General features: G+C 37.4%; 49 protein-coding genes and 2 pseudogenes (1 of these 51 running past the window's edge). 16 read left to right on the top strand and 35 right to left on the bottom strand.

What is annotated here, in order from left to right:
- The 7 genes from VIO64_RS09360 to asrC form a co-directional block, all read left to right on the top strand.
- Positions 1–343: the end of a methyl-accepting chemotaxis protein gene (locus tag VIO64_RS09360; RefSeq protein WP_331917455.1), read on the top strand. It extends 905 nt beyond the left edge of the window; 343 of the gene's 1,248 nt are visible here — the last part of the coding sequence; its start codon lies beyond the left edge, outside the window; it ends in the stop codon at positions 341–343.
- 223 nt (positions 344–566) lie between these two features.
- Positions 567–3,791: a carbamoyl-phosphate synthase large subunit gene (carB, locus tag VIO64_RS09355; RefSeq protein ID WP_331917453.1), complete on the top strand. Its 3,225-nt coding sequence runs from the start codon at positions 567–569 to the stop codon at positions 3,789–3,791.
- A gap of 236 nt (positions 3,792–4,027) precedes the next feature.
- On the top strand, positions 4,028–5,428 hold the full coding sequence (locus tag VIO64_RS09350; protein ID WP_331917451.1) for an amidophosphoribosyltransferase: 1,401 nt from the start codon (positions 4,028–4,030) through the stop codon (positions 5,426–5,428).
- A 262-nt stretch (positions 5,429–5,690) separates the two neighbouring features.
- Entirely contained in the window at positions 5,691–6,479 is a 789-nt protein-coding gene (locus VIO64_RS09345) for a formate/nitrite transporter family protein (protein WP_331917449.1), read from the top strand.
- A 1-nt stretch (position 6,480) separates the two neighbouring features.
- Complete coding sequence (gene asrA, locus VIO64_RS09340) at positions 6,481–7,509, top strand: anaerobic sulfite reductase subunit AsrA (protein ID WP_331917447.1); 1,029 nt, start codon at positions 6,481–6,483, stop codon at positions 7,507–7,509.
- Positions 7,499–8,296: an anaerobic sulfite reductase subunit AsrB gene (gene asrB / locus VIO64_RS09335; RefSeq protein WP_331917445.1), complete on the top strand. Its 798-nt coding sequence runs from the start codon at positions 7,499–7,501 to the stop codon at positions 8,294–8,296. The genes asrA and asrB overlap by 11 nt, the downstream gene beginning before the upstream one ends.
- A gap of 16 nt (positions 8,297–8,312) precedes the next feature.
- The gene (asrC, locus tag VIO64_RS09330) at positions 8,313–9,308 is read left to right on the top strand and encodes a sulfite reductase subunit C (protein ID WP_331917443.1); all 996 of its coding nucleotides are present in this window, start codon (positions 8,313–8,315) and stop codon (positions 9,306–9,308) included.
- 108 nt (positions 9,309–9,416) lie between these two features.
- Here asrC and VIO64_RS09325 read toward each other — a convergent pair whose 3' ends face one another.
- The 10 genes from VIO64_RS09325 to VIO64_RS09280 all read right to left on the bottom strand — a co-directional run bounded on the left by VIO64_RS09325 (position 9,417) and on the right by VIO64_RS09280 (position 21,009).
- Positions 9,417–11,024, bottom strand: coding sequence for a nitrite/sulfite reductase (locus VIO64_RS09325; protein WP_331917441.1), 1,608 nt, complete (start codon positions 11,022–11,024; stop codon positions 9,417–9,419).
- Between the two features lie 98 nt (positions 11,025–11,122).
- On the bottom strand, positions 11,123–12,022 hold the full coding sequence (locus tag VIO64_RS09320) for a DUF445 domain-containing protein (protein WP_331917439.1): 900 nt from the start codon (positions 12,020–12,022) through the stop codon (positions 11,123–11,125).
- 114 nt (positions 12,023–12,136) lie between these two features.
- On the bottom strand, positions 12,137–13,051 hold the full coding sequence (locus VIO64_RS09315; protein WP_331917437.1) for a hypothetical protein: 915 nt from the start codon (positions 13,049–13,051) through the stop codon (positions 12,137–12,139).
- A 185-nt stretch (positions 13,052–13,236) separates the two neighbouring features.
- Positions 13,237–14,208: a phosphotransferase gene (locus VIO64_RS09310; protein WP_331917435.1), complete on the bottom strand. Its 972-nt coding sequence runs from the start codon at positions 14,206–14,208 to the stop codon at positions 13,237–13,239.
- A gap of 67 nt (positions 14,209–14,275) precedes the next feature.
- On the bottom strand, positions 14,276–14,926 hold the full coding sequence (locus VIO64_RS09305) for a hypothetical protein (RefSeq protein WP_331917433.1): 651 nt from the start codon (positions 14,924–14,926) through the stop codon (positions 14,276–14,278).
- Entirely contained in the window at positions 14,910–16,055 is a 1,146-nt protein-coding gene (locus VIO64_RS09300; protein WP_331917431.1) for an ABC transporter permease, read from the bottom strand. The genes VIO64_RS09305 and VIO64_RS09300 overlap by 17 nt, the downstream gene beginning before the upstream one ends.
- Before the next feature lie 248 nt (positions 16,056–16,303).
- The gene (gene ric, locus VIO64_RS09295; RefSeq protein WP_331917429.1) at positions 16,304–17,020 is read right to left on the bottom strand and encodes an iron-sulfur cluster repair di-iron protein; all 717 of its coding nucleotides are present in this window, start codon (positions 17,018–17,020) and stop codon (positions 16,304–16,306) included.
- 46 nt (positions 17,021–17,066) lie between these two features.
- Positions 17,067–18,305: an FprA family A-type flavoprotein gene (locus VIO64_RS09290; RefSeq protein ID WP_414705251.1), complete on the bottom strand. Its 1,239-nt coding sequence runs from the start codon at positions 18,303–18,305 to the stop codon at positions 17,067–17,069.
- A 221-nt stretch (positions 18,306–18,526) separates the two neighbouring features.
- A complete protein-coding gene (locus VIO64_RS09285) occupies positions 18,527–20,341 on the bottom strand; it encodes a cellulase family glycosylhydrolase (protein WP_331917425.1) in 1,815 nt (604 codons plus the stop codon).
- Positions 20,342–20,463: 122 nt separating this feature from the next.
- Positions 20,464–21,009 carry a DUF1697 domain-containing protein gene (locus VIO64_RS09280; RefSeq protein ID WP_331917423.1) on the bottom strand — a complete coding sequence of 182 codons (546 nt, stop codon included), beginning with the start codon at positions 21,007–21,009 and terminating at the stop codon, positions 20,464–20,466.
- A 274-nt stretch (positions 21,010–21,283) separates the two neighbouring features.
- Between VIO64_RS09280 and VIO64_RS09275 the strand changes: the two genes are divergently transcribed.
- Positions 21,284–22,078 (top strand): hypothetical protein, encoded by a 795-nt coding sequence (locus VIO64_RS09275; protein ID WP_331917421.1) that lies wholly within the window; start codon positions 21,284–21,286, stop codon positions 22,076–22,078.
- Positions 22,079–22,109: 31 nt separating this feature from the next.
- Here VIO64_RS09275 and VIO64_RS09270 read toward each other — a convergent pair whose 3' ends face one another.
- Both VIO64_RS09270 and VIO64_RS09265 read right to left on the bottom strand, forming a co-directional pair.
- The gene (locus tag VIO64_RS09270; protein WP_331917419.1) at positions 22,110–22,979 is read right to left on the bottom strand and encodes an SPL family radical SAM protein; all 870 of its coding nucleotides are present in this window, start codon (positions 22,977–22,979) and stop codon (positions 22,110–22,112) included.
- 18 nt (positions 22,980–22,997) lie between these two features.
- Positions 22,998–23,855, bottom strand: a complete 858-nt coding sequence (locus tag VIO64_RS09265; protein WP_331917417.1) for an AraC family transcriptional regulator — start codon at positions 23,853–23,855, stop codon at positions 22,998–23,000.
- A 371-nt stretch (positions 23,856–24,226) separates the two neighbouring features.
- Here VIO64_RS09265 and VIO64_RS09260 point away from each other — a divergent pair, with 371 nt between their 5' ends.
- Positions 24,227–25,834: a PilZ domain-containing protein gene (locus VIO64_RS09260; protein ID WP_331917415.1), complete on the top strand. Its 1,608-nt coding sequence runs from the start codon at positions 24,227–24,229 to the stop codon at positions 25,832–25,834.
- A gap of 22 nt (positions 25,835–25,856) precedes the next feature.
- Here the strand turns inward: VIO64_RS09260 and VIO64_RS09255 are convergent, their stop codons facing one another.
- On the bottom strand, positions 25,857–26,435 hold the full coding sequence (locus VIO64_RS09255; RefSeq protein WP_331917413.1) for a GNAT family N-acetyltransferase: 579 nt from the start codon (positions 26,433–26,435) through the stop codon (positions 25,857–25,859).
- Positions 26,436–26,572: 137 nt separating this feature from the next.
- Positions 26,573–26,953, bottom strand: coding sequence for a desulfoferrodoxin family protein (locus VIO64_RS09250; RefSeq protein ID WP_331917411.1), 381 nt, complete (start codon positions 26,951–26,953; stop codon positions 26,573–26,575).
- A 336-nt stretch (positions 26,954–27,289) separates the two neighbouring features.
- Here VIO64_RS09250 and VIO64_RS09245 point away from each other — a divergent pair, with 336 nt between their 5' ends.
- Both VIO64_RS09245 and hcp read left to right on the top strand, forming a co-directional pair.
- Entirely contained in the window at positions 27,290–29,230 is a 1,941-nt protein-coding gene (locus VIO64_RS09245; RefSeq protein ID WP_331917409.1) for a glycosyltransferase, read from the top strand.
- An 85-nt stretch (positions 29,231–29,315) separates the two neighbouring features.
- Positions 29,316–30,947, top strand: coding sequence for a hydroxylamine reductase (gene hcp, locus VIO64_RS09240; protein ID WP_331917407.1), 1,632 nt, complete (start codon positions 29,316–29,318; stop codon positions 30,945–30,947).
- Between the two features lie 20 nt (positions 30,948–30,967).
- Here hcp and VIO64_RS09235 read toward each other — a convergent pair whose 3' ends face one another.
- A complete protein-coding gene (locus tag VIO64_RS09235; protein WP_331917405.1) occupies positions 30,968–32,314 on the bottom strand; it encodes an APC family permease in 1,347 nt (448 codons plus the stop codon).
- Positions 32,315–32,578: 264 nt separating this feature from the next.
- Here VIO64_RS09235 and VIO64_RS09230 point away from each other — a divergent pair, with 264 nt between their 5' ends.
- Positions 32,579–33,181, top strand: coding sequence for a cupin domain-containing protein (locus VIO64_RS09230; protein WP_331917403.1), 603 nt, complete (start codon positions 32,579–32,581; stop codon positions 33,179–33,181).
- 108 nt (positions 33,182–33,289) lie between these two features.
- On the opposite strand, the gene VIO64_RS09225 is transcribed toward VIO64_RS09230, so the two are convergent.
- The 4 genes from VIO64_RS09225 to VIO64_RS09210 all read right to left on the bottom strand — a co-directional run bounded on the left by VIO64_RS09225 (position 33,290) and on the right by VIO64_RS09210 (position 35,914).
- The gene (locus VIO64_RS09225) at positions 33,290–33,916 is read right to left on the bottom strand and encodes a GyrI-like domain-containing protein (RefSeq protein ID WP_331917401.1); all 627 of its coding nucleotides are present in this window, start codon (positions 33,914–33,916) and stop codon (positions 33,290–33,292) included.
- A 93-nt stretch (positions 33,917–34,009) separates the two neighbouring features.
- Entirely contained in the window at positions 34,010–34,312 is a 303-nt protein-coding gene (gene hgcB / locus VIO64_RS09220) for a mercury methylation ferredoxin HgcB (RefSeq protein WP_331917399.1), read from the bottom strand.
- Between the two features lie 11 nt (positions 34,313–34,323).
- A complete protein-coding gene (gene hgcA / locus VIO64_RS09215; RefSeq protein WP_331917397.1) occupies positions 34,324–35,538 on the bottom strand; it encodes a mercury methylation corrinoid protein HgcA in 1,215 nt (404 codons plus the stop codon).
- On the bottom strand, positions 35,528–35,914 hold the full coding sequence (locus VIO64_RS09210; RefSeq protein WP_331917395.1) for a metalloregulator ArsR/SmtB family transcription factor: 387 nt from the start codon (positions 35,912–35,914) through the stop codon (positions 35,528–35,530). The genes hgcA and VIO64_RS09210 overlap by 11 nt, the downstream gene beginning before the upstream one ends.
- A gap of 445 nt (positions 35,915–36,359) precedes the next feature.
- On the opposite strand from VIO64_RS09210, the gene VIO64_RS09205 reads away from it, so the two are divergent.
- On the top strand, positions 36,360–36,587 hold the full coding sequence (locus VIO64_RS09205) for a DUF805 domain-containing protein (protein WP_331917393.1): 228 nt from the start codon (positions 36,360–36,362) through the stop codon (positions 36,585–36,587).
- A 2-nt stretch (positions 36,588–36,589) separates the two neighbouring features.
- On the opposite strand, the gene VIO64_RS09200 is transcribed toward VIO64_RS09205, so the two are convergent.
- From VIO64_RS09200 to VIO64_RS09150, 11 genes and pseudogenes are all read right to left on the bottom strand, one after another.
- The gene (locus tag VIO64_RS09200) at positions 36,590–37,222 is read right to left on the bottom strand and encodes a hypothetical protein (RefSeq protein WP_331917391.1); all 633 of its coding nucleotides are present in this window, start codon (positions 37,220–37,222) and stop codon (positions 36,590–36,592) included.
- 98 nt (positions 37,223–37,320) lie between these two features.
- On the bottom strand, positions 37,321–37,596 hold the full coding sequence (locus VIO64_RS09195; protein ID WP_331917389.1) for a restriction endonuclease: 276 nt from the start codon (positions 37,594–37,596) through the stop codon (positions 37,321–37,323).
- A gap of 658 nt (positions 37,597–38,254) precedes the next feature.
- Positions 38,255–38,386 carry a hypothetical protein gene (locus VIO64_RS09190; RefSeq protein ID WP_331917387.1) on the bottom strand — a complete coding sequence of 44 codons (132 nt, stop codon included), beginning with the start codon at positions 38,384–38,386 and terminating at the stop codon, positions 38,255–38,257.
- Positions 38,367–38,621, bottom strand: a complete 255-nt coding sequence (locus VIO64_RS09185) for a DUF6429 family protein (RefSeq protein WP_331917385.1) — start codon at positions 38,619–38,621, stop codon at positions 38,367–38,369. Before VIO64_RS09185 ends, VIO64_RS09190 begins: the two co-directional genes overlap by 20 nt.
- Before the next feature lie 79 nt (positions 38,622–38,700).
- On the bottom strand, positions 38,701–41,586 hold the full coding sequence (locus tag VIO64_RS09180) for a DEAD/DEAH box helicase (RefSeq protein ID WP_331917383.1): 2,886 nt from the start codon (positions 41,584–41,586) through the stop codon (positions 38,701–38,703).
- Positions 41,587–41,613: 27 nt separating this feature from the next.
- A complete protein-coding gene (locus VIO64_RS09175; RefSeq protein ID WP_331917381.1) occupies positions 41,614–45,996 on the bottom strand; it encodes a hypothetical protein in 4,383 nt (1,460 codons plus the stop codon).
- Positions 45,997–46,056: 60 nt separating this feature from the next.
- A complete protein-coding gene (locus VIO64_RS09170) occupies positions 46,057–46,749 on the bottom strand; it encodes a DUF6063 family protein (protein WP_331917379.1) in 693 nt (230 codons plus the stop codon).
- Positions 46,746–48,383 carry a hypothetical protein gene (locus tag VIO64_RS09165; RefSeq protein ID WP_331917377.1) on the bottom strand — a complete coding sequence of 546 codons (1,638 nt, stop codon included), beginning with the start codon at positions 48,381–48,383 and terminating at the stop codon, positions 46,746–46,748. Before VIO64_RS09165 ends, VIO64_RS09170 begins: the two co-directional genes overlap by 4 nt.
- Before the next feature lie 214 nt (positions 48,384–48,597).
- Positions 48,598–48,792: pseudogene (locus VIO64_RS09160) on the bottom strand (macro domain-containing protein); the annotation flags it as partial.
- A 164-nt stretch (positions 48,793–48,956) separates the two neighbouring features.
- Positions 48,957–49,688, bottom strand: coding sequence for a DUF554 domain-containing protein (locus VIO64_RS09155; protein WP_331917375.1), 732 nt, complete (start codon positions 49,686–49,688; stop codon positions 48,957–48,959).
- A gap of 143 nt (positions 49,689–49,831) precedes the next feature.
- Complete coding sequence (locus VIO64_RS09150) at positions 49,832–51,280, bottom strand: tryptophanase (protein WP_331917373.1); 1,449 nt, start codon at positions 51,278–51,280, stop codon at positions 49,832–49,834.
- 472 nt (positions 51,281–51,752) lie between these two features.
- Here VIO64_RS09150 and VIO64_RS09145 point away from each other — a divergent pair, with 472 nt between their 5' ends.
- Complete coding sequence (locus VIO64_RS09145) at positions 51,753–52,235, top strand: GNAT family N-acetyltransferase (protein ID WP_331917369.1); 483 nt, start codon at positions 51,753–51,755, stop codon at positions 52,233–52,235.
- Positions 52,236–52,316: 81 nt separating this feature from the next.
- Here VIO64_RS09145 and VIO64_RS09140 read toward each other — a convergent pair.
- Both VIO64_RS09140 and VIO64_RS09135 read right to left on the bottom strand, forming a co-directional pair.
- Positions 52,317–52,505: pseudogene (locus tag VIO64_RS09140) on the bottom strand (tryptophan--tRNA ligase); the annotation flags it as partial.
- 14 nt (positions 52,506–52,519) lie between these two features.
- Complete coding sequence (locus VIO64_RS09135) at positions 52,520–53,413, bottom strand: copper oxidase (RefSeq protein ID WP_331917367.1); 894 nt, start codon at positions 53,411–53,413, stop codon at positions 52,520–52,522.
- Between the two features lie 344 nt (positions 53,414–53,757).
- Between VIO64_RS09135 and VIO64_RS09130 the strand changes: the two genes are divergently transcribed.
- Complete coding sequence (locus VIO64_RS09130; protein WP_331917365.1) at positions 53,758–55,011, top strand: LysM peptidoglycan-binding domain-containing protein; 1,254 nt, start codon at positions 53,758–53,760, stop codon at positions 55,009–55,011.
- A 906-nt stretch (positions 55,012–55,917) separates the two neighbouring features.
- Here VIO64_RS09130 and VIO64_RS09125 read toward each other — a convergent pair.
- Complete coding sequence (locus VIO64_RS09125; RefSeq protein ID WP_331917363.1) at positions 55,918–56,091, bottom strand: hypothetical protein; 174 nt, start codon at positions 56,089–56,091, stop codon at positions 55,918–55,920.
- Positions 56,092–56,263: 172 nt separating this feature from the next.
- Here VIO64_RS09125 and VIO64_RS09120 point away from each other — a divergent pair, with 172 nt between their 5' ends.
- Complete coding sequence (locus tag VIO64_RS09120; RefSeq protein WP_331917361.1) at positions 56,264–56,512, top strand: XRE family transcriptional regulator; 249 nt, start codon at positions 56,264–56,266, stop codon at positions 56,510–56,512.
- Between the two features lie 50 nt (positions 56,513–56,562).
- On the opposite strand, the gene VIO64_RS09115 is transcribed toward VIO64_RS09120, so the two are convergent.
- Positions 56,563–57,105, bottom strand: coding sequence for an SMI1/KNR4 family protein (locus tag VIO64_RS09115; RefSeq protein WP_331917359.1), 543 nt, complete (start codon positions 57,103–57,105; stop codon positions 56,563–56,565).
- Between the two features lie 20 nt (positions 57,106–57,125).
- A partial coding sequence (locus VIO64_RS09110) for a hypothetical protein (RefSeq protein WP_331917357.1) occupies positions 57,126–57,671 on the bottom strand: 546 nt, incomplete at its 5' end.

The following is a 57,671-nucleotide window of genomic DNA, read 5'->3' as shown; positions in this document are numbered from 1 at the left end:
AATATCCATGGAAGCGATGAAAAAGGTCTCCCAGGAACAAAATCTCGCTGTAAATAAAACCGACAGTGCATTTAACGATATTGCCAATGCAATAAACTTGGTTGTCAATAAAATTCAGCAGGTCAATGAATCCATACAAAAAATGCAGAATGACAAAAATGATGTCATAAAAGCAATCGAACACATTTCGGAAGTATCTGTACAAACCGCATCATCAAGCAAAGACGTAACAACCTCCATTGAAAGTCAATTAAAATTCATAGATGAAATGAATTCCTCATCACACCATCTGGTTGCTCTGGTACAAGAGCTTGACAACAAGCTGGAAAAATATAAAGTATAAAAAGCTTTCGGGCCCTGTGCAGCATAACCGCTGTATAGGGCCTTTTTTTAATGTCTAGGAAATTATGGTGTATTCAACACCACAACTTCTCATGACAACACCAAGGTTGCAAAATCGCCAGCGATTTTGTATATAAAAAAATTTATGTAACCGATGTAATTTATTCATCATCTATTATATAATATCTTCTAGACAGTTTTATTAATAAAGAAGGAGTAAAAATATGCCTAAAAGAAATGATACCAGCAAAATACTAATTATTGGTTCCGGACCCATAATTATAGGACAAGCATGTGAGTTTGATTATTCCGGTACTCAAGCATGTAAAGCTCTCCGGAAACTCGGATACAAAATAGTACTGGTAAACTCTAATCCAGCAACTATCATGACTGACCCGGTCATGGCTGATGCAACTTATATTGAGCCGCTTAATGTAGAAAGATTAACTCAGATTATCGATACAGAACGTCCTGATGCATTGCTGCCGAATTTAGGAGGTCAATCCGCACTTAACCTGTGCCTTGAGCTGTCAAAAGCAGGAGTGCTTGAAAAATATGGTGTTAAAGTTATAGGAGTTCAGGTAGATGCAATAGAACGAGGCGAAGACAGGATTGCATTTAAAGAAACCATGAACAGACTCGGTATAGAAATGCCACGCAGCAAACCTGCCTTCAGTGTTGAAGAGGCTGAAAAAATTGCCCTTGAGCTTGGATTTCCGGTTGTAATTCGCCCAGCTTATACCATGGGGGGTACAGGCGGCGGACTGGTATACAATATTGAAGAGTTAAGGATTGTTGCTCAGCGTGGAATTGCTGCAAGCATTATCGGTCAAATTCTTGTTGAAGAATCGGTACTTGGATGGGAAGAACTTGAACTAGAAGTTGTTCGTGACTCCAAAAACCAAATGATTACTGTGTGCTTTATAGAAAACATTGATGCTATAGGTGTGCATACAGGAGACTCATTCTGCTCCGCACCTATGCTGACTATAAGTCCCGAACTCCAACAACGTCTTCAAAGACACGCCTACGATATAGTTGAAGCAATACAAGTAATCGGAGGCACCAACGTACAGTTTGCTCACGACCCCAAAACCGGTCGTGTAGTAGTTATAGAAATAAACCCTCGTACTTCACGTTCTTCCGCTCTGGCATCTAAAGCTACAGGTTTCCCAATTGCATTGATATCCTCAATGCTGGCTGCCGGTGTTACTTTAGACGAAATTCCCTACTGGCGTGACGGATCACTGGAAAAATATACACCTTCAGGTGATTATGTAGTTGTTAAGTTTGCACGTTGGGCCTTCGAAAAATTCAAAGGCTCCCAGGATAAACTTGGAACCCAGATGAGGGCTGTCGGGGAAGTTATGAGTATTGGTAAAAACTACAAGGAAGCCTTTCAAAAAGCAATTCGTTCCCTTGAAACCGGGCGGTATGGCTTAGGTTTTGCAAAGAACTTTAACAATTGTTCACTATCTGAGCTTATGGAAATGCTGAGAGAGCCATCCAGCGAGCGTCAATTCATTATGTATGAAGCATTGCGTAAGGGAGCAGATATTGATGAACTCAGCCGCTTGACCCACATCAAGCAGTGGTTCATTCAGCAAATGAAAGATCTTGTTTTATTAGAAGAAGAAATATTAAAGCACACCGGAAGCAAACTTCCTGACGATTTGCTTGTCCAGGCTAAAAAAGACGGTTTTGCCGACCGCTATTTATCAAAGCTTCTAAACATCCCTGAAGAAGAAATCAGAAAACAGCGTGTAGCTTTAGGCGTAGTGGAAGGATGGGAACCTGTTCCTGTTAGCGGCGTAGAAAATGCTGCATACTATTACTCAACTTACAATGCCAATGATAAGACAGAGTCCAGTAATAAAAAGAAAGTAATGATACTCGGTGGGGGTCCTAACCGTATCGGTCAAGGGATTGAGTTTGATTACTGTTGTGTACATGCAGCTTTCGCATTGCGTGATTTGGGCTTTGAGACGATAATTGTAAACTGTAATCCTGAGACAGTATCAACTGACTACGATACATCAGATAAGCTATATTTTGAGCCACTGACAGTTGAAGATGTACTAAGCATTTACAACAAAGAAAATCCCATAGGAATAATCATCCAATTCGGCGGCCAGACTCCGTTAAACATTGCGGGAGAACTTGAAAAAGCCGGAGTTAAAATTCTAGGAACCACACCTGATACAATAGACCTTGCCGAAGACCGTGACATGTTCCGTAAAATAATGGAAGAGCTTGATATTCCAATGCCTGAATCCGGCATGGCCAGCAACCTGGAAGAGGCACTTTCAATTGCAAACAGAATCGGATATCCTTTAATGGTTAGACCGTCATACGTACTTGGCGGCCGCGGCATGGAAGTGGTTTATGATGAAGAAATGCTTACCCAATATGTCAAAGCTGCTGTTGATATTACTCCTGAACGTCCTATACTGATAGACAGATTCCTGGCAAATGCTATTGAAGCAGAAGCAGATGCCATTGCTGACGGAACAGAAGCTTTTGTCCCTGCCGTTATGGAGCATATTGAATTGGCAGGTATCCACTCTGGAGACTCAGCATGTGTTATACCTCCTATCAATATTTCGCCCAAGCATTTGCAGACAATTTACGAATATACGGCAAAGATAGCAAGGAAGCTTAAAGTGGTAGGTCTGATGAACATGCAATATGCTATTGCAGATGACCGGGTTTATGTGTTAGAAGCCAATCCTCGTGCTTCAAGGACAGTTCCTCTGGTTTCAAAGGTATGTAATATATCAATGGCCCACATTGCAACAGAAGCTATTATGGCTGATATTACAGGCAAGAAATCAGCTATAAATGAGTTAAAATCCAAAAAGATTACACATTTTGGAGTAAAAGAGGCTGTATTCCCGTTTAGCATGTTCCATGAAGTTGATCCTCTCCTAGGGCCTGAAATGCGTTCTACAGGGGAAGTTTTAGGCATTGCAAACTCATTCGGCCTTGCTTTCTTCAAAGCACAGGAAGCTACACAAGCACCTCTGCCCACTTCAGGAACCGTCTTGTTCAGTGTAGCAGGAAAAGATAAATCCGCTATGCTCGAGGTTGCAAAGATATTTGTTGGCCTAGACTTTAAAATAGTAGCAACTGAAGGAACTCATAACTTTTTGACCCAAAACGGTATTAAGTCTGAATTAATTAAAAAGCTGCAAGAAGGTCGCCCAAATATAACGGATGCTATAACAAACAAAGAAATCCAGTTGATTGTAAATACACCAATCGGCAAACAAGGCCAGCATGACGATTCTTATATTCGTAAGACCGCTATAAAATATAAGATACCATATATTACTACACTTACAGCCGCACTTGCAAGTGCTAAAGGTATTAAATCTTACAAGGAAACCCATCTTAAAGAAGATAAGGTAAAATCCGTACAAGATTACCACAACGATATTATAGATTAAAAGTGTTAATAATCTTACATTTGGCGGAGCAAAAACAAAATTGCTTGCAATTTTGCAACCTTGAAGTTGTCGTGAGAAATTATGGTGTAGCATACAACATAATTTCCTAGACATTATCGAACGCTTCAACGAGATTTGCTACAGATAAATGTATTAGATTTATCACTTTTAATCTAGACTAAAAGTTACCGGCAGAAATTAATTTATTTCAAATAACATGGGAGAGTGTATTTATAATGGGAGGACTATTTGGTGTAGTTTCAAAAAGCAGTTGTGTTATGGATCTGTATTTCGGTACCGACTACCACTCACACTTAGGCACAAGCCGCGGGGGAATGGCAGTATGGAACGGAAACAGTATTGTAAGATCCATTCACAACATTCAAAATATACAGTTTAGGGCAAAGTTTGAAGAAGATTTGTCAGGTATGGAAGGAAATATGGGAATAGGCTGCATAAGCGATACTGAGCCGCAACCCTTGACTGTCTATTCCCACCTTGGGTATTATTCAATATCCACAGTTGGGCGTATAAACAACCTTCAGGATCTTGTAGACAAATCTCTGGCAAAACAGAATACTCATTTCCTGGAGTTGAGCAGAGGAGTAATCAACCCTACCGAAGTTGTATCCAATTTAATAGATGAAGGCGAGTCCTTTAAGGAAGGTATCTTAAATGCACAACAAGCCATAGACGGCTCATGCACCATGCTGATACTGACCTCTGAAGGAATTTATGCTGCAAGGGACCGTTTTGGAAAAACACCTCTTGTTGTAGGAGAAAAAGAAGGTGCATACTGTGTATCATTTGAGTCTTGTGCTTTCGCAAATATGGGATATCAAACGAAATATGAGCTTGGCCCTGGGGAAATAATTCTTTTGACACCGGACGGCATACAGAAAATTTCACCCCCTGGCGATAAAATGAAAATTTGTGCTTTCCTTTGGGTCTATTATGGTTATCCATCTTCATCCTATGAAGGAATGAATGTCGAGGTAATGCGCTATCGTAATGGTGCTGCATTAGCACGTAATGACAATGTAGAAATAGATTTGGTGGCCGGAATACCTGATTCTGGTATTGCACATGCCATAGGTTATTCCAATGAGTCCAGGGTTCCCTTTGGAAGGCCTTTTATCAAGTATACCCCAACCTGGTCCAGAAGCTTTATGCCTCAAGATCAGAGTATAAGAAACCTTGTGGCGAAGATGAAACTTATACCCATCACTGATCTGGTTGTAGGTAAGCGGCTTCTGTTTTGCGACGACTCGATTGTTCGCGGTACCCAAATGAGGGAGACGGCTGAATTGCTCTACAGTTGTAATGTCAAGGAGGTCCATGTTCGACCGGCCTGTCCGCCGCTGGTTTATGGCTGCAAATACCTGAACTTTTCAAGATCAAACTCAGAAATGGACCTGGTAGCTAGACAAGCCATACAGGAATTGGAAGGTGGCGAGCCTGATTCATTGGATCAATACTGTGATCCGAGAACAGATAAATACAATTGCATGATTGATTGCATAAAAAAGCGTTTGAACTTCACAACGTTAAAATATCAATCCCTGTACGATATGCTTGATGCAATCGGATTACCATGGGATAACGTATGCACATACTGCTGGAACGGCAAAGAATAAATTCGTTGAAAGTTGCGTTGTAGAATACATTATAATTTCTTAACATAGAAAAAATGCACATCCTAAAGGGTGTGTATTTTTTCTATGTTAAGAAATTATGGTTCATGTTGCAAAATTGCAAGTCATTTTGTTCTTTACTAATAAAAGTAAATTTGGTATCTATGGATACGAATTTTTTTAATTATTTATAGTATAATTATTAAAATGTTTAATTTACTCGATATAAATTTATGTAATATAAAATGAAAAGGGCTGATAAACTTTGGAAAAAGAAACTGTTATCAAGCTTTCCGAGGCCGCAAAAAACAAGGCAAACTTTCTCAAACAAACACCTTTAAGGTATTTTATATACTCGATGATGGCCGGTATATATGTGGGGCTGGGTATCATACTGATTTTCTCCGTAGGAGCACCTTTGAAGGAAGCTAATATACCCTTCCTTAAAGCATTGATGGGTGTGTCATTTTCCCTTGCATTGACTCTGGTTATTTTTGCCGGTGCCGAACTTTTTACCGGAAACAACATGGTAATGGTAATCGGCAACCTTGAAAAGAAGGTAAGCTGGCTTGATACTGCAAAGGTTTGGGTTCTAAGCTATCTGGGAAATCTTGCAGGCTCACTGATGCTGGCAGGAATTATGGCCGGAACCGGACTTATTGCAAAGGAGCCTCTAAACTCATTTATTGTCGGCACATCTGCAATGAAGATGACGGCCCCCTTTAGTGAATTGTTTTTCAGGGGCCTACTCTGTAATCTTCTTGTGTGTCTTGCCATATGGATGTGTGCTAGAGCAAAGGAGGAGACAGCCAAGCTTATGCTGATATTCTGGTGTCTTTTTGGATTTATAGGTTCAGGCTTCGAACACAGCGTCGCAAACATGACTCTTCTAGGTATGGGAATTTTTGCTCCCCATACCGATCCAAGCGTGAACTGGATTGGTTTTATAAATAACCTGGTACCCGTTACCCTGGGCAACATTGCAGGCGGTTCCTTCTTTATGGGTTTTGTGTACTGGTTTATATCTTCAAAAAAAGTTATAAAGGAGTCCTGATATGTCTATTGAACTGACTTGTTCTCAATTTGATGAAGTACTTAAAGAGCTCAATAAAGAATACACCATCTTTGCTCCTGTCAAGCATGAAGGCATAGGAACTTACTCTGGTACTGATATAGTCAGGTATTCGGAAATCAAAGATGTGTATTCCATAATTCATGATGAAAAGTCCGATTTTTCTCCCAAGGAAATATACTTTCCCATCACACAAACTTTGTTTTATTTCTTTAACGATGAGGAGGTAGTTCCGCAGATTGATGATAAAAAATATATTATTCTGATGCGACCTTGCGATATAAACTCATTGTCCATATTGGAATCGGTGTTTATAAAAAATGGCGGCAACAATGGGGACTACTACTATAAGAGGCTGCGAGACAAGATTAAAATATTCATGCTTGAATGTAGAGAGGGGTTTGACTCATGCTTCTGCGTATCTATGGGCATGAATGAAACAAATAATTATGACATTGCTCTTCGCTTTAATGATAATAAAGTTTCATGCCACTTTAATAATTCGGAATTTGATAAATACTTCCAGGACAAAGGTAAAAAAACTGACTTCTCCCCTGAGTTTGTTAAGTCAAATCAGGTAAAGGTAGCAGTACCTGATATAAACAAGATCACAATGGATATGTTCCAAGATGATATCTGGTCCGAATACACCAAAAGATGTATAGCCTGCGGAAGATGCAATTTTGTATGTCCGACCTGTACCTGCTGGTCAATGCAGGATATAAAGTATGACGGCCAGCCAAACGCAGGAGAAAGAAGACGCGTTTGGGCAAGCTGCCATGTTGACGGCTATACCGATATGGCAGGAGGACATTCATTCAGAAGGAGCAACGGAGAAAGGATGCGCTTTAAGGTTTTTCACAAAGTATATGATTTTAAAAAGCGTTTTGGGTACAACATGTGTACTGGATGCGGCAGATGTGACGAAGTTTGCCCCGAGTATATATCCTACTCCAATTCTGTTAACAAATTGGCTAAACTGGCAGAAGGAGCAAATACCGATGGAAAATAGTTTTTTATCAAAGAAATATAAAATTGTGCAAGTCACCCCCGAAACAGAAATTGACTATACTTATAGGGTCGAATATGATAAGCCTGTCGTTCATGGGCAGTTTCTTCAAGTGTCCATACCTACGGTCGGAGAATGCCCCATATCCATTTCTGATTTTGGAACAGGTTTTATAGATCTGACTATCCGTCACATAGGTAAGGTAACAAATGAAATAAAAAAGCTAAAGGCCGGAGACTATATCCATCTACGCGGTCCTTACGGCAACGGCTTTTCCCTTGACTCATACAGGAATAAACAGCTGATAGTGTCTGCAGGCGGTACCGGACTTGCACCTGTCAAAAGCATTATTAAGCATTTTTTAAACAATCCGGACGAAGTAAATGGACTTGATGTATTGATAGGATTTAAAACTCCAAAAGACATCCTTTTTAAAGGCGAAGTGGATCAATGGACAAAATCTCAGGATATGAACGTTATTCTGACTGTGGATCGCAATGATTCCGCTTGGGCATGTAATACAGGTTTTATAACTGATTTTGTTTCTCATGTAAAGGTAAAGGATTTTGACAATGTAGAAGTTATTATTGTGGGTCCCCCAATTATGATGAGTTGCACTGCCAGGGAGTTTATCAAACTTGGGATCAAAGAGGAAAACATCTGGGTTTCCTTCGAACGAAACATGAGCTGCGGAGTTGGTAAATGCGGTCACTGCAAAATAGATGAAACCTATATATGCCTTGAGGGGCCTGTTTTCAGGTATACCAAGGCAAAGACTCTTATTGATTGAAAAGGTTGGTGTAGAGATGTCAATAAATACAAAAAAAGTTAAGAAGAATGCATGGAGAATTACTAAAAAAAGAGGGAAAACAGCATTAAGAATAAGGGTTCCAGGCGGCCACCTTAACGTAAAGCACTTTGATCTTTTAAAGGAAATTGCCAACAGATACGGAAACGGAACCGTTCACATAACAAGCAGGCAAGGTTTTGAAATACCTCAAATTGACTTTGAAAACATGCAGGAGATAAATAATATTATTGCTCCATATATAACCGAAATAGAGGTTTTACACGGTGTTGAAATCGATACTCCCTTAGAAGGTTATCCTGCTGCAGGTACAAGGAACATATCCGCTTGTATAGGTAACAGGGTATGTCCGTTTGCAAACTATGACACAACTGCTTTTGCCTATGAGATCGAAAAAACAGCCTTCCCCAATGACTACCATGTAAAAATCGCATTGACAGGCTGTCCAAACGACTGTATTAAGGCTCATTTACAGGATATTGGAATAATCGGTCAGGTTGACAGGCAATATGACGAATACAGATGCATCTCCTGCAATGCCTGTGTTAAGAATTGCAAACGCAGAGTTACTGGAGCACTATCCATGGTAAACTATAAGATTAAGCTTGACAAAACCAGATGCATAGGCTGCGGTGAATGTATCATGAAATGCCCCACTAATGCCTGGCACCGAAACCCCCAGAACTTTTTCCGTGTGGTTGTCATGGGCAGGACCGGTAAGAAAAACCCCCGTCTTGCAGCTACTTTTCTTGAGTGGGTTGACAAGGAGACAATTATTAAGGTTATCAAAAACTTATATATCTACATCGATAAATTCATTGACAAGGATAGTCCAGATGGCAAGGAGCATGTGGGATATATCGTGGACAGAACCGGATATCAGGTGTTCAAGGAGTATGTTCTTAAAGACATCACTCTTCCTCCTCAGGCAAAGGTAGCTGACAAACTGGAGTTTTCAGGCTATTATTATGAAAAGAACAATTTAATGAGTTAATTAAGGCATGAATGAAAAATAACTAAGCAAAATTAATTAAGAAAAACAAGCTGTCTGCATATAATGACTACAGCTTGTTTTTCTTATTCATGACTTTTCGTTGTGCTATCAATGATTGTTGTTATCCAAAATTTCCTGAAAAAATGATATTTCCAGTCTTTTTACAAACTCATTAAATGACTCTGCACCATCTCGTTTCTCCAAATAGACTGAAACAAACATGTAAATTAGCGACAGCAAATTATCTTCCTTAACACGTCCTTTTAGTTTCTGAGCGAATTGTGCCCCAGGTCCAAGCTTTCCGCCAATAAAGACATCATACGCCTCTTCCATCTTATCCTCTGATTTTACCATGGCAGCCTGCAGGCCAATATCAGCTATATGAAGGTGTCCGCAAGAATTAGGACAGCCTGTTATGTTTATACGTATAGGTGTATCAGGCTTCAGTTTGCTGTCAAGATAGCTTGCAAGCCTTTCCCCGATTTTTTGTGTGTCTGCCAGGGCAAGATTACAGTACTTTGAACCGGTACACGCCACTAAATGACTTAAAAATGTTTTGGGATTTGGGCTCAAATCCTTAAAAATTGGCAGGCTTAATACCTCATCAATATCAGAATTCTTAATCCCTGTTATAATAATATTCTGGCTTGAAGTGGTTCTTATAAAACCATCGCCAAACCTTTCACTTATCTTGGCCAATTCAGTTAACTGGCCTGATTTTAGGCTTCCTAACGGTACATGTATTCCAATATAGCTTTTATCTTTTTGCTTTTGCTTATTAACACCATAGAAATATGAGCTGTTCCAATTTTCTACCTTGTCTATGCCCTTTGACGGCAGCTTGCCTGTATACTCAAACAATTTCTGGGTAAATTTTTCTACTCCCCAGTCTTCTATAAGAAACTTCAAGCGGGCATGATTTCTGCTTTTTCTGTAACCAAAGTCCCTGAATATTGTTGCAGCTCCTACCACTACCCTTAAGACATCCTCCGGAAGAACAAAGGCATCAACCTCTTTTGCCATATTAGGTTTTGTTGAAAGCCCTCCACCCACTCTAAAATGAAACCCAATAACTTCATTTCCATCAACTACCTTAACCGCAGGAGTAAAGGAAATGTCATTTATTTCGCAATTTCCCGGGTTGTTTATGCTTGATGATATTGAAATCTTAAATTTTCTCGGCAAGTTGGAAAAGTCTCTGTTTAAGAGAAAAAAGTTATTTACCTCATTAACTATGTCAGTTGTATCCATTAACTCATCTTTATCAATTCCTGCTAAAGGATTGCCTACAACAGTCCTAGGACAATCACCACAGGACTCATAGCTTGCAAGCCCCACACTTTCAAGCATCTTAAAAATATCCGGCAAATCATTTATCTCAATATTATAAAATTGAACTGCACCCCTTGTACTTATTCTGGCATAATCCCTGCCATACTTATGAGAGATGTCTGCCAATGTTTTTGCCTGAACCGAACTCATTATTCCCGTATTGATACGCACCCTTAGCATGAACTGACCGGTTTTGGGCCTTTGTTCATAAATCCCTGCCCATTTTAAAAGTATCTTATCATCCTCTGATACCGAATCCAGTCCTTGCTTTGAGTATTTATTTATAATTGTGTCAACAACATCAAGCCCGTCTCTTCTTAATTTGATTTTCTCGACATTGTTCAGATTTTCTTCATCCTGTTTCCAAATCTGATCGTAAGCCATCTATTAGCCCCCTTCACAAATAATTCCTATTATTCTTATTTGTTTTATATGTTTTAATGCTAATGGAAAAAGGAATTTTTGTCAATATGTTTTAGAAATTAAAAAATCAAATTTAAAAGACCTATGAGGAATCCAAGAACAGCACCTAAATTTATCACAGTATCCAATTCATTTTTCATAACTGACAGTACAAGCTTCTCCATATCTTTTACATCCATGTCCTGTATTTTGTTTTTTACTATTCCTACAATATCAATCTGCCTTGCAATGGCACCGGACGCACTTGTAATACAGTCGGTATAGATGCGTTCAACCAGTTCCTTTATTTGCTTTTCATATAATAATATTTTACTCAATACAGAACCCATAGATTGGTTTTCAATGCATTCTATCTCTCCTATTACAGCAGGCTGAATTTTTTCCATACCATGATTCTTTATATATTCTTTTACTCTCTCCCCAATGGGTTCTGTCAGAGAGGCTATCATACTGTCGCTAAGCATCATAGCCAGCATGTTGCCCTTAAGCTTTTCTTTTACAGCTGCACCTGCTTCGCTTGCAATAATTTGTCCAAAGTCAATGCCGGAAAGTCCCGCAAGCATCTTTTGACTCAACAACTGCTGCAATTGTGATTTTATTTCCTCATAATCCTTTTCGGACACAAAGCTGCTTAAAGACTCTTTTATTGTCATAGTCGTATTGGACATATTTATAACATAATCGGCAATTCCGTTTGTTATAGATTGCTTCATTCCATCCGACAGCAAAGCTTTTTCCAGCTCTTCCTGGGTAATCAATGTATTGCTTATAGTGGTACCCAATGCCATAGCAAATTCCTTTTTCCTCTTTGGAATAACTCCCGGAGTAAAGGGCAATGTATATTTTCCTAGCCTAATAGGATTTACAGGCCTAAAAAGCATTTTTACTGCAATATAATTTGTACAATAACCAATAGCGGCACCTATGACAGGGCCTGATAACGTTTCAATGATGCTCATACGATACTGTCTCCCTTCCTTTAATTCCCAGGCACTAAAAAGAGGGCTAAAAACAACCTTAACCCTCTATGCCCACTAAATTCATTTATAAAAATCAAAACCTTTATTCTACACTTACTTTTTTATCAGTTTAACCTCTGTAACATGCATGGTTAAACGTATTTCATCCCTGTACTCAGGCTTGACCAAATAATAAACATAACTTTCTATAACAGTGGCACGAGGCTGTGAACGCCCTTCTATTTTGAAGTTTTCATATCCCATAGGAACATATTTTTCATAAAGATCCTGTGGTGTAATATGTGTCCTATGCTTAGTTGTTTCATAAAAATGAGGCGTTATGCATTCACATTTAAATTCCTGAAATTGAAAGGGTCTGTTTGATTGCCTTTTCACATGCTCAGCAATGGCAATCTGGTATCTGCCTATATAATCGTAATGCTCTCTCCTTCGTTTACAATTTGGAACACAACATGCATTAATGAGAATTTCGCAGCGTTCCTTATAAGGAATTTTAGAGAGTTCTCCAAAACGGTTGTTCCAATTATAGTCAAGTACCACAAGGCTATAATCCTTTTCAAGCTCTTCTTTTAAGCCTTCAATATCTTCAAGTTGTTTACAGGTTGAACTTATTATCTTATATTTGGGATAATTTTTTCTAATATAGGCTTCCAAAACAGGAGAAACAACAATAGCTTCATTTAATCCGTTGTGTCCTAGCCTTAAGCACATATTGCAAAAACTATCATTTAAGTGTTCTTCTTTTATATGAGGGTTGCTGAATGTAAAACGGCATGGAATGCCTCGATTATTAAACTGTCTCAGTATTTCTATGATATAGCTTCTTTCACTGCTTATCCCTCCATATGTACGCCCACCGTTCCAAGCCGAGGTTGGAAACGTGCCATATACAGAGCCTATAGAAATATCCGGATAAAAACATTCAGGCCTTGTTTTCATTAATTCATAAAGCATTATGTTTAAGTCAAAATTTTCAACAAAATCAGGCAAATGGAATTTAATGCTCATGCTGATCCTCCTCTTTACAAAATCACAAAGTGGTTTTGCAACCTTGATTTTTTATGCTTTTGTCAATAATCGATATGATATCATTATAGCATAAAAAATTCAATAAGGCACTTTCAGCGAACATGAACCAATTTCCTTGTCATCTAAACTCCTGCATAAATATATCAATATAGATTTTGCATTTCTCAGCTTATATTTATACTGCCGATGACTTTACGGGCAATCCGCTCGCTATACCGGCTTTCATAATGTCCTGGAGCCCAGCCTTTTAGAAAGCGATAAAAGTCTGTCCATGCCACATGATATAATTCACGCCATTCATTTTCCAGTGACACAAGGTCAACATCCTTTTGTTTCATTTTTAACGCACTTTTTAGCTCTTCAAAATAAAAAGCTAGAACGTCGGCTTCCCAGCTTTCACATTCATCTTCATAAAGACAGCTGTCAACAAAATACGCTACATCCTTCATGCCGCAACCTCCTCCAACATATTGGAAGTCTACTGCTGCTACGCTGTTTCCATCCTCGGAAAAACAGAAGTTTTGAAGCTTTGCATCACCATGAACAAAGGTTTTAAAGCGACAGTTATTAAGCTTTCTGTCTATGGCTTTTGCTGCACCTTTTAATATAGTATCACTTAAAGCCTTTAATTCGTCAGGGCGGGTTTCCAAATGCCAATAAGTGCCCTGTGTCCATAAATTTTCAGGCTTCTCACCCATAAAGGTTGCATGAAAGTGAGCCAGCCATTTTAAGCAAACTTTAATCTCATTCCATGCCACACTTCTTTTTCTCTTTTTAAACCCTGCCGCGTCAAGGTCTTCTAAAACCATTAAAAATTCATCATTCTGCCATTCAAAGGCATACCATTTAGGTACTCTGCAATCATTTTCACATTTTTCACTCCAATTTTTATAAAAAGCCATTTCCACCTTGTAAGATTTCAGCTTTCTTTGAAATGAAATATCTCCACCCCGGGATTTCTTTGGGTTTTTAGGCAGGCATACGTTTTTTACCACAACGCTTTTCATGTCCGAGCCAATAAGCCCATATCGCAGTATTTTGCCATAACCTCCCCATAGGTCCTGTATTTCTTCAATTTCATATAATTCTCTTGAATCGGTTGAATTAAGAATTATTTTTTCAAAACTTTTATTCATAGTATTTTCCCTTGTACTTTAATCTTTTGTTTAGGAGTATATTACCTACAATATTATATTACAATAGTCAATTGTGTACAAATATAGATCTCCTAGTTGAATTTCCTGTATACAGTAAGCTTACTGCAATAAACAAAACTCCAATTGCCAGGAGAACCCATTTTTCCTCTGCCAGATACCCTCTTTGCAGGCTAAATAAGTAGAAATCCTTGGTATACCTCCCCTTTGATAAAAACTCAAAGCAATAATATGCAAAGGGCACCAGATAAGAAAGTGCAATATTTCCAGTAAAACTGCCCATAATGTATCCGGCAGCCCCCATTATAAATGCAGAAATAAATACACCTATTATTATTGATAGCTCATCAAACACACTTTCCTGTAGAACAGCAATCCCTGCAAAAGTTGCTACCCCTAAAAGCAGAACTATAACTGTATAAACTAATCTGATGGCAGCCGGGATAACAGGAGTAACGGCTTTTGAGTAAACAGTTTCCCTTAAGCCTGAATTATCTTCTATGAATGCAAGTCCTGGAATGAGAATTATGCCAAGAAGTGAAACAAAAATTTCTCCGATATTGGCCATTACCCTAAAATCAACCATCTTAAGGCTAAAAAATATTTGTATGATAACAATTGACGCTGCTGAAACTATGAGGCTTATTTTGGGCAGCAGTCTGAGATTGTACCAAAGCATGCCTTTACTTAATCCGTTCACCTATGCGCCTCCTCTTCAGCTCCCAAAGCCAAGCGGTTATGAGAGTAAAAATTATAGACATCAATAATATAAATATTCTGTTCATATAAAACGCCTGAGGGTTTGCAAGGGGTTCCATGGTATTGTGGCGGATAAACACCTTGTACAGGCTGTAATCGCCGTGCAAAGGCCATATGGATGATGCAAAAACCAAAAACTGTACAGCAATTGGCAGTATAGAATTGTTTATAAGGATTGAAACCAGCATTGCAAGGGACACAATTAGCATGACAGTTGGAAAAAGCCATATGGCAAATGTGGAAAAGTAAGTAAAGATATGCACATCGAATCCATCCAGTTTCATTTTTACCGCAAAAAAAGTCGGTATTGCTGCTACAAGCATAATGCTGGCAAATATAGGAATGCATGTTCCCAGGAACTTTGATAACACATAATTGATACCGCTTGCAGGACGACTGCAAACCAGCTCTAAAATACGGCTTCTTTTGTCACGGTAGAATATGAACGCTGCAAGAAAGACAGTCAGCATTGCAAGAGCGATACCGTAATAGTCTGCAAACAATTGTGCTGCAAGGGGTGTAAAACCGAGATCGATTATGCGTTTTTCCTCTGCTGAAAGTTCCTCATAAGATTTTGGAGTAGGTATAAAGAATTCTCGGTGTTCCTTGGTAAATACAGAATTACCTCCGAGATCGTCATCAAGTTTATCCAAAACCTTTTCAAATTCCTCCATAGTGAGAACCATATCGGACCTTTGGCTGATAGACTTACCGTTTGGAGATATCTTAACCATTGCTTCTTTAATAAGTTCCACCTGTTTGTCGGCAAGCACCTTATCCTTGTTGATAAACCCTTTGGTGACCATAATCTTTTTTGTACTTGCAGCCCTGGAAAGAAAGTCATACACACCCTTCTGAATTTCTACCTCTTTGTCAACAAAGCCTTCCTTTACATAAGGCATCTGGTTCTTTAGCTGCTCTGTTTTTTTAATAGAATCGGGATGCTTTGACCATCTTTCAAAGCTTCCCATCTGGCTGAAAACAAATAATGCGGTAAGCAGCACAAACACATAAAATGTAACACTTTTAAGCTGACTCTTGATCTCAAAGCCACAAAGCTTTATAAGCATATTAAATCACACACCCCCCTGCTCAGGTTTTCATTATTTATTCGTATTAAGTGGGTCAATTGTTACAAATTTTAAAAATTATTTCATTTGACATACTATATATAACAAAATCTCTTGGGATTTTGCAAGCTCTATAATTGTAAGAAATTGTGGTGTGGCATGCACCATAATTTCCTAAGCAATAAAAAAACATGGGCCTTATTAATTAACCCATGCCTTTTTAATTTCGTATTGTCTTATAACGCTTACTAGGATTTTATTCCATTAAGCTCCAACCCCAATTGTTTAAACAAAATATTGTTCTCCAGGTGGATATGTTCAAACAAGTCAGTTTCAAGCTCCTGCAGCTTGTCAAAAGTCCTGCAATACGTGCTGCAGCCATCCTCCGGCACTTTGTATTCCTCTGTTATCTTTCTAAGCTCTTTAAGGACTCCTCCTGCTGTCTCATGTTCGTCTTCCGTTTCCTTCATCACTTTGTTGATCCTTCCAAGCATCTCTTTCGATGGGCTGGCATCATACTCCTTGATCATCGGGAACAAAATCTCCTCTTCTTTTATCAAATGCTGCTCCAATTCGGTCTTTAAAGTATGAAACAACTTATGAACCTTGAAAAGATCACTATGACTTGGTCCATGAACCCTCAATATTTTTGCTGTAAGCTCACCAAGTTCAGGAAGCATTTTTTTCAGATAGGAATGATGCTTGCTGATTATATAATCAATAAGTTTACTAGAAGACATTTTCCTAAAGTCCGCTTGATTTTGAAGCTTATTGGTTGCCTCGTATGCCTGATCCAGCTTACTAATTACTTCGCGATCATTGAGCTTCTGCTCCCTGATTGCCTCCGACAGCGGTCTATTTCCTCCACAGCAGAAATCAATATTATACTCTTTAAAAACTTCACTTGCTTTTGGCATGATTGATACAATCTCTCCAATACTTTGTAAAACATTAAATCTATTCACTTTAATCCCTCTCTTTCAGCTTTACGAATTAACATCCCTTTAGATTTTATGCATCCTGTGTCAACACCTGTTCTCCAAATACCCTGCCCGCCTCTTCTGCAATGCTCATGCCTTCTTCTCGAGCAAATTTAACTCTCAGGGGAAATAGGGGTATATCAACACCTGTACTTCCAATCAGGTACTTTTGATTTATTACTTTAAATCCTGCTTTTTGGAGGTAATCCTCTATATGCATAATAGCCTCACCACTCCAACCGTATGAACCAAAAGCTGCTGCCGTTTTGTTTTTTCCTGCATCCCCTTCAAAGGACTTAAGAAGCTCTTCCACATTTCCTACCATATCTGCATATTTGGTGGAGCTTCCCACAAGTAACCCGTCACTCTCCATAATCCGCTTTTTAACCTCATCTGCATCGGCATTCTTCAAGTTGAAAACATAAGCATCCACACCTGTTTCTTCAAGCCCCTGTGCAAGTTTTTGAGCAACTTTGGTTGTATTTCCTGTCATGGTTGAATACACGATGGTTACTTTCTTAGACTGTCTCTGATCATTTAAAGAACTCATCTCATCATACATCTTTATAAAGGTTTCGGCATTCTCACGAAGAATATACCCATGAGAAGGTGCAATCATCTTTATGTCCAAATCTCTGACCTTATCAAGCATTTGCCTCACATAAGGCCTATGAGGAGCCATAATGAGCCTGTAGTAAACCTTGAAATCCTCTATATATTCACCCTTTGCCAGATCGTTAAACAGTTCATAATTGGCTATATGAGTACTGAATATGTCGCAGGGAAACAGTACCTTGTCTTCAACTGCATAAGTAATCATTGTCTCTTCGGTATGCAAATAAGGGGTTTCGAAAAATTTTAGCGTTTTTCCCCCGATGTCCAGGGTATCTCCGTCCTTTATAATAACAAACTCTCGCTGATGAAGCCTGAACATATCTTTTAATAGCTCTGCTGCGGTAGCTGTTGTAACTATCCTGGCCTTTTTCGCTTTTGCTGCCAGTGCAGGCAATGCACCTGCATGATCGGGCTCAACATGATTGATAACTATATATTCGATGCTTTCAGGGTTAATAACCTTACTCAGATTGTCTACATATTCCTTTCCATAAGCGATATCCACTGTATCAATAACAGTCGGCTTTTCTGTATTTAAAAGATAGCTGTTATATGTGGTACCTCTCTCTAAAACTAATCGGTGAAAAGGAACCTTTCTGTCATCAACTTTTCCTACCCAAAATATATTATTTGAAATCTTTATCGCATCCATGATTTAATCCTCCTTATAAACAGTTTTTACTGTTACTTTTCCTTAACCTTGATTAAATCATACACCGTATTCCAAAATAAAACTGTGACCATAGTCATAATTTCAGGCAAAAAAATAAGAAATTGTGATGTATGATTCACCACAATTTCTAACAACAACACCAAGGTTGCAAAATCGCAAGCAATTTTTACTCTGCCTTTATTTACTCCGGTCTGCATTCAGCTCTAATAACTGCTCAATGTAATTCCGTTCTTACCAAGGGGTATTTTATGATCAAGCCCAACAAACTTGCCATTCTTCTGCCATAAAACATCTTTTACAAATTTATACTTTTGTTCATCCCATGTAACAAAGTCTCCAAGTACAAGACCTCCGGTATCTCCCGAATTGGAATTAAAACACCAAAAGGTGTGATTAAGCTTATTGGTCTTTATCAATTTCCTTAAGTGTGTCATCCAGGTAAGGTTGGGTTCTTTCATGAAGCCTCCCCATTCTCCTATTAATAGAGGTGCGGTGTTCTTTTCATGTATGTACATCCAATTGTCTTTCCAGCAATCTTTATACAAGCTGTCATAGGTGTAGCCGCTTTTAAACCAGGGCTGCTCAAAAACTGAAGGTCCGTAATCATGGGGTGAATACACCAGTTGATCCTGGTTTTTGCCCAAGTCAATGGGGTAATCCTTTACACCCCTTAAGTTGCCGCCCCACCAGTTAAAATAATAATCTGCCTTATTTGTAGATTTATAATCGGAATTCTTTTTAAGATCAATCGGATATATCTCTATTCCTTCTACCAGAATGAGAACATTGGGATTCTTTGCAAGCACTGCATTGGCAGCCTTTTCAGCAATGTATTTCCAATTATCCGGGTCCTTTGAATCATTCCAAATGGCACGAGGCTTTTCATCCGGTTTTCCATGAGGTTCATTTTTCAAATCAAAGGCAATGATGGTATCATCGGATTTATAACGCTCTGCCATCCAGGATAATGAATTCAGATAATCCTTCTCCGACATTTCACCATCATACCAAACCGGTTTCATATGTCCCATTGCATCAGTCTTCGCCGAGTGTATATCTATCATGATTTTCATCCCGTTTGCCCTGCATTGCCCCACAACATAGTCGAATATCTTCAGGCTATTCATCCCAACAAGGTATGAATTAGCCGCTTGATTGAAATTGGCTTCAGGAGCTTTTCCCGCGGCCCACTGCAGTATCAGCTCGGATGAGATTGGCACTCTAAGCAGGTTGAACCCTCTATCTGCAATAGCTGAAAGTGATGCATTCAGGTCGGCAGCCCAAAGTCCGTCAAATACATTGGTTCCGGTATTGTACCCAAACCAGTTAACTCCGGTGAGCCATACCTCTTTACCGTTTTTGTCCAATATTTTGTTGCCTTTGGTATGAAGCCAATCATCAGTTGTAGGAGGAGGAACACCTTTCACATTCAATTCTAAGGGGCTACTGCTTGCCTGACTGCTAGGCTGGTTGTTTTGTTGACTGCTGCCATTTTGGAAATTTCCACTGTTCTGTCCAGTTGCTGCTGTCACCAAATCCCCAACCTTGCCGTCAAGCTTTGCCAATGACGAATTAATACTGCCTGCATCCACCAATATGCAGCCAAATCCGATATTGCCGTTAGCTGCTATCTTTCCATTAAACTCTGCAGGTTTGAATGTTATTTTCTCATTCTTCAAAGTATATACAGCATTCCAAATCTGGTCCACCTTTGCATTGCTTGATACCGGAATTTCAACGCTCCATCCTGATGCTTCACTTGCACTGTTGTTCTTGACAACAACATCAATTTGAGAGTACTTTTTACCTCCATTTTCCCAGCTGTTTCCCAACTTTATTTCCAAATCTAATTTTGATTTGCTCGCTTCAGAAGTTGCAACTTGCGGCTTATCCGTTTCTTCAACCACATCCGGGGATTTGTCTAAACTCCTTGGCAATGCACTGCTGCTCTCAGCAATGTTTTGTTTATCTCCCTTTATAAGCTTGCCGTATGCTACAACTGCGACAAATACTAGCATGACGGAGAAAACTATAATTAAGCACACTTTTGTTAGTTTATTTTTTTGCATAATAACCGATGCATATCAAGATAGCAGCGGTTTCACCCACCTTCCGATTATGTTTGTTTAATCAAATTATCTCATACCTTTTTACATAACTCCAATATTTTCTTTACCGTGTTGGAATTCCTAATTGTAATGCTGTTATATACGGATGAACCTACAATTTTTGACCAGCGTGTTCTTGAGAATGTCTTAATTGGTGCAGACCAGAAAATAACTCTGCCGTAATGACCAACTTTTTCATATTCAGGCTTGATCTCCCCTACCTCCTTAAAAACCTCATCAACAGACATAGGCGGTATTACAAATAAAACATTATGCTTGGATTCTTTATCAACATCCCACCATTTAGGTGCATTACTTAACGATTCGAAAAGATCATCTGCCAGTATAACAGTTACAGTAATGGCTAGCTTAAACTTCTCCAAAATCAATTCCTCACATTTGCTTTTCAAAAACTCAACATCAGAATCCTCGCTGGAAAAGATAAGGTTTCCACTATTTATATATGTGATAACACTAAAGAAGCCGTTTTTCTCAAATAGCTCCTTTAATTCCTTCATTGACACTTTGTTTTTTCCTCCAACATTAATGCCTCTAAGTAAGATTATATATTTATTCATATTTTCCACCCCAAATCGGTTTCTTTTTATAATTATTTATACCACAGAGCATAAAAAATAACTACTGATCAAAAAGTTAATTCTTTTCTGTAGTAAATCTCACCTAAGATTTTTCTATTGATTATTCCCTGACAGTGAACTAAAGCGATTAGATAAGTTGCTACCTCATGCAAATATCAATATTATCTCTGGAGCCGGAACCACATTGTTTATTTTGTTTAATTGCTATACAATTATTAGTACATGCACCAACGAAAGGAGCAATTATACAAACATGAGTCAAGCAGAAATTTACTGCCTAACAATAGATGATATATTAGACCCCCATTTACTGTATTCATATATTTATCCAAACACACAATTTCATTTATACTGGAGTGATGATTGGTCCGAAGATTTCTATATCGAAAGTGCGTATGCAGGCTTCATCAGCACTTGCCTTAATGTATCAGGCTCGGAAATTCTTTTACCCGAAATTCAGACCAATTATGCAGTACTTGACTGGAGTAACCTGATTATATCTAAAAAAGTCGAAAAGATTATAGAAAGCAAAGCCTTTATAAATAACAGCTATTATGTTAGATTGAATGGAAGCCTTGGTAATACTATTGATAAAATATCCAAATACCATAAAGACAACTGGTTAAGCCATAAATATGCGGATTTATTGCATAGACTAAATGTGATTAAAGATAAAAAAAGGGACTTTGAAATTGTAACTGTTGAACTTTGTGATTCGGCTAACGATGAAATTATTGCCGGTGAAATAGGATATGCAATAGGTGCTACCTACACCAGTTTAACCGGTTTTTGCGATAAGGTGTCTAAAAAGCACAACAATTTCGGAAAGCTTCAATTGGTACTGCTTGCCAAAACTTTGCAATACCATGGCTATCATTTCTGGAATTTGGGCCATCCCTATATGGATTATAAAGTAAAACTAGGTGCCCGGATTACACCCAGGCAGGACTTTCTAAAAAAATGGCTTGCTTCAAGGGATCAACAGCCCACTAAAAAGCTAATTTCTGAATTCCGGTTTGATTATGAATTTTACAAGGAGCTATTATAGTTCCTTGTAAAATTGCTACAGAGTAAAGCTTCTACTTTTTTAGCTTTTCCTTCATGGGCTTTGTATAGCTGCTTGAGAGATTGTATTTATCCCGCAGCTCATTGACAGTCTTATACAAGGAATTCTTATACTCCTTATCTGCTCCTCCTGACTTATAAAGGATTGATAAATCATTATATAAACCGGGAAACTCCTTTTTTATAAATTCAAAGAATACTGTCCTTGTTTTCCCCCTCAGATACAAGGTCCCCGGTAAAACATAATGGACACCGCTGTCTTTTGCAGATCTGAAAAGCGAATCAAAGTTCTCAAAGCTATCGGTGACATAAGGAATAATAGGCATTACATGCAATCCTACTGAGGCATTAGTTTTTCTGAATATCTTAAGCATTTTAAACCGCCTGTCAGATTCCACTCCACCAGGCTCAATGAGCTTTCTAATATTTTCATCCATGGTTGTAACAGTTGCAGCAACATTAATATAAGTTATCTTGGATAACTCATCAATCAAATCATAATCCCTTAGTATCAAATCCGATTTGGTTGATATAATGGCAGGAGTTTTGTACTTTATAAGCAGCTTTAAAATCTCAGGCATTAATCCATAATGCTCCTCTGCAGCCTGATAGCTATCGGTAACACCACCTATATTTACAATCTCTCTTTTCCATTTGGGATCACAAAGCTGCTTTTCAAGCTGCTCCAAAATATTTGTTTTCACGTATATATCGCCGAAGTAATTATCTGAGCCGAGATATTCATGAGAATAGATTGCATAGCAGTATTTGCAGCCATGCTCACATCCTCTATAAATATTCAAATCCCAGCTATAGGGCATTCTTCTTTTAAGATGATTCATTGCAGTTTCACAGCTGATTTCTTTGTATTTTATATCACTCATATGGAATCCTCATTTTCCCTATTTCTTAGTAACTGGCAGCCAAACTTCACATTTGTAATTCAGGGAGCTTGTATCTCCCTCAGGATAAACTTCAATATCCGGTGCGTCTGCATATTCGTAGCCGGATGTGGGCAACCATTCGGTTATAATCCGCTTCTGAAGCTCTTGTATGGCAGCAGGCATAGGGCCAATACATTCAAATATTGCCCAGGTAGCTGTTGGCACTATATATTCGTGCATGTTTTCAGGCTTTGGCTTGTCGGTTGCGGATGCTATATAATAATCAAAATCCTTGCCGTTCATACATGTACTTATCCCCAATACACCCAATGGCTCTTTATTTGATAATTGTCCAATCTCAACAATCATGCCGTTTTGGAATGTCTCCCCCCAAAACTTAGGTACTTGAACAAAGTTTTTTTCTACATCCAAATCAAAATGCCTTTTAGCTCCTACGACACGAAATGCTTCTTTCTTCTCAATCCTATAATTCATTTCCACTTCTCCTTTAATTGAAATTAAGAAGGTCATACGTGGATGAGCTTTCAGTATAACTCCCTCACTTTTGGCAGCAGATGGAGGTACTCCGTGAACGTTCTGAAAAGCTCTTGAAAATGAGGTTGGAGAGTCATACCCATATTTTAATGCCAAATCAATTACTCTTATATCACTGTTCTGCAGTTCAAATGCTGCCTGGGTCATACGCCTGCGTCTAATGTACTCTGCCAGAGATACATTGGCAATATAGGAAAACATCCTCTGAAAGTGAAAGGATGAACAGCATGCAATTTTTGCCGCTTGTTCAAAATCTATTTCTCCTGCAAGATTATCCTCTATGTAGCTTATTGATTGATTCAGCCTGTCCAGCCATTCCATCGCAATTACTCCTTTGATTAAATTATATTTGAAGTTGGATAACGTGTCCTCTCAATTTGTGCACAAAAATGTGAGATATGTTCCAAAGTTAATCAACATTATTTTATTCTTTTTATGGTTAATCCACAATATAATAGGACTATTCTAACCTAAAAAATTTCTATAAAAAAGGATATTAAGCAACAAGTATCGAATTAAATAAAGAAGATAAACAAAAAGAAGATGAACAAAACCCATTTTTGACCCTCCATCTCTTACCATGTAAACTTCTTTGACTCCACATTTGCATACATTACTTTTAATACACTAAAAAAACAAGAACTAACTTATTGAAAGGAGGGCTATTCCTGTATTGGAATGGCATTATTAGTATGTTGGAAGTAAAAGAATTGGAAATAAAGGACATAAGTGATAGTGAATATATCGAAAACCTATTCAAGAAACTTTCCAAGAAGGAAAAAATAGATATAATGATAGACCTTGAAGATGGGAAAACCAAAAATTCTTCACTTGAGTTTGCAGGCAAAGAAGTATTTATGACCGATGCTGCATTCAAGAGCAAACGTATTAAAATAACCTTCATTTATAATGATTACGCCTTTTATTTTTTCACCCATGTAGATGGGTTTCTAAAAATCAATGTGCCAAAAACCATATATCAACTGACAAAAAGAGAACTTGAGCGATATATAGTTCAGGAAGATGAAAATGCTTATGTTATCACGGACAAACAGAAATATAGGATAGTCAATATACACACAAAAGGATTATCCTTTCAGTCAACTAAGAAAAATCATGGAGTTGGCGATTTGTTACGGAACTTTACAATAAGTCTGGATAACGAAGTAATTTTTGTTGACGCAGAAGTCAGGCACGTACAAAAAATTGGAAATTTATATATTTATGGACTAATTTACAAAGATATATATTGGCTTGATAAAATGCAAATTATAAAGTATGTCCTTAAAAACAGCCATACAAATTTAAGAAATATGAGTGAATACTCAGAAGATGAGATTTACAAACTTTTTGATAAATCCGGATATTTTGAGTCTTCAAATAAAGGATTCCAGAGCAATTTCCCAGATATGATCCATGCATTGAGGAAAATCGACAATGCCCCTCATATTTACAAAAGCTTTGTCTACGTAGACAAGAACAATCAAATTCTATCAGGGGCAAGCATTGTCAAGCTATATAATTATACCTTTTTGGCTCAACACATGGCAGTAAAGAAAGAGTCAAAGCTTAACCTGACTTGTAAAGTGGATATTTATAAGGCAATACAAAACTATATCTTAAACCATGATTATTTTAAATATTACTTAGCCTATTTTGACGAGGATTTGGATTGGCACAAGGGATTGTTTCAAAGAATCAGCGAGCATATCAACAACTCGGAAAAATTCTTATTTGAGGAGTTGATATGGTTTGTTTCCTGGACAGGGGAATTTAATTTCTCTGATACAAACAATCCATATATGGTTGAAAAGTTGAATGATGCAAGTGAGTTTGTCAATTTCGCACACAAAAATATAAGAGAAATAGAAAAAGGCTGCTACTGCTATGGTGAGGACATAAATCTTGATAAAATCAAAGGTATTTATGCCGTTAAAGATCTTTATGCTGATAGAAAGATTTTTAGGGTTAGCGAAAACGGTGACATAGTTGCATATGTTGTTGCAGAAGCTTATACTTCAGGCTTAAACCTGTTTAATTGCATCGATTCCGCTAAAATTTATTTTACCAATACAAATATTGACCGGAGTGCTTTTCTTAAAGCCATTTACAATGAACTAAACAATTTTTACCGTAAATATGACAAAAGCCATTTTCATATTTTATCCAACTCAAGCTGCGGCATAGATTTCAGAAATATAAATCTTGACAACTTTAAAAGGATCCGTGCTTCACGGGTTATTGCCAATAATGAGGGTATTAGAGAACACAAAAACTTTTTTAAAACTATTATGAGTTAAGCCGCCGCTAAATGTAAAATTATTAGTATAATTTCAATTTATGAATATAGCGTTTACCCATTAATTGAAGGTAAATTTCATAAATGATGCTTCCAATATTTCGGTTAATTTCACCAATTGAAGTTAAAAGCGGCATAGCCATCAGGTGCATAGGTACATCCCATATTGAATAATTTATATTGGGAATCAAGCGAAAACCTGCTTTTTCATAAAAATCAATCCGCTTTTTACGAAAATCTTCTTCCTCTTTACTGGTCGATTCTTCCGGCTTCTCAACTTCAACAATAATACCCAGTTTGTCCGAATATTTATTGCACAACTCCTTAAGAAACACAGTTCCGATTCCCTGCCCTCTGAACTGCTCATATACAGCAAGCAGACTTATAAGAACATATCTGTTTTTGTTACTGCCTGCACATATGGCGTATGCGACATCTTGTTCATCCTTACATAAAAACATTCCTTCCTGTGCCCCATTTCGAATCTGTTGATACAACACTTCGTATGGGGCATATTCATTTGCAGCAAAATCTCTCTCGATTTTGTTATATATCCCTTTCAATTCTTGTTCTATTATTGTGCGTATATTATACTGATCCATACCGTAATCCTCTTTATGAGAAAATTATATAGATACCGAACTGTAAAGTTATATATCAGTTCGGTATCTATAAAAACTGCAAGGCAATTTCCCGTGCCTGCAGGTGAAAATTTATACTAAAATTCCTGTCCAACGATTTATTTTATATCTGCCTTCCACAAACCGTGAAGATTGCAGTACGCATATACTTCAGCATTCTCTTTATCACAGAAAACAGCCTTTGGTTCATCTGTAGGAGATAGTGGAATCCTTTCGGTTCCATTTTCACTCACTAATGCGATCCACTCAATATAATGCTCCGGAGTCATTGGATGCAAAGCAGAACCAACTTGCACAGTAATTTTTCCATCACTTCTTGTAGCAACAGGAATGTGCTTTTCCACTGAAGCCTCTGTTGTATTTGCTTTGAGTTCTGTCATTGGCTTGCCGCAGCACACAAGAGTACCACCGCCGCTTTTAATCAAACCAACCATATTACCGCATGCTTCACATTTAAAAAACTCAACTGGTGCTTTCATTATTATTGCCTCCTTTAATTATTAATAAACTTAAACATATGCTCCACATTATTTATGGGAGTGACCCACATGTAGATTTTATTCTATCTACACCTTAAATATTATCAACACTTATTTGATTTTGCAACCTTGACGTTGTCGTGAGGAATTGCAGTGCAGTATACACATAACTTCCAAATATAAAAAATTGATTAAGCTATAGCTTTTTTGGGTATCAATTGAAACATAAAAATAACTGAATAGGGATTTAAAGCAAGGGACGATTTAAGTGATTAATGGTATATCATATATTCAAAACAGATGAAACAGCAAATACAGCAGTTAGGAAGTGATCATATGTTTAACATATACAGCAAAAAAGTTATTAATTTTCTAGTAATAACTACAGGAATATATATAGTTTATTATATGTTCTGGAGGGTTACAAAAACAATAAACTATTCAGCATTGTTTTTCTCATTGATTTTACTCGCAGCGGAAATTTATGGATTTATTAACTACTTTCTGTTTGCACTTATGACCAAAGATATCGAAAAAGGAGAAAGGATTTCACCTCCTGATGGATTAAACGTTGATGTTTTTGTCCCTACATATAACGAGGATCTGGAAGTTCTTGAAGCCACTTTAATAGGTTGTGCAAATATGAATTACAAGCATACCACCTATGTTTTAGATGACGGTCGAAGAGGAGAAGTAGCTTCTCTCGCAAACCAATTAGGCTGCGTTTATCTTACAAGATCCGATAACAAGCATGCTAAAGCCGGCAATATAAATGCAGCACTTAAAAAAACCAGCGGAGAGTTTATTGTTATTTTAGATGCGGATATGGTTCCTCAGCCCGACCTTATAGAAAAAACATTAGGATATTTTAATGACCCTAAGACAGCAATTGTACAAATGCCTCAGGAATTTTACAATCTGGATTCGGTGCAGCATTTAAACAATTCTTCTCATTGGCATGAACAACAGCTTTTTTATCACGTTATACAACCGGGAAGAAATTCCATCAATGCTCCGTTCTGGTGCGGAAGCCCATCAATAGTGAGAAGAAGTGCATTAGAAAGCATAGGCGGAGTAGCTACAGAAAGTATAACCGAGGACTTCCTGACATCTATCAAACTAAATAGTAAAGGCTGGAGTATAAAATACCACAATGAAGCTTTAGCATTTGGAATCGCTCCTCAGTCGATACATGCTTTTAACCTTCAGAGACTGCGTTGGGCTCAAGGGGCTATGAAAATCCTAAAAAGCAAAAATAATCCCCTTATTGTTCCAGGATTGAGTATCAAACAAAGATTGGCTCATTTTTCAGCAATATTTACCTATTTTGAGTCATATCAAAAGTTTATTTACTTGTTAGTTCCTGTTGTATATTTATTTACAGGCGTTATGCCTTTAAAATTATCTACAGGATACGAGTTCCTTGTTCATTGGGCACCATGCTTCATATTACTAATTCTCACCAATAAGGCACTTGGAAGGGGCTACTTCAGATTTGTAGCAGTAGAAGAATATAATATTCTTAAAATGTTTACTTTTATAAAGGCTTCATTCAGCTTGATCGGCTCAGGACATATGACCTTTAAGGTTACTCCAAAGTCTGTTGAGAGTTCAATAAAATCAAAGGAAAGGCATGAAATCTATCTTCATGGAGTCATCCTGGCGGTTATTTTACTCTCTGCATCCTTTGGAATGGTAAATTTGTTAAGGGGTGCATTTTTATCCTACTCCTCAACCTTATGCACAGTCATAGCCATATTATGGTCCGTATTTAACAGTTACCTGTTAATCATAGCAATGCGGGAAGTATTAAGAAGAATATATTATCGTCATGATTACAGATTTAGTGTTCAGTTAAGCAGCAGGTTTGTGGAATTAACAGGTATTCAGTTGTATGCTACCGTCAATGATATTTCAAGAAGCGGAATTGGGCTTACAGATGTTGATACTGATGCAATCGACGGTAAGGGTAAAATAAGAATTTGCTTGCCGGACGGAATATTGGATGTTACTGGCCTTGTAGAATATAATGAAGTATCTGAAGACGGATCTAAAAAGGTTGGTCTTAAGTTTGATCATTTGACTTCAGAGCAGAGAATGCGTTTGTTTAATTTTCTATATGTAACTGTACCAAGGTACATATACAATTCAGCGGATAATATGAACAGCAGCATTGAATACTTACCTGATAAGGATTCTACTAATGAAATTGTGAGTTACTGTAATTTTGACCTGGGAATAGATCAGTTAGATGGTGAACTTGTCCACGTACAATAATTTAATTTTTGTTGCACGTGCAACCGCATTAATTAAAATAACCTGGTATTATTAACATTATCTGATTGTGTTAGGAGGACATGTAATGGGTATGTTTTGCTATCAATGCCAGGAGACTGCGAGAGGCAAGGGTTGTGAATATGGAGGTGTATGCGGAAAAAGCGAAGAACTTGCAGATCTGCAGGACCTCCTGATTTATACTCTTAAAGGCATTTCGGAAATCGTTATAAAAGGAAAGCTTGAAATAAAATATCTTAGTAATGTCAATCATGAGGTTTTAAAAAGCTTGTTTATGACAATAACCAATGCCAATTTTGATGATGCAGTAATTATTGATAAAATAAAGCAAATGATTTCTCTGAGAGATGAGTTGAGAAGAAAAGTTAAAGTGGAATATCTTCATGACGCAGCCACCTTTGAGGTTAATACGTTGAATGATATGATATTTAAAGCATCATATGCAGGCATGATACCCAAGGATGATGAGGATATCAGATCCCTTAAACAACTGATTACCTTTGGAATAAAAGGGTTAGCTGCATACACACATCACGCACTTAACCTGGGAAAAGAATCGGAAGATCTATATTATTTCATCTATGAGGCACTTGCAGCTACACTGGATACTGAGCTTTCTATGGAAGATCTCTTTGCATTGACGATGAAGACCGGAGAGTTTGGAGTTAAGGGAATGGCACTGCTTGATGAAGGAAACACCTCCAAATACGGTAATCCGGAAGTCACGGAAGTAAACATAGGTGTGAGAAATAACCCTGCAATCCTTATATCAGGGCATGACCTGACTGACCTTGAGCAGCTTCTTGAGCAAACACAGGGTACAGGAGTAGATGTTTACACTCACAGCGAAATGCTGCCAGCCCACTATTACCCTGTGTTTAAAAGGCATGACAACTTTGCCGGAAACTATGGAAATGCATGGTGGAAGCAGGATGAGGAGTTTGGATCGTTCAACGGCCCAATCCTTTTTACCACAAACTGCATTGTTCCGCCAATAACCGATGAGGTAAGATCCAGAATATTTACAACAGGAGTTACAGGATATCCAGGTTGTATACATATAGAATCCGACTCAGAGGGTAAAAAGGATTTTTCAAAAATCATAGAGCTGGCTAAATCACTAAAAGCTCCTGATGAGATTGAGTCAGGCAAGATAGTTGGAGGATTTGCACATGAGCAGGTCTTTGCATTGGCTGGCAAGGTGGTAGATGCAATAAAATGCGGAGCAATAAAAAAGTTTTTTGTGATGGCAGGATGCGATGGAAGGATGGAAAGCAGAGAATACTATACCCAATTTGCAAAGGAAATTCCAAAGGATACCATTATTCTAACCGCAGGGTGTGCAAAATATCGTTATAACAAGCTTGGCCTGGGAGACATATGCGGCATCCCAAGAGTACTTGATGCAGGACAATGCAACGATTCATATTCACTGGTAATGATTGCACTTAAATTGAAAGAAGTGTTTGAGCTGAATGATATAAATAATCTGCCAATCGCCTACAATATATCTTGGTACGAACAGAAAGCAGTGTTGGTTTTATTGGCTCTTCTGTATCTGGGAGTTAAGAACATACACTTAGGTCCAACACTTCCTGCATTCCTGTCACCCAATGTTGCAAAGGTGCTTATTGATAGCTTTGGCATTGCCGGAATTGGAACAGTTGACGAAGATATTAAGATATTCATGGGTAAATAAACAAAAATCCGTGTTAGCATTTATGGTATTGGCTTTCTGAAGAACACACCAATTATCATTACAACTGCAAATGTAGTAAGATACCACAAAACCTCCATCTTATGAGAAAAGCATGCTGCAATAATCATAAATACGCAGCTGCATATCGCAAAAACAGGTGCAATATAACGCTTAAATATGCTCAATTCCGTTTCCTTTTTAATGAGCATAATAAAAATAGGAATATATGCAGCATATATTGTTATAATAGGCAATTCTGTCATATCAAAATTAAAAAATTTGAACCATGACTTTGTAAGCTGCGAGCCATAAAAGTAAAGCAGCCATATCCCACAGAATAACAGACCGATTATGGCAGAATTGGTTGGCATATTGGTTGCTTTGTCTACCTGCTTGAAAACGCGGGGAGCAGGTCCTGCATCACGAGCCGCAAGGGCATAAATTCCACGGGTGCACCCCAGCATTAGACCATTGAGAGTTCCAAGGCATGATATCACAACAAATACAAACAATGCAGTTCCACCTGCTTTTGAGAAGAGCGTCTCGAAAGCCAGCTTTGCACCTTTCTCACCACTTTCCATGAGAGCTGCGTTGCTCACTGCACCCGAAAGTCCGATATAGTAAAGTATATAAGTAGCAACAACAAGTATTGTACCGATAACAAGTGCTTTAGGCAGGTTTTCCTTAGAGTTCTCTAATTCAGCATTGATGGAGGTTGCAATAATCCATCCCTCATATGCAAACGCAGTAGCAACAACAGCAGTAAACAAGGCATTTCCTGTGCTCACTTGCTTGGTTATTGCGGTAAAATTTTCAACTGTCATGCCATTTGTTAAACCCGCAATAGTGCCAATGACTGCCATAAGGAATAGGGGAACGAGCTTAATTGTGGTAGTAGCTACTTGGAACTTACCTGCAAGCACCGGAGATAATGCATTGAGTGCATAGCTTGCTACCAGATAAAAACCTGTGATTGCCAAAGCTTCCGCTCCGACAATTGAAAATTCAAACAACACACAGGTATATCGAGCAGAAACCCATGCCAATGCTGCAGTAAGGGTTGGATAGTATGTAGTAGACATAAACCATCCCACGTAAAAGCCATACCTTTTGCCCATGGCAACCTCAGCATAGTCTACAATACCATTAACATATTCATAACGCGTTGCCATAATGGAAAATGTATAAGCACAGGCAACCATGATTGATCCACCTATAAGCCATGCCATAATTCCTAAAGGTAAGTTGCCTCCCGTTGCAGCAAGTACCTTTTCTGCCTTAAAAAACACACCACTTCCTATAACAATACCTACTACCATAGCAATCGCGGTAAATAGACCATACTTCTTTTTGAGACTTGAATCCACTATTATCGATCCTTCTTTCTTAATTCACCCAAACTTAAAGTTACTCTTATAAATGAGTATTCTCAAGAATGAGTCTTAGTATGTAAGAGGATTAAAAGAAGATGAAAGAAGCGTTTATCTTGAGATTACCTCAAAAGGGTATGGAAATGGAAAAAGAAGCCCTGGATTATTTGCCAAATCTCTTGTTCACATTCTAAAATAAAACACATCACCTTTACATAAAACATATGATAATACTATACGCTTATGAAAGGAATGAGCACTATGTATAATATCCCTAGCATGTATCAATGTCCCTATAACCCCAACACTCCAATGCATAACGCATATAATATGTTCCAGTGTCCTTATTTTGCTAATACCCCAGTATATAACCCGGACTTATGGAACCAGTTCCCTAACCAGTATCTTCCCTATACCAACCAAGCTAAGACCGATTATACAATCATATTGAAAGATTATGGACCTAACCCGTTTGTAGTTGATATTGAAGAGGCTACCAAACAAAATAACAACTTCCGTTTGGCTTTATGGACAGGAAAATACTTACAGCTTACCCTAATGAGCATCAATGTTGGTGAGGACATAGGTTTGGAGATCCACCCAAACCTTGATCAATTCATACGCATTGAGGAAGGTCAAGGTATTGTAAAAATGGGGGATCGTCAAGACAAGCTGGACTTTCAAGCTAATGTCAGTAATGATTTTGCATTTATTATACCTGCCGGAAAATGGCACAACTTAATAAATACAAGCAATAAGCCCCTAAAATTGTATTCTATCTATGCACCACCTCAGCATCCGCTCGGTACAGTTCATAAAACCAAAGAGGAGGCTGAAGCTGCTGAAGAAGGGCATGATCACTAAGATTAAAGAATATCGAAAACCGGGATAGTGAACAGTAGCCGACCAAGGTTGTATACCACCCTGCCCGGCTTCTTTATTTTTAGTCATCCTTTATAATACACATTTTTATTATTTTTGCCTAACCTTGAACCTTAGTACCGTTTTAAGCTTGTCTACTTCGGTCTTACGAGGGTCTGAAAGATATATTTCCCGATGCTTGAGTGAGCTTCTCTCATATCCCCTATCTCTACAGAATTGTTCCATCATTTTAAAGCTCCCAGGCTCATCATCATATGTTCCTAAATGAAGCATCTGACAACACATTCCCTCGGTTATGACGGAATACTTAATTTTATCAAGATAGTCATTAGGCTTCTTCTTTTTTGTTTCAGAAATAAACCTTTCAAATAATTCATCAGTTAAAAATTCCGGCTGACGAATCATAACGGAGTATGCATAGTTACTTTTGTCGGTTATTGACTTAGTTTTATCCACCAAATCCCATACTCCCTCAAGCGGAAAAACTGTATAATCATAAAATCCTTCAGGAATCTCCTTGCTTTTATAAGACATCTTTACCGCATAACTAAAGCTATAGAGTGCAGCAGTAGCCAAGGCAAATTCCTCACCATTGGGATCTCCTGTACCATCGATCGTTGCGAACTTAATTGACGGTACTTCTATAATACAAGGGCTATTCTTTGGCAAGTATAAATCCTTGAAAGCCTTTTTATAATCAATTTTCTTTATAGTCATAAGAGCCCTCCGTTTTGAATTTTAGGTGTATGCTTCTTTTCATATTGTAATAAAATTAGTATACTATTCTTAATTTGACAACTGTATGTCATATTAACAACATCCGTTGCTGTTACTGCTGCCTGAGCAGTCACAGCTCGGTTCACTTCCCGTCAGCCACCCCATAATAATTGCGTATGCACAGCCCACACCCGGCTTGACTTCTATTGCAGCAAAGGGACAGTTCTTTGCACAGGCACCGCATTCCATACATCCATCCTTGTTAATGATTCGAAGTTTCCTGTTTTGCAGCTCAAATACTTTATGAGGACATACTTCGATACATCTTCCGCATCCGGTGCATTTATTCGAATCAAGCTTTAAAGTAACAACATTTTTCAAATACCGATTCTTCATAGCTTCCTCCTTTAAATCCCTAAAAAGCCGTTAAGCAAAATCAGAATTGTGCCAATGATTATAGACACGGCAATTACAGGTACTGCTATTTTCATTTCCTTCAAAACTCCTGAAAATGAGGTGTATGTAGATGAGCCCGTAAAATTCATAGCATAAAACGCAGAAATACAAGGAAGTACCAGCAAATACCCCAGTCCTCTGATAAAACTGAATGTTGGTGATACCGTCCATCCACTTAAAACATTTATAACAGCAGCCCATATCAACCCTAAAAGCCACCCCTTCCATGCAAAGGCCCTGCCTGGAATCCAAGGAAGCAGAACAGGAGTTATCACGCAGCCTGTTATCAAAGCCCCTCCATACCCATAAAAGTCATATATTCCGAACGGGTTGGCAGTGACAAGGTTTAATAAAAATAAAATCCCGAAAATTATCAATGAGACCTTAAACGTTCCTACCAACTCCATCGGAGTCAAAACCAAACGGTCAATCAAATTGAACTTGACAGTACGCATTTCACCTGTAACTTTCATGCCTGAATTTATAAATTCTTTTATATCCGCTGCCCTTACCGGGCCGTAGATTACCTTAAATCCGGTTTGTTTCTCCACTTCATGGGCACTTACTCCAGGTGCACCCAATTGTGGTAATATCAATGTTCTATGAGTCGCAATATCATGAAGTCTTGTTTTACCAATTCGGCTTACAAGCTCTTTTGTCCCGAATGTGCCTTTCCCTGCAGCACACCATACATTAATGCCCTTTGTATCAAGGACTAAAATCCATGCATTAAGATCTGACAGCTCCCTTCTGAGGGTATCAAAGGTTAATTTGTAATTTGCAGTTACAAGTACAGGTGAATCCTTATCAGGGTTTCCTACAGCATATATACCAGGGTTTATTTTATAGTTCATTCTGTTAATTCCCCACCGGGCTTTCCACGCCCCAAATATATCGGAAATAACCAATTGAGTTGATACCCGTGGTACTATACCTGAAACTGTCTTCACTTCGCCAATTATCCAATGGTCTTTTTTATCATACTGAGTAATGGGGTCAATTGAACACTTTTGACTTCCTCCGCAACAGGACCTGTTTTTTTCCGCTGAAGATACGCCTTCTATATTGGGTACTTTAACTTTGGGTACTTTAACTTTGGGCTTAACCTTTATCACTTTGGCTTTAGGATCGCTATTATCGGAGCCGCAACAGCTTTTATTCTCCATGCCTTCCACCTCCAGTCAACAAACATTTACAGCTTGGAGCCTTACTTTTTAATGCAGCAATTTTGTGAAGCATCGACTTATCATTATTGAATTCTGCATCGCCGCAAAGCCATCCAGGCAAAAGTGAAAGAATGCTCAATAAGTGCTTCGTATACTCATTCTCATCAATTCTATAATAAACCCACTTTCCTTCTCTTCTGTCTTTTATTATTTTTGACTGCTTGAGAATTGCAAGCTGCCGCGAAACCCTCGGCTGGGACATATCAAGAGCTGCAAAAATTTCACATACACACAGCTCATTATTAAGCAGCAGCAATAAAATCCGCAGCCTTGTTCTATCCGAGAGAATGCTGAATAAATCTAGCAAATCATCCATTTCATATACTCCCTTCACATTATCATATATACATATAATTATATGATTATTGAATGAAAATGTAAATAAGCATATATCCTTCAGCAACATTGCCTGTGCTGAAGAAGGAACTGTCAATACCAATGTTGTTTCTTCAGTTTACTCAGTAGCAGCTAATGCTGCTGAGCTAATAGGTTATAATAGCAAATGTCTTTCCAGCAACCATTAGTGATAGTAGAAAATATGCTTGGATATACTCGAAGTATCAGGGCTTGATTTAAGTAAAAGTTGCAGATGCCAACTACCTATTGATAAGCTTGTATGGAGTTTTCCTTTAGAAAACTTAGGTAATGGGAAGCACTGCTTGAAATAAATATAGTTAAATTATACAATTTTGTATCATTTAACCAAATATTAGAAATATAATGAAATTATTTATTAATTAATTATTGATAGGGGTATTAGTTTGGAATGGTATTTGAAAGTTTTAAAGAATTATGTTAATTTTAGCAGAAGGGCAAGGCGTAAGGAATATTGGATGTTTGAATTGTTCAACATCAGTATAATGCTAGCACTATATATTCTTGACTTGTTAGTCAGTCCCATTTTTAAGAGCTTGTACTTGTTGTATACGTTAGCAGTTTTTCTTCCTACACTTGGAGTAATTGTCAGAAGACTTCACGACATTGGATAACCCTAGCTAATCCGGGTCTTCATAAGGTTAAGACCAATGATTGTGCAGCCAACCGAAAACATAATTATTCCTGCTAGCCCTATGTAAATGGAAACAGCAGATACTACTGCATAAAATAGTGCTCCCGAAAGAAATAGCACCCCTCCAAGCTTATTAAACTCTTTAAACCGTATAAGTGCTACTCCGAGCAAAAGTACGCCTATCAGTAATATCACCTGAAAACCGTAGGAGAAAATTGTATTAATGGGATGATTCAAAATGATATTATTTCTCAAAAGTCCAACTGAGGAGTGGTTCTCAGCAATAATCGGATATAGAAATATTTCCTGGACAAGTTGGGCTGCCTGAAAGATATATGCAGTTGTGATGAAAAAATAACCTGCAAAGCCCAACCAACCGGATTTTTCATACATCCTGGTATATAACGCCGTGAAGCCGAAAACCATCATTATGATACCCGGCAGGGCAAGTGAAGTAATCCATATCCAGTTGGGGTGGCTAACCACTTTAGAAAAATCCTTTGTCATCTCATGCACAGGCAGCAAAAGCGTAAAGCAGACCGCATAAGCAGCAAATAAAAATCCTCCTGCTATAATCGAATAAGCACCAAGTTTTTGTAAAAAAGATAGTTTCATTTTTATTCCCCCAATAATTTCTCTTATTTCAACCTTGTAAAACCACGATTATTCTGCGTTATTAATTACCCAGATCCTTTTTAAAGGAATTTCCAATTTTATATCACCATCCAGCTTATCATTGTTCCTATGAGTTGATCCAAAGTCGGTCTATCTACAGGTGCATCAGTAGCTTTGACCTGCACACAAATCCTGGGACTTTCAAACCCCATGGCTCCCTGAGCAGCCAGAATATCTACGCCTTTATCAGGACCCTCAGGACTAACATATGTTATAAATCCTTTTGCCCTAAGTATGGAATCCACTACTTTAGCCATCCCATGACCTTTATATTTTCTTATGAGCATATCTCTTATATTATCAATAGCATCCACTTCTATATCTCTTTGAATTGCATCATCAGATTCATCTATATCACAATCAGATTCCCTATTGAATATTTCCTATTTTCTTCAAGGAATCTATTCTCATGTTCACCGTGTTTTCCTGCCCTACAAAACCATATAGCCATGGCATCCCACTCCTTTTACAAAATTTCCAATTGATTGGTAATTCTTCATGCAATTTCTCAATTTAGTTTGTTCATTATCTCCCTGAAGCTCTCCAAAGCAGCTTCTATGTTCTATACAATATCATTTGCAAGTTCATCAGGATCAGGCAGATTTTTCAAATCTTCTAGACTCTTATCCTTGATCCAAGTGATATCAAGGCTTGTTTTGTCCAGGTTTACAATATCCTCACAAGTAAATTTCCTCCATATGCCTTCCAGATTTGTATCAGGATTCCATGTTTCCTCCCTATTATGCCTATTTTGACGGTTATAGCACTTTATGAATTCATCCAGATCATCTACCTTTAAAGGATTTTTCTTTAGAATACTTCTGTTGGAATCCTTAAGATTGTATGGAGCTCTGTAGTTTCAAGAAGCTTTTTTCTGACTGTTTCTCCAGTTAATCTCCATAGCCAACTCCGTCATCCCCTAAGGTATTGCAAAAGCTCTATATTTTTGACACAACACTTGATGTGTTATTTTCACTCATTAATTTCTCCCCCTGCCAGACTTGTAAAATTCTCTTCAATCTCCTCTATAGTACTTCCAGGTGATATTGATTTCCAATTGAAGGATGATTTAACCGCTGTCCCGCTATTCCTCTGTAATACCATATTGTTTCAAAAGCTCTTTTGCCTTCTTCATTCCCTCATCAGTTATAACAACTGACTTTGAACGGTGTCCACCTTTAATCAAATCCTCTTCGGTTAGTTCATCAAGTATGCCATAGTCGTATCCCTTCCATGTCCTACGGTACTGTATACCGAATTCATTTTCTTCCCAGGATGTAAGGTGCAACAGCATCAGAGTCAATTCTTTGACTTTCTCTTTTATATCTTTTTTCTCCATTTATAACCCTCCTAAAAAACTATATGCAAACTGCCATGCAAGATCAGTAAGTTTTACACTTGTCAAGTAAATCCCCCACCTAAATATCAAACAAATCTCTTAAGTCATCACTGGACAAATTACTTATAAAGGTCTCTCCAGGCTTTATGATACTTTCTATCAGATCCTTTTTCCTATCCTGCAGCCGAGCTATTTTTTCTTCAATTGTTCCGGCGGTAAGCAGCTTGTATACATTAACAACATTCTTCTGCCCCATTCTATGGGCCCTGTCACTGGCCTGGTTTTCAACCGCCGGATTCCACCATGGGTCAAAATGTATTACAATATCTGCTTTGGTAAGATTAATTCCGGTACCGCCAGCCTTAAGAGATATTAGAAATACAGCTTCTATATCACTATTAAAATTATCAATTTCCATCACTCTTTCATGAGGAGTCATGGTACCGTCAAGATAATAATGGTTGATATTGTTTTTTATAAGCTCATTTCTCAATATTTTAAGCAGCTTTGTAAACTGTGAAAACAAAAGCACGCTGTGCCCTGAGCCTATGGATTCGGCAATAAGCTCCAGGGCCTGATCCAGCTTGCCGCTCCCGCCCTTGTAATCATCCAAAAAAGTGCCTGGATGGGCACATATTTGCCTGAGCCTTGTCAGAGCAGCCAATATTTCAAGCCTGTTATTTTCTATACCCGTATCTTGAATTTTTGACTTCAGCTCATTCTTCACCTGTTTATAATAAGCCACATAAAGTTTCTTTTGCTCTTTAGCCATTTCGGAAAAATATTGAGACTCAAGTTTTTCTGGCAACTCCTTCAAAACATCCTTCTTAAGCCTTCGCAGTATAAATGGCTTTACAAGATTTGAAAGCTCCTCTTCCTTTTTCTTATCATTACCATATGTGATGGGTTCCTCATATATAGAGGTAAATTCACTTCTGCTTAAAAGATATCCCGGCATTATAAAGTCAAATATGGACCATATTTCGCTCAACCTGTTTTCAATAGGTGTACCGGTCATGGCAAACCTGCAGTTCGCATTCAATTCCTTTACACTGCCCGCATTTAATGTCAGTGGGTTTTTTATGTTCTGTGCTTCATCAAGAAACACATACTGAAATTTTATTTTTTTATAATCCTCAATATCATTTTTTAATGCCCCGTATGACGTGACGCCCAGGTCATAATCCTTCAATGCCATGATTTGCAGCGTTCTTCTTTCTTTTGTCCCGTTGATAACTGTAACCTTTAAATCAGGTGTAAACTTTTCCGCTTCAATCTTCCAATTATATACAACAGAAGTCGGTGCCACAACTATTGAAGGCAAATCCCTATTCTTCTCAGCTGACATAAAGGCTAGAACCTGAAGGGTCTTGCCAAGGCCCATATCATCTGCGAGAATTCCCCCAAAGGAATAAGATGCCATAGCCCTGAGCCATTGTACTCCTGTAGCCTGATAATCCCTCAAAACTCCTTTTAATCTATCATTAAAGAGTATCTCACTATCCATATGTTTTGACAGGTTGTTAATATAGCTTCTGAGCGTTGAATCCATCTCCACATCTTCCATGCCGTTTTTCTTTAGATAATTGTCAATATAAAGGCATTTATTTGAAGGCATCTCAATAATTCCATCCTTTATATTTCCTTTATCAATGCCAAGCCCCTTTATAAGTTCTGCAAATTTGCTGCTTTCAACGCTTGCAAGGTTTATTATTGAGCCATTCTTCAGCCTGTAATACTTTTTGCCGTTTTTAATGCTTTCTAAAAGCCCAATCAACTCATCATCGCTTATATTTTCCAGGTTTATGTTCATATGAATAATGGACTCGTCTCCTGAAAGTGAAAGCCCAAAGATACTTACATTCCTCACATGCAGCTTCTTAAAATCTTCAGAATAATATACCTGGCATATTTTTTTAAGACTTTGTAAATTATCCGTTAAAAGCAAAATTATCCTTTCCACATCATCCAAAATATAAAGCTTCCCCTGTTCTTTAAATCCATAGCCTTTAAGGGCATTCTCTACTTCCCTTTCAGCATCCGGCTCCCTTATACTTTTATCCTTGCCAATTTCATTCAATGGATTTATTACCTTTTCTCCATAGCAATGTTCTATCTTTGACACTATTCCTTTTGCTGCAATATCAAAATAAGCCTTTGATACAAGGCTGTTTTTATTTAAATCCTCCAGAAATTCCTTATCAATGGAAATGTCCAAGTCATTCCTGTATTTATCATAAAAATTCTTTTTAAAAATCTTCCTATCTTCATTACTTATTTTAAGACTGACAACACATTCATTGTTTTTATACCCGTATATGCTTTTAAGAACCTCCCTGCTGCTTTTTTGAGGCCTTGCCACCATGCCGGTAACTTTGGAAAATATATACCTGTAGTTGACGGTAACTGGTTCAAAGTCTCCGATATCGCTATAATCTAAACTCATTACAGCAAAATCAGATTCTTTGTCTATAGAAATTTTTATGCCAAATTTGTCGGAAAAATATATTTTTTGGGAATTTCTATGATAGACTATGCTTTCTCTTTTATCCCATAAAAAGTCCAGCAGGCTTTCCATTTCATATTCATAAAAAACCAAATCTCCGGTATGAAGCTCTTCTTTTTCCCTATCAATTCCGTTTCCCAAATGTTTTCTGCGTGTCCAAAGAGTGGATAGAAAATCCATAATATCTTTTCCTACCATGTCAAAAGCCATCTTATCCGGCTCAAAAATAAAACTCTTCCCAAAATGATAAGGCCTAAATGCTGACAAAGCTTCAAGAAACTGTCCTACATTATTTATCTTATAAACCTTGTCCATGCCAATATAAAGAGACAACTTAAAAAAGCCTGTTTCCTCGCATGGAGAAAAGCAGCATTCCAGCTTTATGGGAATTTTGCCGTAAGCTGCATTTAATCCCTTTCCAAATGAAGTCTTTCTAAAATCTATAATATTTTTATCCATATATAAACACCATACACTTACCAATTATCAATTAGCCAGCTCAAACCTTGATTTATCCTCAATCCTAAACATGGAAGCGATAAGCACCTCATCTTCTTCCTCAACTACATCTTTTTTTATGGTTTTAATCTCCACATATTCATCCTCTTTTCCAACTTCCCTCTCAATATTCAATGAATAAATAAGATTAAACCTGTCGAAAATGGAATGTTCCTTTAAATCTGTAAGACAAATCAGCTGTGTGTTATATTTCCTTGAAATCTCAAATAATGGCTTCAAAAGATGCTCCGATGTTATAGGCCCAAAAGGGTTGTCCATTATAAGAACTTTACTATCGGTACTTGCTCCCATTATATTATTGCCCCTCATATAAGTAAGCAAAGAAATAAATACCACAAAAGCACTTACAAACTTCTCTCCCCCTGAATTTTCTTCTATAACTTGCTTCCATGTTTTTTTCTTAAGCTTGTTAGGCTCAATTTTCATAAGAATTATTTCGATCTTTTTGATACCCACAAGCCTATCAAAAAGATCATAGGTAGCTATCTCATTTGTCAAAAGACCATCCATAGGTTTCCCCTGCTTGTACAGGCTCACACAATTCCTTATGGTGTTTTTAATGTATTCCTTCAAGGAAATAGTTTCCAGCGTGTCTTTTTCTGGCAGGTTTATTATGAGCATCTTGACCCTTTTCCCATCCAGCTCAATGGTAGAATTTCGGTCTATACTGTTCATTTCATCATATACATTTAAGAGATAGCTTAATGTATTATCTATGATACAGTTTTCCATACTATCGATCTTTTTTAAATCTATTGAATGCTGCATAAGCTTTCTGTCAATCTGCATATAAACCCTGTTAAATGCGTTTAAAGCTAGTTGGGGCTGATACCTCTTATTACCGTCTAATATAGAACCAAAGAGGTTTTTAAATACATCTGCTTTGCCCGAAAATTCCAATTCAATGTCGTTGTAGAGACCCACAAGCATATTTTTATGGTCATAAATAGCAGCTTCAATGTCTTTGAATTCTTTCACAAGGCCTTTTACATTCTCCTCCAGTTTTCCTTCAATGGGTATTATATCTGTCACCTTTGAAGCAAATCCTGCATACTCTTCCAAAGAATACCTCAGCCGTTCAACACTGCCAAGAGAAGCTTTTATAAGTGCAAGCTCCTTTTCCATAATCTTTATGTTTTCCCTTAAAGCCTTCTTCTCTCCGTCATAATCAAGCTTTCTTATTTCATCGGGGTTTTTAGGCTTGTCATACCCGCACCTTTGATGTATGTTCTTCATCATATATTTGAGGTCGGAATTTAACTCTGCAATCTTAAACTGGAGTTGGTTCTTTTCAAGGGACAATTCTTCTATTTTAGATAATACTGATGCAATTTCTTCTTGAATCCGGCTGTACTCATCCCTGCTAAATTCCATTCCCATATAAGATTCCTCAGCAATGCCATACTCCTTGATCTTATGGAGTTTATCCTTCTTTTGTTCCCTATAATCCTCAATTATATCCATGAGGTTATGGATTTTACCGCCCATTTGGGACGAGAGAGCCGCACGTTTGGCTTCAAGGTTTTCTATAGCTTCATCTAACATTTTACCTGCTTTTGCTTCAGTGTATTTGCTAAGATTTGATTTTTCCTTCTCCAGCATCAAACCAAGGTTTGAAACCTTTAAACTTCCGGCATTGATGCTTTCCCTAATTTTGAAAACCTGGTTCTCCAATGCATCATGATTTGCCAAAAGATTTTTCCTGTCTTTCTCTTTTTGCCCTTTGTTTTCCAAATCATGATAATAACCTTCCAGCCTTCTTAAAAAGCCCTCTATGTCTTGCCTCTTCTTAATGATATCCGCCTTTTCTTTTTCCAGCTCGCCCAGCTTTTCGCCATTCAATCTGCCTTCTTCTTTCAGATAGGTTATTTCCTTTTCAGCATCAGTAATTTCCACAAGATTCCGTACCATAGCTTCATTAATGTTCTTCATGTCTTTCAAAAACTTATCAGTGCCATCCCGAGTATATGAAAAACCCTCCACATTTAGTATAGCAATTTCCGTGTTCTTAACAGCACTTCTTACATTCATTAGAATTTCATTGTTTTTATTAATCTTTATGTTAATTTCATCAATCGCTTCTTTTAAATAATTTTTATTCAGAATCCTGTCATCAAAGGCAATTAGAAAATTCAGATCACATAAACAATGTATATTATTACCAGACTTTATATCCAGCACATTCTCCAGCTTTTCCCTTACCAATATTGGCACTACTGAAGTAAGCATTGCTTTAACTTCTAGTTCCTGTATTCTTTCCAAATCCTTTTTTGAAACAATCAGTGAGTATGGAAGAAATGGATTGTTTTTAACAAGCTTTATTTTAGCATTTTTATTTTCTGTTAATCCCTTTAGCCATTCAAATCCAAATTCTACAAATATGTTGCTTTCATCAAATATCTTTTTGATTTCATCTGCCAGATCAAAAACCTTTCCGGTTTCATACATTGAAAGCTGCTTTTTAAGAATGGAGTTTTCAAGGTTTATATCGTTTATTATCTTGTGATATTTTTCCAAATCCGATCCAAGAACGGATAATATCCTCTCCTTGTCGAATATACTCTCTTCTCCAAGCTCATAAGCCCTTAAAACCTGTAAAAGCTTAGACTTTTCGCTCTCAAAAGCATCTATTTCTCCTTGTTTCTTGCTCTTTTCAACTGCCAAAAGAGTATTTTTATCACGTAAATCCTTTGATCTATTATCCAATTCATCCAGCTTTTCGATATCACTATGACTTTTCTCTCTAAGCTTACTTAAATAATCTGCAATATTATTTTCCTCAACTGAAAGTCTTTCCAACAACTCACTAAGACTTTCCTTGTCATACCCTCCATTGATTGTATTTTTTACAGGATTAAAATCAGGGTATGATGATTTTATAACAGCCTCAGCTTCTTCAACAACAGCTATTCTTCCTCTTATACTTATTAGTGCATCATCTATTGAGGATATTTCCCTTTTTATCCTAACAATTTCCTCATTTGTTTCGGACATTTTGGATTTTTCATTTGCAATACTGAATTTTTGAGCCTCAAGGGTTTTTTCAAGGTACGAAACCTTCTCTTTATATTTTTCCTTCAGGGAGTACTCAATATCACACAGCATACTTTTTACATCTTCCTGCTTCAAGCTTTCTTTTTCCAATTCAGTTTGAAACTTGGATATTTTTGTATTGAGGTTTTTTATTTCATCACTAAGCTTTATGCAATCCAAAGTATTTTTGCTTTTCTCAAGCCTGGATTTTTCATCGCCAAGTACAGAAATTCCCTTTTCAAGCTCCTCTGTTCTTTCCTTTTGCTTATCCAATAAATCCGTCGTTTCATGATATTCTGAAGACAGCTTTTCATATTCCAGCTCTATTATCTTACCATCCGTATTTTTGACGGCTTCAGAAATCTCGTTTCTTTTTTGTTCCAAAACTTTGGTTTCTCTTTCTGTGAACAAATAGGCATTGCCCAGATCATGATTCACATTTTCAGACTTCTGGGTTAATTGGCGTAAATTGTCAAGACTTTCAATCAGCCTTCTTGCCTTCACTTTAAAGTCCTCAAACACTTCCTTTTCCCTTATCATATCCTCATTTTTCACCAATTGCTCCGCATGATTTTTAATGAGTTCTTTGATATTCTCAATAGAATTACTGTTCTTATTAAGCTGTTCTTCAATAGTCGGAATAAACCATTTCTTAATAAGCAACCCGTTTGTCTTGCAGTCATTGAAGAATGAGTTCAGCCCTGCTTCAGATTCATTGATTTTAACCATCAGGTTTTTCCATTCCAGTTGGTTGATTTTATAGTTTAACAGCCTTCTGGCATATTCCTTTTTATCATCAGGCAAATCCCACCTGAACAGCCACACATCATTGCCTTCCTTTTCTGCATTGGAAAGGTTTTTTATAACCTTATCAAATTCCAGTAGCTTGACAAACCCTCTGTTTTCCTCTAAAAGTTCAATATTTTTAATATCAAAGCTGCTATGGGATTCGTACTCAGATATAAAAGTAACAACTTTTATATTTTCGCCTTCATCTTCGTCGGTGCCTCTGCCGAGAATCCTTTTTATTCCTATGCCTGTAAGCACTTTCTTAGGGCTGTCGTCAATTATCCACTCTATCATTATATAAACAGGTGCCTTTGAGTTTGAAAAATAACTTTTAAACAGCCTGTCCTTAAGCCTTTGCTTTGGAATAATAGGCTGCATCATCATCTGGACAAGAACTGTTTTGCCGCCTCCGTTCTGCAGGTTTAATAGAGTATCCTCACCCTTGAAGAAATCAAATGTCTGGTCATAGATATGCCTGTTGTCATTATATGTGAAATTTATAAATCTTATCTTTGAAATCCTTGCCATCAGTACATTCCAAACCTTTCTAAAATCTATTTATTCATAATTATAAAGCAAAACCATACATTATTCGTTTCCTAAAATCCTATTAATTACTTCCAGCCTTGAGCCATCAAGAAAATTGTATGTCATAAGGTTGGTAAACTTGTTTGTAGGCCTTATATCATCCTCAACAGCATCAAATATCAAAAGCCCATGCTTTCCCAAAAATCCGCACACACTTCTTATATAACCATATTTTGTTTTCCTTTTTCCAGCTTCATCAAGTTGGAGAGCATCCCAGTGCTCGTACAGAGCCGTTATATTAAGTGAAGCCTCCTCCTGCTCCTTCGCAATATTCTTCTTGGAGTTTGCATACCTGAGCCTTGATGTTACAACCTCTTCAAGCTCCGAAACCCTTATAAAATCTCTGGATTTTACAAAGCTGCCCTTTCCGCTGAAAAATACGGTAATTATTATAATGATTATATACTGGGACAAATAAAAGTCAATCTTTCTTGCATCATAGCTAATAGCCTTCTGTAAATCCATGTCTCTTATACCAATCACATCATTCTCTTCATCGGGTAATAGATAAACCACCTGGTTGTACTTCTCTATGGTTACATTGCTTTCTCTGGCCATTATATCAAGAAGCCCTCTTACTTCACTGTCTGAATAATCAATGTATAAATCCCTGTTATTTTCAAATGTAAGCTCTCCTTCCTTCAGGAGAAAATAATATATTCTCATTGCCTTTTCAAGATTCAACTCATTCAATTGCCATTCACCTCAACCTTAAACAATAAATCAGGACAATTAAGCCCTGTTACACTTTCTTCCGAAAATAATCCTTCATCTCTCAAAGCTGGAAGCTTTTGAGGCACGAAAACCGACTCTTTCCTAGAAAGGAGTATTTTGAAGTTTTTTATGGTGTTATATACCGTATTTCTACTTATCAGCTCAAGAACGCAATATTTTATATCAAATGCCTCGGATGGATTGAAAACAGTCTTTTCCTTCTGCTTCATTATTGTGGTAAAGTCTATTTCCTTAATACTTGTAAGCTGCAAAAGCACATTGGTCAGAATTTTAAGATCAGGGACAAACTTGGCATAATCCTCGTGAAGCTCTTTAACAAGGTGGGAAAGTGATATCTCATTATCCTTACTCAACATGGCATTTTTGCATATAATCTCAAATATATCCACATACATCTCATTTATTTTACGTATCTTGATCTCATTTTCACTTTCGAACCTGTTAAACTGCCGATCCGTCATAAGATATGAGCTGGTTTCATAGTTTTCGTCCAATGCTGAAATTCTCTGCTCCTTAAGTGCTTTTTTAATGTTGAAAATCTTATCCAAACCGGGTTTAAAAAGAGGCCTTAAAATTTTAACTATCGGTAATGCCAGCTCAGGGTTTTCTTCAAACTTCTTAACAACATGCTCCTCAAAATCAAGCCTGTTTTCAAAGCCGATAAACAGTATATTATCAACTGCCTCATTGTATATTTTTTGCAGCTCCTGCTGTTTTAACAGGAGGTTGGACTGCTCACCAATCATATATTTGAGCTTACTCTTAATATAAGCTATATTTTCAATTTCCTTGTCAACTGCATCCCTGTTAATGGCAAATGAGTTGCTCTCCAAAATAGAGGCCTCAACCTTGCCAATCAACTCATAAAGGTTGTCATATCCTTCTTTCTGCTCGTTTATAGCAGAAAAAGTGCTGTTATAAATACTTTCATACTCATCAATCCCAGCATTTCCTATATCTTCCTTAACTCTTTTTATAAAATAGTTTATTCTCTGTATCTGGGTCTTACTGATATTAAATAAGCTATCTACATTATTTCTGGCACCGTTGAAGTTCCTTTTTTTAATGGAAAGACCAAGCTTGAACTGCTCAATGGAAACCTTCATTGCATCTTCAATTTCCAATGTATTGAACATAAACTTGTATCCCTGAGGTGTCATATAATATGAGTAAACTACTTCATTCCCAACCATAACCCTTTTATCATCAATCAGCTTTACATTTATTTTTTCTTCTTTATTCTTCTGGAAATCATATGTGGTAAAATAGTGAGGTATGCCGCTATTTTGCAGGCAATCCTTGATAAGATAGTCTGCTATATTTAAATATTCCTCATCAGGAATGTTTTTCTTTAAAAAGTCTATGTCCAGCCTTCTTATATAACCTGCCACTTCATTTTTAGAACAAACTTCCTCAACCAACGACTTCTCCATAATGAAGCATAAAACCAGCATTACCAGATTTATTGCTTCCGAACCGTCAAACTCATAGTTTCTGAATTTGATTTTTCTTGATACCCTCGTTGTGATAAAATCCACTATGGCAACAATCTCAGCTCGTCTGTGGAAGTCTTTTAAGAATTCGTAAACCAAATTACCCCTGCTTTCATTAAATATATATAATAAGGAATTAACTATGTACATTATACTATTATGATTAATAATTTCAATGGAAAACTTAATTTCATATCAAACAGCACTTATCTTGATCACTTTATAATTTAACAAAGTACCTTCACTGTCTGCATTATGATACCAGCGGAAAAGCAATGCTCTCCAAATTATATTCTTTTGCTAATGAAAGTTAATTTTTATGGCAATCGGCAAGCAGCCTCTCCTCATCGTCATTTCCGCCATGCCGGACAGGACCTACAGCATGTATAATATATTTTGCAGGCAACTTATATCCTTTTGTTATCTTTGCTTGTCCGACCTCACAACCGCTAAGCGTTTGGCACTCAGCTAGTGGTCCGGCAGCTCTATGGATTGCCCCGTCAGCACCTCACTTTCAAATTTTATCATCCAATCCAGTATTACTGTATTATAATAAATCTTTTTATTTGAAAAAACAAATAAAAGCCATCATTTAGTTAGCTTTTTAATTATTATTTATAACCTGAATTTTAACGGTAATGATCTGTAATCTGTCCCTTTATTACTCCTAACTCAGATATGTAACAACATTCTGATCAAATAATAAGCAATAGGTAAAAATACCGCCGGAAGCATGTTAGCCACCTTGATGCTGCGTATCTCCAAAATATTTAAACCAATGCCTAAAATAAGAATATTTCCGACTAGGGACATCTGATTTATTACCTCGGGGGTCAAAAGGGGTTTTAAATATCCTGCAAGAAGCGTAATTGAACCCTGGTAAAGAAGTACCGGTATCGCTGAGAAAAGAACACCTACTCCCATTGTTGCACTAAAAATAAAAGCACTTATACAATCCAGTATTGACTTAGCATAAATTGTATTGGTATTTCCATTAAGGCCTTCCTCCAGAGATCCTACAATTGCCATTGCACCTACACAAAACAAGAGGGTTGTAGTTACAAAACCTTCAGAAAAATTGCCTCCCGAACCCGGAAGCTTCTTTTGGATAAACTCCGCAAACCTGTTTAATCTCTGTTCAATACCTATCGCCTCTCCTATTATGGAACCCACAACAAGACAAATTATCATGACCATTATATCCTTACTCTCAAGTTTACCATCGGATGCAACCCTAAAAACCGCAGAAAGAGTGCCCGATAGTCCTATTATAATAACAGACAACCCTAATGCCTGCATGATAATTGACTTAAATCTTTCGGATAATTTGCCTTTTATAAGCATCCCTAGCAAAGCACCACCTATTATTACAACTGCATTTACTACACTTCCTTGAACTGGCATGATCTCCTCCTAAAGTATAAATTATTGGCAATAGCACCCAATTTATTAGAGCTTCGAAATTATTACAGAAAAATAGTACCAATTTATCTGGCACTATTTTTCTGATCTTATATTTGAACAAAATATATTTAAGCATTTCTGCCTTATAGACTATCACCAAAATCATCTCTGAACTTTGCAACAAGTTTAGCCTGCCAATCTGAAACAGCAGTTAATTTACCGAAGAAGAAACGCAACACCTTAGGCTCCTCTACAAAAGATATTCCCCCGATTAACTTACGGTTTTCATAAAGCCATTTAATACGGTCTACAGCATAATTTACCTGTGAAAGGGTAAATACACGTCTGGGCATTGCCAAACGCAGCAGTTCCATATTGGCAAAATGCTCATTTCCGTTTTCATCCCTTTGTTCAGATATGGTTCCTCTTTCCATGCCACGTATACCGCTTACAATGTATAATGCTGATGCAAGTGCACCTGCTGGATACTGGCTTTGCGGAATATGGTCAACAAACTCGCTGGCATTGAGATGACAACCCAAGCCGCCTGGAGGTGTGACAACAGGAACACCGCTTTCCTTCAGCTTTTCACACATGTAAGCAATAAATTGAGGTCCCTGGCTGATCATATTCTCATCCATAGTTTCATCAAGTCCGACGGCGATTGCTTCTATCTCGCGCACAGACATTCCGCCATATGTTAGAAAGCCTTCGTAAAGTGTTATGAGCTCTCGGAGCTTCATATATATATCCCTGTTTCTGGTACAAATGCCGCCGCCGCGAGCACATCCAAGTTTTCGTGCAGAAAAGTAAATGATATCCGAAAGGTCTGCTATAGCACGGGTAATATCCCGGATGCTCATATCCTTGCACTTTTCTTCACGGGACTTGATGAAATAAAGGTTATCTGCCAGAAGGCTTGCATCCAATACAAGCATAAGACCAAATTCATCACACACTTTTCGAATTTCTTGCATATTCTCAAGTGAGTGTGGTTGACCGCCAACTAGATTAGTGCCTGTTTCCATACGAACAAAAGCAATTTTTTCAGCACCATACTTAGAAATAAGCCCTCTTAGCTTTGCAATGTCCATATTACCTTTAAATGGGTATGTACTGGTAGTATTTAACCCTTCATCAATGATTATCTCTTCAACTGAACCGCCATTTAATGTTATATGGGCTTTAGTTGTTGTAAAGTGATAATTCATAGGGATAATGTCTCCTGGCTTCACATATGCCTTAGAAAGAATGTTTTCACATGCTCTTCCTTGGTGGGCCGGCAAAAAATATTCCATCCCGAAAATTTCTTTTATTCTATCTTCGAGCTTTGTAAAGGTTGCAGAACCCGCATAACTATCGTCAGATTCCATCATAGCTGCAAGCTGCTTGTCACTCATTGCATTTACCCCGCTATCAGTGAGCATGTCCAAAAAAATGTCACAGTTTTTTAATAAAAACGTGTTGTTCCCTGCCTCGCTAATAGCTTCAAGTCGACGTTCAATTGGGACAAGGTTTAACTTTTGCACTATCCTTACCTTATGCATTTCCAAAGGCACTTTGTCTCCATAAAAAAATTTAACTTCCGCCATACATTAATCACACCCCTGTTTTATAATAATTTTTCAGACAGGCATTATAGGATAGTGCGGTTTAGGAACCAACCACAAAATACAAAATACCCTTTTTACAGGGTATTTTGAAAGAAAAGTTCTTAATTGGACCTTGTAAGCTTTATTTGCATAATTGCACGAATTTCAAAACAATCTCAATCCTGCAAAATTGGCTTGCAATTAATATGAAACTTTACTTAATAATAGTATTTTTCTACTATAATACCATGCTACTAATAATATTTTATGACTAAGATATAAAATATTCAATAATTATTTTACAGAAAGCATAAATATATTACTGATATAATGTTTTAAAATAATATATTATAATGTATTGAAAAGCAATGATTGTTTCCCTTCATAAAATAATATTGCTTTGAATGGTATTGACAAATGGATCGAATTATCTAATACTAGAAAACGAATGAAACAAGAGACGAGGTGTGAGATGAGGATAAGATTAGCAACCATGGAAGACTTGAATGCAATTACCAAAGTAGAAGCCATCTGCTTCCCACAAGCAGAAGCAGCAACAAAAGAATCCTTTCGCAAGAGGCTTGAAATATTTCCGAATCACTTCTGGCTCTTAGAAGATAAGGGACAAATCGTCAGTATTGTCAATGGGATGGCTACAGATCTGGAAATATTACAGGATGCGATGTTTGAAGATGCATCAATGCATGATGAGAATGGTGCATGGCAGATGATCTTTGGAGCTGAGACGGTTCCTAATTATCGCAGACAAGGCTGTATGGAGAGATTGATGAAGCATGTGATTGAAGAAGTTCGATCTCAAGGAAGAAAGGGATTGGTACTGACTTGTAAAGAAGGACTGGTGCATTATTATGAGAAGTTTGGCTTTGTGAGCGAAGGCAAGTCAGAATCATCACATGGCGGAGCTACTTGGTTTAATATGAGGCTGTCATTTTAGCATTAAATAGTAGAGCCTCAGTTCATTTCTTGTTCTCTCTTTTCATCTATTAATATTCATAATTGCATTTTATTTACCAATTCCCGGCAGTCTAAGGCAAGCTTTATTCTCCGGCAGCAATGCTTCAGGTTCTACAAGGACTAAGATATATACTGAATTGAATTTTCTCACAATCTCCTTTGTTTGTTCTATCATTGGAAGTTGGTCTTCACCGACAGGAACAGTTGTTGCTTTAAATGCAGTTATGTCCGCAGTCTGACTTATAGGGTAGGAGAAATTGACTATCAAACATACTTAATTGCTGTAAACATTCCACCCATAGGCTTTTGCATATTATTTGACATATGGTGAGGTATGTGGCAATGAAAAGGCCATATACCAGGGTTATTTGCATAGAATTCAACATCGTAAGTTTCTCCCGATGCAACATTTATTGTATTCTTCACAATGCGGTTCTCAATAGGAATACTGTTACCATCACTTGCCGAAACAATGAATTGATGTCCGTGAATATGTATTGGATGTGCATCATGGCCAATATTCCCAAGTCTTACCCTTACATTTTCACCTATTTTTGTCGTAAGCAGAGTTGTAAATGGAAAACATCGTCCATTCATAGTAAAGAAATTAAAATCGTTATTCATCGGATCAATATCATACACTCCTGGTTTTACTTCACCCATTTTTAGCCCATTTACATGGAATTCCTGCAGCATAATAAAATAGTCTCTGTGAACATATTGATTCTGTGGGTTTGGCTCCAGTATAATGAATGCTCCTCCCAGACCCATCATTTCCTGTTTCACCGAGTAAAAATGTGTATGGTACATGTGTGTACCTGGCGGATTGGTTATTCTGAAATGATAGTCAAAATACTTTCCGGGATCTATCTTAGGCGAAGGCTCGACGTCTGGAACACCATCCATAACATTCGGCACATCTAGTCCGTGCCAATGAATGCTGGTTGGCTCCGGCAGCTTGTTTATTACACGTATATTTACGTAATCTCCAGGATATACCTGTATTGTAGGACCCGGCATGCTTCCATTGTATCCCCATGCATTAATGAATAAACCTGAAAGCATTTCACTTTTAACAGGTTCGGCAACAAGTTCAAAATACTTAACTCCATTATGTAATGTATATGGCAAATCAGGAACATCAGGAGTAATGACCATAGTAACCCCTCCTGTAGTAATTGGTTTATATCAGTATACTGAATCAAAGTTATATATGTTACAAAAGGTATGCTTTACTGTTCACATCATTTACAAAACATACATACTATGTAACATCAATACCAAACATAGGGCATTATTACCACATATGCATTCTGGCACTGACCCACTCATTCATCAAGTACAAATTAAAGGCCTCTCATCAATCATCTATGGCATGCGACCTGCAATCCTTTTCCATTTATCATAGTTAAGTTTGTACTTACCAAAACTTACATAGAAGATTTTCGTAGCTGGCGTCGAAATAAATTATGTAAACTATTTTGTTAAGGAGGAAATGAATAATGCCTTTTAAGAAATTCCTAATATCAAGTGTTTTGAGTATAGGTGTACTTGCTGGAAGTGCAAGCCTTGCGTATGCCCAGGACATCAGCTATAAAATACAGTCAGGAGATACATTCTTTTTAATCAGCCAAAGATACGGAATATCTATGGAAAGCATTATGAAAGCAAATAACGCCACGGCAGGCACAGTCTTATATCCCGGTAAAACCATTACAATACCATTGAATAATCAAACCATCCATACCGTAGCATCAGGAGAAACATACTGGGCTATCAGTAAAAAGTATGGGGTGGATTTTTATAAGCTGCTTTCTGCCAATAACGCTACCGAAAAGTCAATGCTGAATATCGGAGATAAGGTCATCATCCCGTCTACTGCACAAACCTCACAGACAGTAATACATACTGTCCAGGCCGGAGATACCTTCTATATCTTAAGCCAAAAATATAACATGAGCATAACCGAGCTTATGAAGCTAAATGGTGCAAATGAAAATACTGTACTTTATATAGGCCAAAAGCTACAGATTCCACAGTCCTCTACACCATCCCCACAGCCGACACCTTCACCCAGCCCCACACCAACCAAGCCCTATATAACATACACAAGCTATACAATAAAAGCAGGAGATAATTTCTGGAATGTTGCGGATAAATTCGGTATACCTATGTCCGAAGTTCTGACTGCCAATAACATGAGCGAGTCAACAAGGCTAAACATCGGGGATATATTAAAAATACCCGTCCATAACGTTCCTGTAAAATCAACCCCTGGCGAAAAGTACGGAGAATATCTGGACTGGTGGACAGAAGCACAATATGTCGTACCTACCCAGGGCGTTATTGAAATCGTTGATTTTTATACCGGAAAGTCCTTCTTTGCAAAGCGAACAACAGGTTCCAACCACGCAGACGTTGAAACACTCACACTTTCCGATACTCAAAAAATGAAAGAAATTTGGGGTGGTAGTTTTAGTTGGACAAGGCGTCCTGTTATCGTCAAAATTAACGGAAGAAAAATCGCTGCAAGTGCGTCCAGTATGCCCCATGCAGGAAATGATAAGGTAGCTGGCGGTGTGTATACCACCTGGAGAAGTGATGACTACCCACCAGGCTACAACCTGGATTGGGTAAAGGGCAACGGTATAGACGGGGTTTTTGATATTCATTTTGCAAACAGCACAAGGCATAATGACGGTGAAGTAGATGTTAAACATCAGGAAAACATTAAGATTGCAGCAGGATTGAAATAAAGATTTAGCTTAAAGCCCTTTTTTAATCAGTAAGAAGGGGTTTTTGCTATTTTTTAGTTATATTTTATTCCAAGTAATCCTTAGCCTACTTAATTTTTGGGGTGAAAATGAAAGTAGCCACCACTCACAATTAAATGAGTATGGCTACTTTTGTCTAATAACTATAATTTTGATACAATTTAGCGGCTATTTTTGAAATATTGACACCGCTAAAAAGTGTACACCTCGAAGTCACAATTTTTAACCTCATCAAAACAATGGCATAATTTGATATTTATTACCTTAATATCGAAATTAACCTTCGCCTTGTCCAGGGCAGTTCCTTGAGCTCGCATAATTTTTATCAATTGCGTAAAACATGCCATTAGGGGCTAGTTTCATGCTGGTTAATATGAAAAATCTGTTTTACCAAAATTTATGAAAAAAACTTTTTAATTGCATCTACATTGGTAAATCTACCTGTTCCACTATTAGCTAGGGCTTAAGCCCATCGCCTCAATGGCCACAATCTTGTGCCTAACAATTGAGTTAGCACCAACAAAAATTTAATAATCTTTTTCCATCTCAGCCTTGTTTCCATAAAATGAAAGAGTGTGTTAAATACTTTATATCGGACTTAATCACTCTCTTTTAGTAAACACATTTTGTATAACCTTATCAGGGTACAATCGTTTCCTACATTTATGTAATAGAGGATTAAACGGACAAACTTCCACAGTTTATATTATTAGCGAAACGTCAAACAGGCTTAAATACCCGCTTTTGATAATCCTCTTCAATTGTTTAATCTTCCTTCCCCTTGAACATGGAAGGTTTGCCGCCAGAAGTCTCTGCACAGCTTTTACATATTACAGTATCCTTATTGGCACATTTTTCACAGTCAGAAATCATACTTAATACCACCTTTCAATCCTTTTTACTGCAAGTCATTTTTATGTAACGTAAAATCACAGCATCCAATGCCTGGCTCTTTTTAAGAATTTTATCTTGGGATGATGTAAGAATCATTTCATCCAATTCACTTCTCAGTTTTTCCATCTTCCTCCTTATCATCATCTCTTGGTTTTCTGAACTTTCCATCCAATCATACCTCTTTATAAAAATATTAAAACTTGCTCATTAAGCAAATATTATCATAAAACTTGCTCTATAATCAAGTTGTGTTTTATGTTGAAGGGGCCTAGTACGACAGAAAATACTATTATTTCACTTTCATACTGTTTTGTACCTCAAGAAAGGAATGCTATAAAGAATGAAAAAGACAAGAAATCTGATTGGAGATAGAGTAAAACAGGCAAGGAACAATTGCAAACCGAAGATAACGCAGATTGATCTCCTTGCCCGCTTGGAAATTCGGGGGATTGTACTAAACGAAACCGCTATATCAAAAATCGAAGCAAAAACTCGCCCTGTAACCGATATTGAACTGGTAGCAATAGCTGAGTCTCTTGAGGTAACAGTTAATTGGCTGCTGGGTTTAAAGGATGCATCGCAAACTTAAAATACATCTGCATCATCATTTACAATATCATATACAAACCTTAAACACTATTAATCAAAATCAGGATATATCCTATCAATTAATTCTTCAAATGAATTACATACTGGATATAAATTATCCTCTAACCACTCTTCGACTGACTTTTCTTCAAGTTCAAAGTCTGATAGGTCATCTTCTGATCTTGATTGTTCATGATCAATGAATACAATTGATGGCTCTGAGCTTTTTCTATAATCAAATAATAGTAAGTTACCTGCTCCATCTTGGGCAAATGCAAAAATTTTCGACGTGTCTGGAACAGAATCTTTGAATATTTCATTTGTTGCCACAATCACAGGGGTATCAGAATATTTACTTTTATTATACGAAAGCAACCTAAAACTTGCTGATCTACTAGACCAATTTGGAATGTTAATTATTCCACTCTTCCATTCTCCATCTTCATTTTTTACTTCCGGCACACTTGAGTTGTGATTACTCACAATATCAACATACTGTCGTGGAAACGCTATATTCCATAGTTTTTCTACTCCATTAATGATATTTTTATCTACTTTTTCATCTGTACTCCATTTTATTTCTTTAACGCTCATAGTCTACCTCCATTTTTTCGCTATTCTCCTGAACCCGGAATTTTTGAGAAAGTTACTAATTTTTCACACCCCAGACCGGAAAGTGTCATCTGCAAATCCTCAATGCTAATCTTAGGTGTTGTATCTTCCGGGTTTGGAGCCGCATACATTTCAAATATTCCAAATGCATCTGTGAAATCTTTTATATCGATCGCTACCTGTCCATTTACAAAGAATATTTTACTCAGATTAAATGTTTGCTTCTCTTCGCTAATAGTTACGTCAACAGTATTATTATCAGGATTTTCAGTATAAGTTCCTTCCATTTCATAGGCCAACAGCTTAAGGTATGCCTGGTCAGGGCCAAGCTTCTCCTTTATGGGGTCACTTATACATATATAATACTCCCCTGTTCCATTTAAAATATCGCTGTGTTTTACCTCAAATCGATATTTCTGGCCTTTTGTAAGGTTCATACGTATATAAAAATTTTTATCCCACTCATTGTCATCGTTGCTATCGCTTGAGCTTATTAGCATGCCTTTGGCATCAAATATATTTATCTCAGTATCTGTTTCTCCAATACT

Origin of the sequence: Pseudobacteroides sp. (assembly GCF_036567765.1) — a bacterium.
Classification (GTDB): domain Bacteria; phylum Bacillota; class Clostridia; order Acetivibrionales; family DSM-2933; genus Pseudobacteroides.
This window is presented reverse-complemented; position numbering and strand designations above follow the sequence as displayed.

What these genes read in the sequence shown, in the direction of transcription:
- carB (WP_331917453.1), top strand. Translation starts at nt 567, where the DNA reads ATGCCTAAAAGAAATGATACCAGCAAAATACTAATTATTGGTTCCGGA.
- VIO64_RS09350 (WP_331917451.1), top strand. Translation starts at nt 4,028, where the DNA reads ATGGGAGGACTATTTGGTGTAGTTTCAAAAAGCAGTTGTGTTATGGAT.
- asrA (WP_331917447.1), top strand. Translation starts at nt 6,481, where the DNA reads ATGTCTATTGAACTGACTTGTTCTCAATTTGATGAAGTACTTAAAGAG.
- asrB (WP_331917445.1), top strand. Translation starts at nt 7,499, where the DNA reads ATGGAAAATAGTTTTTTATCAAAGAAATATAAAATTGTGCAAGTCACC.
- asrC (WP_331917443.1), top strand. Translation starts at nt 8,313, where the DNA reads ATGTCAATAAATACAAAAAAAGTTAAGAAGAATGCATGGAGAATTACT.
- VIO64_RS09325 (WP_331917441.1), bottom strand. Translation starts at nt 11,024, where the DNA reads ATGGCTTACGATCAGATTTGGAAACAGGATGAAGAAAATCTGAACAAT.
- VIO64_RS09320 (WP_331917439.1), bottom strand. Translation starts at nt 12,022, where the DNA reads ATGAGCATCATTGAAACGTTATCAGGCCCTGTCATAGGTGCCGCTATT.
- VIO64_RS09315 (WP_331917437.1), bottom strand. Translation starts at nt 13,051, where the DNA reads ATGAGCATTAAATTCCATTTGCCTGATTTTGTTGAAAATTTTGACTTA.
- VIO64_RS09310 (WP_331917435.1), bottom strand. Translation starts at nt 14,208, where the DNA reads ATGAATAAAAGTTTTGAAAAAATAATTCTTAATTCAACCGATTCAAGA.
- VIO64_RS09300 (WP_331917431.1), bottom strand. Translation starts at nt 16,055, where the DNA reads ATGCTTATAAAGCTTTGTGGCTTTGAGATCAAGAGTCAGCTTAAAAGT.
- VIO64_RS09285 (WP_331917425.1), bottom strand. Translation starts at nt 20,341, where the DNA reads ATGCTAGTATTTGTCGCAGTTGTAGCATACGGCAAGCTTATAAAGGGA.
- VIO64_RS09280 (WP_331917423.1), bottom strand. Translation starts at nt 21,009, where the DNA reads ATGAATAAATATATAATCTTACTTAGAGGCATTAATGTTGGAGGAAAA.
- VIO64_RS09275 (WP_331917421.1), top strand. Translation starts at nt 21,284, where the DNA reads ATGAGTCAAGCAGAAATTTACTGCCTAACAATAGATGATATATTAGAC.
- VIO64_RS09270 (WP_331917419.1), bottom strand. Translation starts at nt 22,979, where the DNA reads ATGAGTGATATAAAATACAAAGAAATCAGCTGTGAAACTGCAATGAAT.
- VIO64_RS09265 (WP_331917417.1), bottom strand. Translation starts at nt 23,855, where the DNA reads ATGGAATGGCTGGACAGGCTGAATCAATCAATAAGCTACATAGAGGAT.
- VIO64_RS09260 (WP_331917415.1), top strand. Translation starts at nt 24,227, where the DNA reads ATGTTGGAAGTAAAAGAATTGGAAATAAAGGACATAAGTGATAGTGAA.
- VIO64_RS09255 (WP_331917413.1), bottom strand. Translation starts at nt 26,435, where the DNA reads ATGGATCAGTATAATATACGCACAATAATAGAACAAGAATTGAAAGGG.
- VIO64_RS09250 (WP_331917411.1), bottom strand. Translation starts at nt 26,953, where the DNA reads ATGAAAGCACCAGTTGAGTTTTTTAAATGTGAAGCATGCGGTAATATG.
- VIO64_RS09245 (WP_331917409.1), top strand. Translation starts at nt 27,290, where the DNA reads ATGTTTAACATATACAGCAAAAAAGTTATTAATTTTCTAGTAATAACT.
- hcp (WP_331917407.1), top strand. Translation starts at nt 29,316, where the DNA reads ATGGGTATGTTTTGCTATCAATGCCAGGAGACTGCGAGAGGCAAGGGT.
- VIO64_RS09230 (WP_331917403.1), top strand. Translation starts at nt 32,579, where the DNA reads ATGTATAATATCCCTAGCATGTATCAATGTCCCTATAACCCCAACACT.
- VIO64_RS09225 (WP_331917401.1), bottom strand. Translation starts at nt 33,916, where the DNA reads ATGACTATAAAGAAAATTGATTATAAAAAGGCTTTCAAGGATTTATAC.
- hgcB (WP_331917399.1), bottom strand. Translation starts at nt 34,312, where the DNA reads ATGAAGAATCGGTATTTGAAAAATGTTGTTACTTTAAAGCTTGATTCG.
- hgcA (WP_331917397.1), bottom strand. Translation starts at nt 35,538, where the DNA reads ATGGAGAATAAAAGCTGTTGCGGCTCCGATAATAGCGATCCTAAAGCC.
- VIO64_RS09210 (WP_331917395.1), bottom strand. Translation starts at nt 35,914, where the DNA reads ATGGATGATTTGCTAGATTTATTCAGCATTCTCTCGGATAGAACAAGG.
- VIO64_RS09200 (WP_331917391.1), bottom strand. Translation starts at nt 37,222, where the DNA reads ATGAAACTATCTTTTTTACAAAAACTTGGTGCTTATTCGATTATAGCA.
- VIO64_RS09190 (WP_331917387.1), bottom strand. Translation starts at nt 38,386, where the DNA reads ATGGTATTACAGAGGAATAGCGGGACAGCGGTTAAATCATCCTTCAAT.
- VIO64_RS09185 (WP_331917385.1), bottom strand. Translation starts at nt 38,621, where the DNA reads ATGGAGAAAAAAGATATAAAAGAGAAAGTCAAAGAATTGACTCTGATG.
- VIO64_RS09180 (WP_331917383.1), bottom strand. Translation starts at nt 41,586, where the DNA reads ATGGATAAAAATATTATAGATTTTAGAAAGACTTCATTTGGAAAGGGA.
- VIO64_RS09175 (WP_331917381.1), bottom strand. Translation starts at nt 45,996, where the DNA reads ATGGCAAGGATTTCAAAGATAAGATTTATAAATTTCACATATAATGAC.
- VIO64_RS09155 (WP_331917375.1), bottom strand. Translation starts at nt 49,688, where the DNA reads ATGCCAGTTCAAGGAAGTGTAGTAAATGCAGTTGTAATAATAGGTGGT.
- VIO64_RS09150 (WP_331917373.1), bottom strand. Translation starts at nt 51,280, where the DNA reads ATGGCGGAAGTTAAATTTTTTTATGGAGACAAAGTGCCTTTGGAAATG.
- VIO64_RS09145 (WP_331917369.1), top strand. Translation starts at nt 51,753, where the DNA reads ATGAGGATAAGATTAGCAACCATGGAAGACTTGAATGCAATTACCAAA.
- VIO64_RS09135 (WP_331917367.1), bottom strand. Translation starts at nt 53,413, where the DNA reads ATGGTCATTACTCCTGATGTTCCTGATTTGCCATATACATTACATAAT.
- VIO64_RS09130 (WP_331917365.1), top strand. Translation starts at nt 53,758, where the DNA reads ATGCCTTTTAAGAAATTCCTAATATCAAGTGTTTTGAGTATAGGTGTA.
- VIO64_RS09125 (WP_331917363.1), bottom strand. Translation starts at nt 56,091, where the DNA reads ATGGAAAGTTCAGAAAACCAAGAGATGATGATAAGGAGGAAGATGGAA.
- VIO64_RS09120 (WP_331917361.1), top strand. Translation starts at nt 56,264, where the DNA reads ATGAAAAAGACAAGAAATCTGATTGGAGATAGAGTAAAACAGGCAAGG.
- VIO64_RS09115 (WP_331917359.1), bottom strand. Translation starts at nt 57,105, where the DNA reads ATGAGCGTTAAAGAAATAAAATGGAGTACAGATGAAAAAGTAGATAAA.